This is a genomic window from Mucilaginibacter straminoryzae (assembly GCF_022953055.1).
Classification (GTDB): Bacteria; Bacteroidota; Bacteroidia; order Sphingobacteriales; family Sphingobacteriaceae; genus Mucilaginibacter; species Mucilaginibacter straminoryzae.
The window spans coordinates 1-57,671 of sequence record NZ_JALJEJ010000008.1; the positions used below are offsets into that span (position 1 = coordinate 1).

The 57,671-nt window shown below is 44.3% G+C and carries 47 protein-coding genes (1 of these 47 running past the window's edge); 21 read left to right on the forward strand and 26 right to left on the reverse strand.

Translation table 11 applies throughout. The features are described from left to right. Positions 1-199 precede the first annotated feature (199 nt). The 6 genes from MUY27_RS15335 to MUY27_RS15360 form a co-directional block, all read right to left on the reverse strand. The gene (locus MUY27_RS15335) at positions 200-1,594 is read right to left on the reverse strand and encodes an arginine decarboxylase (RefSeq protein ID WP_245131360.1); all 1,395 of its coding nucleotides are present in this window, start codon (positions 1,592-1,594) and stop codon (positions 200-202) included. 156 nt (positions 1,595-1,750) lie between these two features. Beyond that, a complete protein-coding gene (locus MUY27_RS15340; RefSeq protein ID WP_245131361.1) occupies positions 1,751-2,458 on the reverse strand; it encodes a DNA alkylation repair protein in 708 nt (235 codons plus the stop codon). A 54-nt stretch (positions 2,459-2,512) separates the two neighbouring features. Next, entirely contained in the window at positions 2,513-3,757 is a 1,245-nt protein-coding gene (locus tag MUY27_RS15345; RefSeq protein ID WP_245131363.1) for a TCR/Tet family MFS transporter, read from the reverse strand. Positions 3,758-3,795: 38 nt separating this feature from the next. Then, positions 3,796-5,031: a TCR/Tet family MFS transporter gene (locus tag MUY27_RS15350; RefSeq protein ID WP_245131365.1), complete on the reverse strand. Its 1,236-nt coding sequence runs from the start codon at positions 5,029-5,031 to the stop codon at positions 3,796-3,798. A gap of 163 nt (positions 5,032-5,194) precedes the next feature. Next, positions 5,195-5,902: an LOG family protein gene (locus tag MUY27_RS15355; protein WP_245131367.1), complete on the reverse strand. Its 708-nt coding sequence runs from the start codon at positions 5,900-5,902 to the stop codon at positions 5,195-5,197. Positions 5,903-5,930: 28 nt separating this feature from the next. After that, positions 5,931-7,415: a sodium:solute symporter gene (locus tag MUY27_RS15360; protein WP_245131370.1), complete on the reverse strand. Its 1,485-nt coding sequence runs from the start codon at positions 7,413-7,415 to the stop codon at positions 5,931-5,933. Positions 7,416-7,514: 99 nt separating this feature from the next. Here MUY27_RS15360 and recR point away from each other — a divergent pair, with 99 nt between their 5' ends. Genes recR through MUY27_RS15375 form a run of 3 tightly spaced genes read left to right on the forward strand, consistent with a single transcriptional unit; the run spans position 7,515 to position 9,768 of the window. Next, positions 7,515-8,132: a recombination mediator RecR gene (gene recR / locus MUY27_RS15365; protein ID WP_245131372.1), complete on the forward strand. Its 618-nt coding sequence runs from the start codon at positions 7,515-7,517 to the stop codon at positions 8,130-8,132. A 3-nt stretch (positions 8,133-8,135) separates the two neighbouring features. Beyond that, the gene (locus tag MUY27_RS15370) at positions 8,136-8,969 is read left to right on the forward strand and encodes a glycosyltransferase (RefSeq protein ID WP_245131375.1); all 834 of its coding nucleotides are present in this window, start codon (positions 8,136-8,138) and stop codon (positions 8,967-8,969) included. Then, positions 8,953-9,768, forward strand: coding sequence for an SDR family oxidoreductase (locus MUY27_RS15375; RefSeq protein ID WP_245131378.1), 816 nt, complete (start codon positions 8,953-8,955; stop codon positions 9,766-9,768). The genes MUY27_RS15370 and MUY27_RS15375 overlap by 17 nt, the downstream gene beginning before the upstream one ends. 80 nt (positions 9,769-9,848) lie before the next feature. Here the strand turns inward: MUY27_RS15375 and MUY27_RS15380 are convergent, their stop codons facing one another. Together MUY27_RS15380 and MUY27_RS15385 are read right to left on the reverse strand one after the other, a co-directional pair. Then, positions 9,849-10,712, reverse strand: coding sequence for an SDR family oxidoreductase (locus tag MUY27_RS15380; RefSeq protein WP_245131380.1), 864 nt, complete (start codon positions 10,710-10,712; stop codon positions 9,849-9,851). A gap of 66 nt (positions 10,713-10,778) precedes the next feature. After that, a complete protein-coding gene (locus MUY27_RS15385) occupies positions 10,779-11,738 on the reverse strand; it encodes an ion channel (protein WP_245131382.1) in 960 nt (319 codons plus the stop codon). A gap of 274 nt (positions 11,739-12,012) precedes the next feature. Here MUY27_RS15385 and trpD point away from each other — a divergent pair, with 274 nt between their 5' ends. The 4 genes from trpD (at position 12,013) to trpA (ending at position 15,684) form a co-directional block, all read left to right on the forward strand. After that, positions 12,013-13,005, forward strand: coding sequence for an anthranilate phosphoribosyltransferase (gene trpD / locus MUY27_RS15390; RefSeq protein WP_245131385.1), 993 nt, complete (start codon positions 12,013-12,015; stop codon positions 13,003-13,005). Continuing rightward, the gene (locus MUY27_RS15395; protein ID WP_245131387.1) at positions 13,005-13,640 is read left to right on the forward strand and encodes a phosphoribosylanthranilate isomerase; all 636 of its coding nucleotides are present in this window, start codon (positions 13,005-13,007) and stop codon (positions 13,638-13,640) included. Before trpD ends, MUY27_RS15395 begins: the two co-directional genes overlap by 1 nt. Beyond that, the gene (gene trpB, locus MUY27_RS15400; protein WP_245131388.1) at positions 13,630-14,811 is read left to right on the forward strand and encodes a tryptophan synthase subunit beta; all 1,182 of its coding nucleotides are present in this window, start codon (positions 13,630-13,632) and stop codon (positions 14,809-14,811) included. The genes MUY27_RS15395 and trpB overlap by 11 nt, the downstream gene beginning before the upstream one ends. 99 nt (positions 14,812-14,910) lie before the next feature. Then, positions 14,911-15,684 carry a tryptophan synthase subunit alpha gene (gene trpA, locus MUY27_RS15405; RefSeq protein WP_245131391.1) on the forward strand — a complete coding sequence of 258 codons (774 nt, stop codon included), beginning with the start codon at positions 14,911-14,913 and terminating at the stop codon, positions 15,682-15,684. 77 nt (positions 15,685-15,761) lie between these two features. Here the strand turns inward: trpA and MUY27_RS15410 are convergent, their stop codons facing one another. Beyond that, positions 15,762-16,382 carry an L-threonylcarbamoyladenylate synthase gene (locus MUY27_RS15410; protein WP_245131393.1) on the reverse strand — a complete coding sequence of 207 codons (621 nt, stop codon included), beginning with the start codon at positions 16,380-16,382 and terminating at the stop codon, positions 15,762-15,764. A gap of 176 nt (positions 16,383-16,558) precedes the next feature. Between MUY27_RS15410 and MUY27_RS15415 the strand changes: the two genes are divergently transcribed. Beyond that, positions 16,559-18,883, forward strand: coding sequence for a PAS domain S-box protein (locus MUY27_RS15415; protein ID WP_245131397.1), 2,325 nt, complete (start codon positions 16,559-16,561; stop codon positions 18,881-18,883). A 52-nt stretch (positions 18,884-18,935) separates the two neighbouring features. Here MUY27_RS15415 and MUY27_RS15420 read toward each other — a convergent pair whose 3' ends face one another. Then, positions 18,936-19,469: a YceI family protein gene (locus tag MUY27_RS15420; RefSeq protein ID WP_245131399.1), complete on the reverse strand. Its 534-nt coding sequence runs from the start codon at positions 19,467-19,469 to the stop codon at positions 18,936-18,938. A gap of 155 nt (positions 19,470-19,624) precedes the next feature. On the opposite strand from MUY27_RS15420, the gene MUY27_RS15425 reads away from it, so the two are divergent. After that, entirely contained in the window at positions 19,625-21,265 is a 1,641-nt protein-coding gene (locus MUY27_RS15425; protein WP_245131402.1) for an FMN-binding glutamate synthase family protein, read from the forward strand. Between the two features lie 229 nt (positions 21,266-21,494). On the opposite strand, the gene sucC is transcribed toward MUY27_RS15425, so the two are convergent. Further along, positions 21,495-22,685, reverse strand: a complete 1,191-nt coding sequence (sucC, locus tag MUY27_RS15430; RefSeq protein WP_245131405.1) for an ADP-forming succinate--CoA ligase subunit beta — start codon at positions 22,683-22,685, stop codon at positions 21,495-21,497. 123 nt (positions 22,686-22,808) lie between these two features. On the opposite strand from sucC, the gene MUY27_RS15435 reads away from it, so the two are divergent. The 4 genes from MUY27_RS15435 (at position 22,809) to MUY27_RS15450 (ending at position 26,002) form a co-directional block, all read left to right on the forward strand. Further along, positions 22,809-23,471 carry an ABC transporter ATP-binding protein gene (locus tag MUY27_RS15435; protein WP_245131407.1) on the forward strand — a complete coding sequence of 221 codons (663 nt, stop codon included), beginning with the start codon at positions 22,809-22,811 and terminating at the stop codon, positions 23,469-23,471. 1 nt (position 23,472) lies between these two features. Then, positions 23,473-23,781 (forward strand): ATP-grasp domain-containing protein, encoded by a 309-nt coding sequence (locus MUY27_RS15440; protein ID WP_245131410.1) that lies wholly within the window; start codon positions 23,473-23,475, stop codon positions 23,779-23,781. After that, complete coding sequence (locus tag MUY27_RS15445) at positions 23,771-24,388, forward strand: HAD family hydrolase (RefSeq protein WP_245131412.1); 618 nt, start codon at positions 23,771-23,773, stop codon at positions 24,386-24,388. The genes MUY27_RS15440 and MUY27_RS15445 overlap by 11 nt, the downstream gene beginning before the upstream one ends. Positions 24,389-24,481: 93 nt before the next feature. After that, on the forward strand, positions 24,482-26,002 hold the full coding sequence (locus MUY27_RS15450; RefSeq protein ID WP_245131414.1) for a S41 family peptidase: 1,521 nt from the start codon (positions 24,482-24,484) through the stop codon (positions 26,000-26,002). Positions 26,003-26,064: 62 nt separating this feature from the next. Here MUY27_RS15450 and smc read toward each other — a convergent pair whose 3' ends face one another. Both smc and MUY27_RS15460 read right to left on the reverse strand, forming a co-directional pair. Further along, complete coding sequence (gene smc, locus MUY27_RS15455) at positions 26,065-29,604, reverse strand: chromosome segregation protein SMC (protein ID WP_245131416.1); 3,540 nt, start codon at positions 29,602-29,604, stop codon at positions 26,065-26,067. A gap of 124 nt (positions 29,605-29,728) precedes the next feature. Then, positions 29,729-30,514, reverse strand: a complete 786-nt coding sequence (locus tag MUY27_RS15460) for a PhzF family phenazine biosynthesis protein (RefSeq protein WP_245131418.1) — start codon at positions 30,512-30,514, stop codon at positions 29,729-29,731. Positions 30,515-30,633: 119 nt separating this feature from the next. Here MUY27_RS15460 and MUY27_RS15465 point away from each other — a divergent pair, with 119 nt between their 5' ends. After that, entirely contained in the window at positions 30,634-31,890 is a 1,257-nt protein-coding gene (locus MUY27_RS15465; protein WP_245131420.1) for a putative DNA modification/repair radical SAM protein, read from the forward strand. Between the two features lie 3 nt (positions 31,891-31,893). Further along, the gene (locus MUY27_RS15470; RefSeq protein ID WP_245131423.1) at positions 31,894-32,649 is read left to right on the forward strand and encodes a TIGR03915 family putative DNA repair protein; all 756 of its coding nucleotides are present in this window, start codon (positions 31,894-31,896) and stop codon (positions 32,647-32,649) included. Positions 32,650-33,347: 698 nt separating this feature from the next. Here MUY27_RS15470 and MUY27_RS15475 read toward each other — a convergent pair. Then, positions 33,348-34,511 carry an FAD-dependent oxidoreductase gene (locus tag MUY27_RS15475; RefSeq protein ID WP_245131425.1) on the reverse strand — a complete coding sequence of 388 codons (1,164 nt, stop codon included), beginning with the start codon at positions 34,509-34,511 and terminating at the stop codon, positions 33,348-33,350. A gap of 128 nt (positions 34,512-34,639) precedes the next feature. Between MUY27_RS15475 and MUY27_RS15480 the strand changes: the two genes are divergently transcribed. Continuing rightward, positions 34,640-35,992 carry a PhoH family protein gene (locus MUY27_RS15480; protein WP_245131427.1) on the forward strand — a complete coding sequence of 451 codons (1,353 nt, stop codon included), beginning with the start codon at positions 34,640-34,642 and terminating at the stop codon, positions 35,990-35,992. On the opposite strand, the gene MUY27_RS15485 is transcribed toward MUY27_RS15480, so the two are convergent. Then, entirely contained in the window at positions 35,987-38,167 is a 2,181-nt protein-coding gene (locus tag MUY27_RS15485) for an FUSC family membrane protein (RefSeq protein WP_245131431.1), read from the reverse strand. The two genes, MUY27_RS15480 and MUY27_RS15485, sit on opposite strands and share 6 nt — an antisense overlap. A gap of 178 nt (positions 38,168-38,345) precedes the next feature. Here MUY27_RS15485 and MUY27_RS15490 point away from each other — a divergent pair, with 178 nt between their 5' ends. The 3 genes from MUY27_RS15490 (at position 38,346) to MUY27_RS15500 (ending at position 42,072) form a co-directional block, all read left to right on the forward strand. Then, positions 38,346-40,922: a phosphoenolpyruvate carboxylase gene (locus MUY27_RS15490; RefSeq protein ID WP_245131433.1), complete on the forward strand. Its 2,577-nt coding sequence runs from the start codon at positions 38,346-38,348 to the stop codon at positions 40,920-40,922. Positions 40,923-40,927: 5 nt separating this feature from the next. After that, positions 40,928-41,467 carry a P-loop NTPase family protein gene (locus tag MUY27_RS15495; protein ID WP_245131436.1) on the forward strand — a complete coding sequence of 180 codons (540 nt, stop codon included), beginning with the start codon at positions 40,928-40,930 and terminating at the stop codon, positions 41,465-41,467. Between the two features lie 74 nt (positions 41,468-41,541). Next, positions 41,542-42,072, forward strand: a complete 531-nt coding sequence (locus tag MUY27_RS15500) for a DUF4142 domain-containing protein (RefSeq protein ID WP_245131439.1) — start codon at positions 41,542-41,544, stop codon at positions 42,070-42,072. Here MUY27_RS15500 and MUY27_RS15505 read toward each other — a convergent pair. From MUY27_RS15505 to MUY27_RS15540, 8 genes are all read right to left on the reverse strand, one after another. Further along, positions 42,064-43,266 (reverse strand): DUF763 domain-containing protein, encoded by a 1,203-nt coding sequence (locus MUY27_RS15505; RefSeq protein ID WP_245131441.1) that lies wholly within the window; start codon positions 43,264-43,266, stop codon positions 42,064-42,066. The two genes, MUY27_RS15500 and MUY27_RS15505, sit on opposite strands and share 9 nt — an antisense overlap. A 218-nt stretch (positions 43,267-43,484) precedes the next feature. Then, on the reverse strand, positions 43,485-44,738 hold the full coding sequence (locus tag MUY27_RS15510) for a tetratricopeptide repeat protein (RefSeq protein ID WP_245131443.1): 1,254 nt from the start codon (positions 44,736-44,738) through the stop codon (positions 43,485-43,487). 13 nt (positions 44,739-44,751) lie between these two features. Beyond that, on the reverse strand, positions 44,752-45,864 hold the full coding sequence (locus tag MUY27_RS15515; RefSeq protein WP_245131444.1) for a tetratricopeptide repeat protein: 1,113 nt from the start codon (positions 45,862-45,864) through the stop codon (positions 44,752-44,754). Between the two features lie 4 nt (positions 45,865-45,868). Beyond that, positions 45,869-48,466, reverse strand: a complete 2,598-nt coding sequence (gene gyrA, locus MUY27_RS15520; protein ID WP_245131446.1) for a DNA gyrase subunit A — start codon at positions 48,464-48,466, stop codon at positions 45,869-45,871. A 154-nt stretch (positions 48,467-48,620) separates the two neighbouring features. Then, positions 48,621-49,016 (reverse strand): hypothetical protein, encoded by a 396-nt coding sequence (locus tag MUY27_RS15525; protein ID WP_245131447.1) that lies wholly within the window; start codon positions 49,014-49,016, stop codon positions 48,621-48,623. Positions 49,017-49,073: 57 nt separating this feature from the next. Beyond that, positions 49,074-49,982 carry an oxygen-dependent coproporphyrinogen oxidase gene (hemF, locus tag MUY27_RS15530; protein ID WP_245131449.1) on the reverse strand — a complete coding sequence of 303 codons (909 nt, stop codon included), beginning with the start codon at positions 49,980-49,982 and terminating at the stop codon, positions 49,074-49,076. A gap of 50 nt (positions 49,983-50,032) precedes the next feature. Then, a complete protein-coding gene (locus MUY27_RS15535) occupies positions 50,033-51,280 on the reverse strand; it encodes an MFS transporter (RefSeq protein ID WP_245131451.1) in 1,248 nt (415 codons plus the stop codon). Between the two features lie 165 nt (positions 51,281-51,445). Continuing rightward, positions 51,446-51,643: a cold-shock protein gene (locus tag MUY27_RS15540; protein WP_245131453.1), complete on the reverse strand. Its 198-nt coding sequence runs from the start codon at positions 51,641-51,643 to the stop codon at positions 51,446-51,448. Positions 51,644-51,915: 272 nt separating this feature from the next. Between MUY27_RS15540 and MUY27_RS15545 the strand changes: the two genes are divergently transcribed. Together MUY27_RS15545 and MUY27_RS15550 are read left to right on the forward strand one after the other, a co-directional pair. After that, on the forward strand, positions 51,916-53,700 hold the full coding sequence (locus tag MUY27_RS15545) for a glycoside hydrolase family 15 protein (protein ID WP_245131456.1): 1,785 nt from the start codon (positions 51,916-51,918) through the stop codon (positions 53,698-53,700). Positions 53,701-53,896: 196 nt separating this feature from the next. Continuing rightward, a complete protein-coding gene (locus MUY27_RS15550; protein ID WP_245131457.1) occupies positions 53,897-55,237 on the forward strand; it encodes a PAS domain S-box protein in 1,341 nt (446 codons plus the stop codon). Positions 55,238-55,249: 12 nt separating this feature from the next. Here the strand turns inward: MUY27_RS15550 and MUY27_RS15555 are convergent, their stop codons facing one another. The 3 genes in view from MUY27_RS15555 to mgtE are tightly spaced (at most 59 nt apart) and all read right to left on the reverse strand, a layout consistent with a single transcriptional unit that may run on beyond the window. Further along, on the reverse strand, positions 55,250-55,465 hold the full coding sequence (locus MUY27_RS15555; RefSeq protein WP_245131459.1) for a hypothetical protein: 216 nt from the start codon (positions 55,463-55,465) through the stop codon (positions 55,250-55,252). Between the two features lie 59 nt (positions 55,466-55,524). Then, positions 55,525-56,529 (reverse strand): biotin synthase BioB, encoded by a 1,005-nt coding sequence (gene bioB / locus MUY27_RS15560; protein ID WP_245131462.1) that lies wholly within the window; start codon positions 56,527-56,529, stop codon positions 55,525-55,527. Positions 56,530-56,554: 25 nt separating this feature from the next. Further along, on the reverse strand, positions 56,555-57,671 hold the 3' portion of the coding sequence (gene mgtE, locus MUY27_RS15565) for a magnesium transporter (protein WP_245131464.1). The gene runs 200 nt beyond the window's last position; 1,117 of the gene's 1,317 nt are visible here — the last part of the coding sequence; its start codon lies off the right edge, out of view — the gene reads right to left on this strand; its stop codon occupies positions 56,555-56,557.

Consider the following 57,671-nt stretch of genomic DNA (forward strand, 5'->3'; position numbering starts at 1 on the left):
CCCCACAAAGTGATGAGATAAAAGCTGCGTCAGCCGGGTTTGCACAAAATAAGCTATATTCACAGAACCCATCTGACAACTTTTAAAACCTACCAACTGTCAGATCAAGTTGTGGCTATTACAGCTAAGCAAGACCAAAAAACAAAAGCGCTTCTTTTCAGAGCGCTTTTTGCTTATAATGAATTTTTTAATTCTATTCTCAGGTAGTGTAACCTAATATCTTCAATACCTGTTTACTGTTCTGCTCTTCGCCAAACACTTCAAAGTTGAACGTTTCATCGCGATTGCGGCGAATGATCACATGTTTCGGTGATGGCAGCAGGCAGTGGTGTATACCACCGTAACCACTTAATACTTCCTGATACGCGCCGGTGTTAAAGAAGCCCAGGTATTGCACCTTACGGGTCTTTGGCATGTACACGCTGTTCATGTGCGCTTCCTGGTTGTAATAATCCTGCCCGTCGCAGGTAATACCGCCTAAGTTCACACGCTCGTATTCGGCATCCCAGTTATTGATCGGCAACAGCACATATTTCTGGTTCAAGGCCCAAACATCCGGCAGGTTGGTGATGAATGATCCGTCCAGCATTAACCATTTTTCACGGTCGTTCTGTTGTTTACGCCCCAGTACTTTGTATAAAATACCAGAGGCTTCGGCTACGGTGTACTTTCCAAATTCGGTAATAATATCCGGTTCTACAGTATCATTCTCTGCGCAGATTTCTTTAATACGGCTAACGATCTCGTTCACCATATATTCGTAATCGAAATCAAACACTAGTGAATCTTTGAACGGCATACCGCCGCCAATATCCAACGTATCCAGGTCCGGGTTGATCTTCTTGAACTTGCAATACAGCGTTACGTATTTCTCCAACTCGTTCCAGTAGTATGGCGTATCAGAGATGCCAGAGTTGATAAAGAAGTGCAACAACTTCACCTTGAAATACGGGTTCTTCTGGATTTTGCTTTGGTAGAAGTCGATCACATCTTCAGAACGGATACCCAAACGCGAGGTATAGAACTGCGAATCAGGTTGTTCTTCCGAAGCGATACGGATACCCAGGTTACAAGGTGTATCCAGTTCTACTTCATCATCATAGATGTTAAACTCTTCTTTGTTATCCAACACCGGGATAATGTTGCTGAAACCATCGTGCAGCATATCAATGATATACTGTTTATATTGGAAGGTTTTAAAGCCGTTACAGATCACCGTGATTTCTTTGCTTACTACACCTTTTTTCTCCAGTGTATCAATCATGGGCATGTCAAATGCAGATGATGTTTCCAGGTGGATATCGTTCTTTAAAGCTTCTTCAACAATATGTTTAAAGTGCGAACTTTTGGTGCAGTAACAATATTTATAGCCGCCGCGATAGTTATTCTTTACAATTGCTTGCTGGAACAACAACTTGGCCTGCTGTATTTTTTTAGAAATCATGGGGAGGTAGGTAAAACGCAGGGGGGTACCGTACGTTTCAATCATCTCCATCAGGTTCAGATCGTGAAAATATAATTCATCATCGATGATCTCGAAACCCTCCTGGGGGAACCCCACGCTCAGGTCAAGAAATTCCTGGTAGCTTTGCATTCTCTATTTATCCTCTAAAAATTTTGGCAAAAATGTATAAAATTAATGGGATTATAACCTGTTTTTCAGGAAGAAATTATAGTGGAATTGTAATTTATTTTTTTGCGAGCCAGGATGATTTTTAACGCAAAATAAACGATTGATAACCAGCCAATTTCAGCACTTTACCGTTTTCTTCTTTTTGCCCAGGTTTCCGCGGTCTTTTACCTTATTTATATAGTCTGGTGCATAAGGCACTTTACAAGATGTTCCATGCATATCTGTAATCACCTTACCGATACTGGTAGCGGTAGCAATAGCGTCCTCGGTGAGCGGGGTAAGATAAGTGCCGGCACTAATAATAAAATTATTCATTCGGGAAACAACGCGGGTGGGCGATTGGCTGATCGTCTGCGCTATCCGTTTCAACAGTGTCCGCACTTCATCAAAATCTATTTCGTCGTCTGGTTTTAGCGCAAAAAGGCAGGACCAGGTTCCCCAACCTGCCGCCGCAACGTGAGGGCGAGGATCTTCAATCCATTTACGGGCCATATCAAAACCATGTTTGCTTCCGGCCGCTACCCATGGTACGGTGTACTCACAAATATTTTGAGATAAAGCTTGCTCTGCCCATAACTGCAAATCGTCCGGCGTCATCCGTTCATCGTCTGCAATTAAACCAGCCAGGTACATGGCATCCGAGTTACCGGTGGCATAAAGGTCTTTTGCTAATTGATAATCCTTTCTAATTTGTTTTTGAATGGGCTTCAGATGCTCAATCTTCACACCAAAGAAAGGTTCTTTGACACCATGTTTCAATAAGATCTTTTTGATCCCTTCGTCGGCATGCGACTCCAGGATAGTCATAATTTCGGCAACGGTCATCACATACAGATCAATTGATCTAATATAAAAAATCCTTTTGTTGAAAATGTAATCTCAGGACTTAAAGCTGTTAACCCGCGGCTGCGTTTTCCTGAAACTTCTGATAGCAATAAAAGTACTGATGAGCATCAGTATGGCACCCAATAGATAAGGCGCGCCGGGGAAATAAACCGGGGCGTTCTGTTTGGTGAAGTGGTGAAATAGCGAGGTCATCAGCAGCGGGCCGATTACGGTGGTGATACTCACCAGGCTGTTGAGTGCGCCTTGCAGTTCGCCTTGCTCGTTAGCCGCAACCTTTTCAGTGATCAATCCCTGCAGCGCTGGCCCGGAAATACCGCCCAAGCAGTAAGGGATCATAAACAGGTACATCATCCAGCCGTACCCGGCGAAGGCAATTAAAATCAGCCCGATGGCATAGAACAGCAAGCCTGCGATGATGCTCTTTTGCTGCCCGAACTTTGGAATAATAATACGAATCAACCCACCCTGAATACCTACCAACAAAACGCCTATAAAAATACCTAAGCTGCTGATACTTGGCAGTGTCCAGTTAAACTTTTCAATCAGGAAAAAAGCCAACACGCTTTCCACTGCTTTTTGGGCGATGTAAACCAAAGCAAATGCACTGATCAAACCGGTAAGTACGGGGTAATGATGCAGGCGAACTAAAGCGCCAATGGGGTTGGCCCGTTTCCAGTTGAAAGCCCTGCGGTTCTCTTTAACCAAAGATTCCGGAAGCACAAAAAAACCGTACAAGGCGTTGATAAGCGCCAGGGCCGATGCCGTGATAAAAGGAATTTTTATACCTATGGCACCAAGGTAACCGCCTAAACCTATTCCTAAAATAAAACCAAGGCCTGATGCTGCCCCAACCAAACCAAAATTAGCAGAGCGGCTATCACCATGACTGATATCGGCAATATAGGCTGTCGCTGTTGTAGTGCTCGCACCTGCAATACCGGCAATTGTCCGCCCGACGAACAGCCACGCCAGGGTAGGCGCAAAAGCCATGAACAGGTAATCTATCCCAAAGCCGAATAACGAACCTAATAAGATTGGCCTCCGGCCGTAACGGTCGCTCAGGTTGCCCAACACCGGCGAAAACACAAACTGCATGGAAGCATAAGTAAAAGTGAGGTAGCCACTATATTGTGTAGCCGTGCTCAGGTCGGTGTGCGCTATTTGTTGCAGTAATTTGGGCAGGATAGGAATGATGATGCCCAAACCAAGGACATCTATAAAAATAGTGACGAAAATAAAACCTAACGCCGCGGGCCTTTTGCCAGTGGTTTGCTTCATACTGCGAAGTATAACAAAATTAGCGGTGAAAGTTTTTACTAAACGGCCGCCTGCCTGGCTTTCTTAAAACTTCTGATGGCTAACAGGGTACTTAACAGCATCAGTACACCACCAAGAAAGAATGGCGCACCATGAAATACAAATGGAGCCTTCTTCCCGGTAAATAGGCTAAAAAGCCCGGTCATCAATGGCGGACCGACAATAGAAGTCACACTGATCAGACTGGTTAAGCCGCCCTGCAGTTCGCCCTGCTCATTGGGTGGAATTTGTGTACTGATCAGTCCCTGTAACGCCGGCCCCGCAATACCGCCTAAACAGTAAGGCACCAGGAAGGCGAACATCATCCAGCTTTGATTAGCGAATGCAAAAAGAAACAGTCCGGTACTGTATAAAAGCAAGCCTAATACGATGCTCTTTTTCTGCCCCAACTTAGGTATCGTTACCCTAATCAACAGACCTTGCACCAAACCGGATAACAGCCCGACAACACCCAATGAGTAGCCCACCGTCGCTTCATTCCATTTAAAATAAGACATGGTGAAGTACGACCAGGTGCTTTGCACGGCATGGGCTGCGATGTAGATCAGGATCAAGGAGGCGATCAATCCGCTGATAGCCGGGTAGCGTTTTAACTGCATCAGCGAGCCAACCGGGTTAGCCCGGCGTAATTCAAAAGGCCTGCGGTTTTCCTGCGAAAGCGATTCGGGCAGGATAAAGAAACCGTACAAGGCATTCAGTAAAGCCATTCCGGCGGCGGCCAGGAAAGGTATTTTTGTACCGTACTGGCCCAATATACCACCTAAAACCGGCCCCACAATAAAGCCAATACCAAAGGCCGCACCGATGATACCAAAGTTTTGCGCTCTTTTCTCAGGGGTACTTACATCAGCAATATAGGCGGATGCGGTAGTAAAACTCGCGCCTGTTATCCCGGCAATCATGCGCCCTAAAAACAGCCACCAAACGGTAGGGGCAAACGCCAAAAAGGTATAATCTATAGCGAACCCTATCAGTGAACCTAACAAGACAGGTCGTCTGCCATATTTATCACTTAAATTACCCAATACGGGGGCAAACAGAAATTGCATCACAGAGTAAGCAAACGTAAGCCAGCCGCCCCAACTCGCGGCGCTTTCTATAGTGCCGTGGGTAAGGTGTGCGATCAGCTTTGGAAATACGGGTATCACGATACCGAAGCCTGTAATATCTATTAAAAGAGTAACGAAGATAAAGCCAAGGGCGGGTTCGCGTTTAGGTTTTTCCGTCTCTGCCATGATATAATAGTTTTAGGTGATTGGTACTTTGTTTGCGCAAAGGACGCTAAAGATAGAAAGTATGTTTGAAATGGCTGGTTTTAATTTACTAACAGTTTCATTAATTGCCCTTTAACAAAAAAGAGCGGTGTAAGCCGCTCTTCTGTATTCGATTAAACCACTATTAAAAGTTCGGTTTCAATACGTATTTCTGATAGAAACGGAAGATATGCTCAACCGCTTCTTCTGCCGTGTCTACCACACGGTAAAGGTTTAGATCGTCCGGGCTGATGTTATGCTCTTCGTTCAGCATTTTTTCTTCCACCCAGTCGAACAACCCTTTCCAGTATTCCCTGCCGACGAACACGATCGGGAAACGGGCAATCTTACCGGTCTGGATCAGCGTGATCGCCTCGAAAGATTCGTCCATCGTGCCGAAGCCACCGGGCAAGATGATAAAGCCCTGGGAATACTTCATGAACATTACCTTCCGGATAAAAAAGTAATCGAACTCCAGCAGTTTATCCCTGTCGATATACTTGTTGTGAAACTGTTCGAAAGGCAGTTCGATATTTAAACCTACCGATTTACCACCGGCTTCGTAAGCGCCCTTGTTAGCAGCTTCCATAATACCCGGGCCACCGCCGGAAATTACCCCATAACCATGCTCGGTAAGCAGGCGGGCAGTATCTTCTGCAAGCTGATAAAACTTATTTTCGTTCTTGGTCCGTGCAGAACCAAAGATAGACACACACGGGCCGATCTTGGCAAGTTTCTCAAAGCCGTCTACAAACTCGGCCATGATCTTGAATATCTGCCAGGAGTCGGTTACCTTAATCTCCTGCCAGTCTTTATTGGTAAAAGCCTGTCTTATTTTTTCGTCACTTGTCATACATTACAAAAATTGAATAGGTATAAAATTAAAGTGCTGCAACCTTTTGCTTTGGGGCAGAGGTGAGCAGCAAACCTGCAAAAGTAATTAATCCGTTTACAATGATCAGTTCATTATCAAAAACATAGCCTCCTAACCATTTTTTTGACTCGCTGCTTAAGAAATAACAGATCGCCGGAGAAATCAAACAGATAAAAGGCACCAGTTTATCATTTACCTGTCGTGTAGTCATTAGCAAGCCGAAACCGTAAAGACCTAATAGCGGGCCATACGTGTAGGAGGCAATTTTAAATATCGCGCTTACAACTGCATCATTGTTAATGGCATTAAACAGGATAATAGTCAAGAACATCAAACCCGAAAATCCGATATGCACATAATGCCGGGTAGCTACCATTTGTTTGGAGTTGGTATCTGCTTTTTTATTGAAATTCAGAAAATCAACGCAGAAAGAAGTGGTCAGGGCGGTCAGGGCAGAATCTGTTGTTGCAAACGTGGCTGCAGTTAACCCCAGCATAAACACAATAGCCGGTACCAACCCAAGATAATTGAGTGCCAGGGTGGGATAGAGGTAGTCTGTCTTAGCTACTGTTACACCTTTATTGGCCGCATAGATATATAGCAGTGCGCCAACGCTTAAAAAGAACAGGTTGATCACTACAAATACCCCGGTAAAGCTGAACATGTTCTTTTGCGCTTCGCGGATATTTTTTAAGCTCAGGTTCTTTTGCATCAGGTCCTGATCCAGGCCAACCATGGCGATGGTAATAAACATGCCGCCTAAAAACTGCTTCAGGAAATGGAACTTGCTGCCGAGCAGATCGTGCCAGAAAAATATCTTTGAATAATTACTGTTTTTAACGGTTTCAAATGCCTGTAAAGCGCTTAGATCCAGGCTTCGGCAAATGAAATAGATCGATAAAAAAACAGAAGTTACCAGGAAGAGCGTCTGCAAGCTATCGGTAATGATAATGGTTTTCAAGCCTCCTTTGAATGTGTAGCTCCAGATCAGCAGCAGGCAGATTAAGACGGTGACCGCAAAGGGAATATGGTAACTATCGAATATAAATTTTTGCAGGATAATCACCACCAGGTAAAGCCTGAACGCTGAACCAATGGTACGGCTGATGAGGAAGATGCCAGCAGCCGTTTTATAACTACGCTTACCTAAAGCGCCTTCTATATAACTGTAGATAGAAGTTAGTTTCAAACGGTAATAAAGCGGCAGCAACACCAGGCAGATCACCACGAAACCGGCCGCATTACCCAGAACAAATTGAAAGTACGAAAACTGGTCGCCGGTGGGTGCGCCAACTTTTCCCGGAACGGAAATAAAGGTAACGCCGCTCAGCGCCGTCCCGATCATACCGAAAGCGACGAGATACCATTTAGAATTGCGGTTGGCCACAAAAAAGGTATCATTGTCTGATGTTTTTTGCGTAGTTAAAAAGGCAATCAGCACCAGCACAAAAAAGTAACCGATAATAAATAGTAGCAATACTCCGGGTGACATACGCTTATTGGTTAGTGTCGGAAAAATGTAAAGGGCGAAAGATAGGCTGTTGACCTTATCCTGACAAGAAATCAGACGCTTTTTTTTTAAATTTGAAGAATGAATTTTTCCTCTAAGTTGCTTGAAAATGCTGTAGCAGAGTTTGCAAAACTACCGGGTGTGGGGCAGAAGACCGCGTTACGGCTCGTGCTGCATCTGCTGAATCAGGACAAGGAGGAAGTGGAGCGTTTCGGATCGGCCGTTACCAAACTGCGTAACGAAATTCTGTATTGTTCTGTCTGTAATAACATCTCAGACCATGTGGTTTGCGAGATCTGCTCATCTAACAAACGCGATCAGGCTACAATCTGTATAGTAGAAGATACACGTGATGTGATGGCTATTGAGAACACTAATCAGTTCACTGGTGTTTATCACGTTTTAGGCGGATTAATTTCACCGATGGATGGCGTTGGTCCGGCTGACCTGGATATTGATTCTCTGGTAGCCAGAGTAGCTTCCGGAGGCACTAAAGAGGTTATTTTTGCTTTAAGCGCAACGATGGAGGGCGATACTACTATTTTCTACCTTAACAAGCGCTTAAAAGATTTCAACATAAGCATTTCTACCATTGCCCGTGGCATAGCCTTTGGTGGTGAATTAGAGTACGTTGACGAAATTACACTGGGGCGGTCTATTGCTACCAGGGTGCCGTACGAAAATTCACTCTCGCGGTAGTAAATGAAATTATCTGTAGTTATTGTTAGCCATAACCAGTGCGGCCAGTTGAGAAAATCACTGAGTGCGTTAACGCGTGCTGTAAAAAATCTGGATGCGGAAATCATACTCATCGATAATTCTTCAGAAGATAATACTTCTGCGATGGCGCTGAAAGAATTTCCGGAAGTAAGGCTGATGACGCTATCCCCCTTTAGACGTTATACCCAGGCCGGAAACCAAGGGTTGAGCATGGTAAAAGGCGAGTTTGTACTGCTGCTGAACCCCGATGTGGTTGTTAAACCAAAATCTATAGAACAAGCATTAGCGTTTATGACTGACCGTCAATCTGCCGGTGGTTTAAATATCCGCATGGTGGATGAAGCTGGCAATTACCTGCAGGAATCAAAGAAAGTGTTGCCCCGCACGTGGGTGGCATTTTTAAAGCTGACAGGCTTGTTCCGTCAGTTCCAGAAGTCGCGCTTTACCGATTATTTATCAGCCAGTTATAAAGACGAGTTTGATATCGCTGAGACCGATGTGCTGAACAATTGCTTTATGCTGACCAGGTACGCCGTTCTTCAGCAGATAGGTTTGTTTGACGAACGCTTTTCTGATTACGGTGCAACGATAGACTTTTCTTACCGCATGCGGCTGGTCGGCTTCAAAAACTATTACTTTCCAAAAACTTACCTGATACAAATGGCCGATAAACGGGTATCGCGGTTTAACTGGCAACATCTGAAAAATTTTTATCTGGCGATGTTTATATTCGCTGCGAAATATTTATTCAGTTTGCCTGCCCTTCATGTAAAACCGGTGCAGAAACTGTACCCGGCTTATGAACTTAAAGGATAAAATTGTAGTGATTACCGGCGCCTCTTCGGGCATTGGTAAAGCATTGGCTTACGAATTTGCAAAACGTGGTGCAAACCTGGTGTTAGCTGCCCGGCAGTTTGTCACCCTATGCGAAATTTCCCAGCATATCGAAACACGCTATCAGGTAAAAGCGGTAGCCGTGCAATGTGATGTAAGCAAGGAAGAAGACTGCAAACTGCTGATAAAACAAGCCCTGATGACCTTTAATCGTATAGATGTGTTGGTTAACAACGCAGGTATATCTATGCGGGCCTTATTTAAAGACCTGGACCTTCAGGTGCTGAAAACCCTGATGGATGTAAATTTCTGGGGGACAGTTTACTGTACCAAATATGCCATGCCAGCTTTACTGGAAAGTAAGGGCACGGTGGTGGGTGTATCATCTATAGCAGGATATAAAGGCTTACCAGGCCGTACAGGTTATTCGGCTTCGAAATTTGCGATGAACGGTTTCCTGGATGCTTTGCGCGTAGAAAACTTAAAGACTGGCGTTCACGTACTAACTGCCTGCCCAGGATTCACGGCATCTAACATCCGGAATACAGCTTTGAATAAAGAAGCAAAACAGCAGGGGGAAAGCAGCCTGAACGAAGAGAAAATGATGACCGCCGAAGAGGTGGCAAAGGTAATCGCAGACGGTGTAGAAAACCGTGCACGTACGTTAATTATGACCGGCCAGGGAAAACTTACCGTTACGTTAAGTAAATTCTTACCGGGATGGCTGGATAAACTGGTTTATAACGTATTTACTAAAGAGAAGGACCCACTATTGAAGTGAAAGCTCCTCCCAAACCCTCCCCGATAGGGAGGGCTTAAGAAGTTTAAGTCTCCCCTTGGGGGAGATTTAGAGGGGTTCTATTACGCATTCACCACCTCGCCACCGTTCACATGAATGATCTGCCCGGTAATGTAGGAGGCGTCCTGCGAAGCAAGGAACACATAAGCCGGGCCTAATTCAGACGGTTGACCTGCACGCCCGAGGGGTACATCCTGACCGAATTTTTCAATTTTTTCCTCGTCAAACGTAGATACGATCAAAGGCGTCCAAACCGGGCCCGGTGCCACACCGTTTACCCTGATTTTTTTCTCCGCCAAATTTTTACCCAAGGAACGCGTAAATGTCGTGATCGCTCCTTTAGTTGCCGAATAATCCAACAATTCGGGCGAGGAACGGTAGGCCGTAACCGAGGTGGTATTGATGATGCTATCGCCTTCGTTCAAATGTTTTATAGCAGCTGCCGCGAAATGAAAGTGTGCAAAAATATTGGTGCGGAAAGTACGGTCTAATTGTTCATCGCTAATATCAGACACTTCCTTCTGCGGATACTGTACAGCAGCATTGTTCACCAATATATTCAGCTTGCCTAATTCGTTTACGGTTTGTTCAACAGCATCCTTACAGAAATTGCTGTCTTGCACATCACCTTTAATTAACAAACACTTATGGCCGTATCCTTCAACCAATTGTTTAGTCTCATTGGCATCTTTATCCTCGTCCAGATAAACAATTGCTACGTCAGCGCCTTCTGCCGCATAGTGTACGCTTACCGCCCTGCCAATACCACTATCGCCGCCGGTGATCAGCGCTACTTTGCCTTGCAGTTTGCCTGCCGCTTTATAACTTGGATTGATGTATTCGGGGCGGACCTGCATGCTTTGCTCTTCCCCCGGTTGATAGTCCTGCTTTTCGCTTCCCGCGAATGATGTTGGTTTCTGTTCCATTGTTCCTCCTGATCTTTCCTCATAGAATTAAGGAATACAACAGGAAGTGGTTTTAATAAATTTTATTTAAGCGTTTGCGGAGAGTTCCACCGGGGTATGATCGCTTATTTTTCCTAAATGAAGATTTACGCGGCCGGTTTCATCAGGGAAAAAGGCGGGAGTAAAGCGTGCGCCCCAAACCACCTGGTCAAAATCGTACGAAGTACGGGAATGGACGGTTTGTGAAAAGGTATCATCAAATGCCTGCACCAGTACAGAAAAATTGGCCCGGCTATTTTTTAAGTCTTCAAGCGTAGCATTAAACAACGGGCTTTTTTCATCCAGAGGGTGTACCACGGTCCAGCTTAGGGTCAATATGCTCACATTACTGCGTTCCAGCGGGAGCGAATAAAACCGCCGGGCAGGTTTGCCATCAGGAGTTTGTTCATTGTAAGAAAATATCAATTCTACTTTTACATCTACCAGCGTATTCCGGCGTTCGTTTGCCATCCGGAACATTAACCCGCGACCGTTATTAAGCTGGTAAGGCGCTACCAGGATATTACTGCTATAGGCAATACGTGCCGAAGGCCGGGAAAACCGCCCGTACAATAAACCTGTTGCTACAGCGAAGGATATCAGCCCCGTCATGGATTCTAAGGCAGCGACGGAATTTGTTGGGATACCAGAGGGACTGATATGCCCGTAGCCAACTGTAGAAAGGGTTTGTGCCGAAAAGAACAGCGCATCTAAAAAACGGTGAAAGCTATCTTTTCCTTCCGTGCCATTAAGATGTTCAACACCGATGGCATAATAAACAGAGGCAAAAAACAGATTGGCAAGCGAATAGCCCCCTAAAACAATGAACCAGAACTTCGGCCACTTCATAGTGATCAGGCGGTTATAAGCATTGGTAGTACTCAGCAGCGGCATGCCTATACGTTTCACATTAATGCTGCCGTCGCGGTTGATCACACGCTGACTGATTGCCTGAGTACCAAAGCCGAGATCATCCTCGGGATTAACAGCGTGTTTTTTAATGGCCATGTATCTGAAAAGAAGAAAATATTGACTTCCGTAAAAATATTATTCTGTTTGTTTTTAAAAAAACAATCTACATATTTGTCACCGGAATGAGCAAAGTATTAAATAACAACTGGTGGTGGCTTAACGAGAGATCGTAAGGCAATCCTATTGTTATTCATCAGATATTTGAAAAGGGTTGCCATATGGCAGCCCTTTTTTATTAATCGGCTTTTGAAATCCGGAGGGAGGAGATAGCCCTTCTAAACCATAACTAACGTAAAATATAAACGGGTGCATGAAAGCGATATTAAATCACCTTTTTGAACATAAAACTTTTAGTCGAGGGCAGTCTAAAGAGATCCTGACGAATATTGCCCAGGGTAAATACAACAACTCGCAGATGGCGGCCTTCATGACGGCCTACTGCATGCGGAGCATTACAGTGGATGAGTTGGAAGGTTTCCGTGATGCTATGCTGGATCTTTGCCTGCCGGTAAGTATCGAATCTGACGATCTGATCGATCTTTGCGGAACCGGAGGTGATGGTAAAGACACCTTTAACATATCTACCCTTGCCTCTTTTGTAGTTGCAGGCGCAGGTTACCCGGTTGCTAAACATGGCAACTATGGGGTTTCATCGGGCTGCGGATCATCAAACGTGATGGAATACCTGGGGTATACCTTCACCAATGACGCAGGCGAGCTGCAAAGGAGCATAGAACGGTCTAACATCTGCTTTTTACATGCACCGTTGTTTCACCCGGCCATGAAAACCGTAGCACCTATTCGCCGCGAGTTAGGGGTAAAAACCTTCTTTAATATGTTGGGGCCGCTGGTAAACCCGGCGAAACCGAAAAACCAACTGGTGGGGGTTTATAACCTTGAACTGGCAAGATTATATGCCTACCTATATCAAAAGTCTGACACGAAATATACCATCATCAATGCTTTAGATGGCTATGATGAAGTATCACTGACGGGCGACTTTAAAACTTTTTCCGCCGTAGGGGAACAGATCAACGAAATTGAAGGTTTGGGTTTTGAAAAGATCGCGGCTGACGAAATCACGGGCGGTCATACAGTTGCAGATTCTGCGAAGATATTTACCGCAGTATTAGCAGGCGAAGGCACAGCGGCACAACAAAACGTAGTACTATGTAATGCGGCCCTTGCGATCCGGACGATCAATCCCGAAAAAAGTTTTGCCGATTGTTACTACGAGGCAGAGGAATCTTTAATCAGCAAAAGTGCCCTGATTGGTTTTAAAAATCTGATAAACGCCAACTAATGAAGATTAAAGTTTGCGGCTTAAAGGAAACAGAAAATATCAAAGCTGTGGCTGCTTTGCAGCCAGACTATATCGGCTTTATTTTCTACCCCAGATCGCCGCGCTATAACCCGGAACTTTCTGCGGAAGCTTTAAAATCACTTCCATTAAATATTAAGAAGGTTGGTGTTTTTGTGAATGCGGGCACGGAGGATGTGAAGGAAAAGATAGCACAATATGGCCTTGATGTAGTGCAACTGCATGGCAGTGAAAGCCCGGAAGAATGTGCTGTGCTAAAAAGCGAAGCGGAAGTTTGGAAAGCTTTCGGGGTGGATGAAAATTTTGATTTCGCCAATCTCGAAGCCTATAAAGGTGCTGTCGACTATTTTTTGTTCGACACCAAAACCAAAGAACACGGAGGCTCGGGCCGGATCTTCGACTGGAACATTCTGGAAAACTATCGGCTTGATGTGCCGTTTTTTCTGAGCGGCGGATTAAGCCCGGAGAATATCAAAAACGTTAAAGAGCTGAAACATCCGCAGTTCTTTGGCGTAGACCTGAACAGCCGGTTTGAAACCGAACCCGGAATTAAAAATACAGAGCAATTAAAACAAGCATTTGCTATACTTAAACAAACTGCTGAACATGAAATATAGCGTTAACGAACAGGGATATTATGGCGATTTCGGTGGGGCTTACATCCCGGAAATGTTGTACCCGAATATAGAGGAATTGAGGCAACAGTATAACCAGATTATCACCGAACCCTCATTCAGGGCCGAATTTGAATCATTACTGAAAGATTATGTTGGCCGGCCTTCCCCATTATATCTGGCCAAAAGGCTGTCTGAAAAATATGGCGCAAATATTTACCTGAAGCGTGAGGACCTGAACCATACCGGTTCGCATAAGATCAATAACGCCATCGGCCAGATACTTTTAGCCGAGCGTTTGGGCAAGAAACGTATTATCGCCGAAACAGGCGCAGGGCAGCACGGCGTAGCCACCGCTACCGTATGTGCCTTAAAAGGGATAGAATGCGTGGTGTACATGGGCGAGATTGACATGGCCCGCCAAGCACCTAACGTCGCCCGGATGAAAATGCTGGGTGCGAAAGTAGTTCCGGCTACTTCTGGCAGCAAAACGTTGAAAGATGCTACCAACGAAGCCATGCGCGATTGGATTAACAACCCGGTAGATACACATTATATCATCGGTTCGGTAGTTGGGCCGTATCCTTACCCCGAGATGGTAGCCCGTTTTCAGTCAATCATCTCCATCGAAACCAAAAAGCAGTTAGCAGAACATACCGGTACTGAATTACCAGACTATGCCATTGCATGCGTAGGCGGCGGCAGTAATGCCATGGGGATGTTCTACAGTTTCCTTGATGACGAATCTGTTAAACTAATCGCCGTGGAAGCAGCTGGAAAAGGGGTAGACAGCGGGCATTCTGCAGCAACCTCTGTACTGGGTAAAGAAGGTATTTTACATGGTAGCCGTACCATCCTGATGCAGACAGATGACGGCCAGGTGGTGGAACCTTATTCTATCTCTGCCGGTTTGGATTATCCGGGCATCGGCCCGCAGCACGCGCATTTGCATAAAGTAAAACGGGCGCATTACGTAAGTATTACCGATGATGAAGCTCTGAATGCCGGTTTGCTGTTATCACAACTGGAAGGTATTATTCCCGCGATAGAATCGGCACATGCTTTTGCCTACCTGGAGAAAATGCAGTTCAAAGCAGATGATACCGTGGTGATCTGTCTATCCGGCAGGGGAGACAAAGACCTCGAAACTTATATTAAACATTTTGGATTCTAAGGAGTAGTCCTTAGCCCATGGCCGATAGTCCATGGAAATATTTATTATCAATTAAAAGAAAAGCTATTGTCCATGGACCATGGTCTATTAACCACACAAATGAACAGGTTAAACCAACTTTTTGCCGCTAAACATAACAACCTGCTTTCTGTATACTTCACAGCAGGCTATCCCGAACTAAATAATACTGTTACCATTGCAGAAGCCCTTGAACAAGCGGGCGCCGACTTTTTAGAGATCGGTTTTCCTTATTCAGATCCCGTTGCAGACGGACCTACCATCCAGCACAGCTCGCAACAGGCGCTCGAAAACGGCATGAACCTTAACCTGTTGTTCAGCCAGTTAGAGGAGTTAAGAAGCAAGGTGAGCATACCCGTTATTTTAATGGGTTACGCAAATCCGGTAGTTCAGTACGGTGTGGAACGCTTTTGTAAAAAGGCGGCAGAGGTAGGGGTAGACGGCGTAATTGTACCGGACCTGCCTGTTTACGAATATGAAACGCTCTATAAAGATACCTTTGCAAAATACGGACTAAGCAATATTTTCCTGGTGTCGCCGCAAACCTCGGCAGATCGTATCCGAAAGATAGATGAGCTCACCAATAGCTTTATTTACCTGCTATCGTCCTCATCTATTACGGGCAACGCGCTACAGGTATCAGACCAGGTAGATCATTACTTCAAACGCATTCAAGACATGCAGTTGAAAAACCCTACGATAGTAGGTTTCGGTATCGCCGATCATAGCGCTTTCGCCAAAGCCTGCGAATATAACAACGGGGCCATTGTAGGCAGCGCCTTTGTAAAACTACTGGCCGGAGAAAACTATATAGAACGCATCCCGGAATTTGTAAAGTCAATAAAAGGGGAGTAGCAGGATATCTAAGCGAGCGGAGCCACGACATACCGTAAGTTGGTTTTGCCTTGATACTCGATACTCGCTACCAATAATTACAAGTATTGCTCCAGATCGCCTTTACCTTCCCGGACGATATCAAACTCGCCGGTAGTGCAGTCCACGACGGTAGAGGCAACGTTACCACCGTACCCGCCGTCGATTACCAGATCCACCAGGTCTTGGTATTTCTCATGGATCAGTTCGGGGTCTGTAGAGTATTCGATGATATCGTCCTCATCGTGTATAGAGCTGGAAACAATCGGGTTACCTAATACACGCACAATCTCACGTGCTATCGTATTATCAGGCACACGTATACCCACCGTTTTTTTATTGCTGCTCAACAACTTTGGAACATTATTGCTGGCATTAAAGATAAACGTGAACGGCCCGGGCAGTGCTTTCTTTAACACCCGGAAGGTAGCGTTATCTATCGGTTTGATGTAATCCGAGATATGGCTTAAATCATAACATATAAAAGAAAAATTAGACTTCTCTGGCTTAATATTCCGTATCCGGCAGATCTTCTCTATTGCTTTTTGGTTGGTGATATCGCACCCCAGACCATAAACCGTATCTGTTGGATAAATAATAATACCTCCCTTACGCAATACTTCTGCCACTTGTTCTACCGCACGGGGGTTAGGATTTTCAGGATATATCTTAATGAGCATAATAGTAAAGCAAACATACCAAATAATAGTTTCTATTACAGTGGATATACTTTTAATAAAAAATAATTCTTTTGAAGAAATAAAATGATATTTATCATTTTTATACGAATAATTTGTAGTATTTTTGTTACCAAAGCACTACCTACAGTAATTACATTTTAACCCCGTTATTTAAAATGAAGGTAGGTGCACGCAGAATTAGTGCGATATATATTCTAGTCAGTCTGCTCTGGATCGTTCTCAGCGACAAGGTATTGTACTTATTTACCAGAGAACTCAAGGCCGAAAGCGTTGAATTTATCAGCAGTTTCAAAGGCTTCTTCTTTGTATTAATCACCGGATGGTTGTTATATAAGCTAATTAAACATGATGATCAGCGGCTGATCGATAGTGAGAAACAATACCGTTCTATTTACGAGGATAATCCATTGCCCATGTGGATATACAGCCTCGATACGCTGAAGTTCGTTTCCGTGAACAATACCGCGGTAACACATTATGGCTTCAGCCGGAAAGACTTTCTAAATAAAACCATATTGGATATCCGGCCAGAGGAAGACTGGGTAAAGGTGATTAAATCCATTAAGGATGTTACCGTAAAAGTAAGGTCCTCTGGCAACTGGCGCCATTTAAAGGCCGATGGCGAGCAAATATTTGCCAAAGTAAGTTCGCAGCAGATCATTTTTAATGGTAAGCCGCATGTGATGGTTACTGCCCATGATGTAACCGACAAAGTATTATTTCAAAACCAGTTGGCAGATTTAAATCAAAAGCTGGAATCGGAGAAAAAGAAATTAAGCGAAACGCAGCAAATTGCCAAGTTAGGTGGTTGGGAATACTACCCTGTACAACAGAAGCTGGTATTTTCTGAAGAAATGTACCTGATGACTGGCCTCGATCCGTCGCACCCGGAAGATTTATTCCAGATCTATGTAGATCGCATCTTTGCAGAAGACAGGCCTGCCATGACGGAAGCCATGCAATTGTTGCTTACTGAAGGGCAAGCATTCGACGTTACGCATCGCATACGCGGGTTAGATGGAAGCGTACGTTACATCCGGCAGATGGCCAGGATAGACCATTCGACAAGCCCCGCCAAAGTAATAGGGTCTGGCCAGGACGTAACGGAGATCAAAGAGCTGGAACTTGAACGGAACCAATACCAGTTCGACCTTCAGAATACCATCAATAACATCACCGAGGGTTTCTATACGCTCGACCGGGAATTGCGCTTCACCCGGGTAAATAAAAAGTTTGAGATGGAAAGTGGGATGGAAGCCAAAGACATGATCGGCAAACACATGGAAACGGTTTTCCCAGGTATAGAAGAGAAGCTGACCTACCAGATGATCCTCGAGGTATTGGACACCAAGGATATCAGGAAATTCGAGATCTATTCCACTTATTTTAACAAGTGGCTCTTCGTAGCTGTTTATCCCACAAAAGATGGGGTAGCTGTCAACTTTAACGACATTACAGAAGTAAAGCAAAAAGACGAAGCACTGAAAGAGGCCTTGCATCGTTACAACATGGTTGCCAAGGCAACTCAGGATGTGATCTATGATTTTAACCTTTCGACTAAAAAGATAGAACTGATCAATAACGTTAGAAATTTGTTTGAAGGGAACGACCAGGCTGAAGGCGATAAGGAAATTTATTGGGCTGATATGGTTCACCCGGAAGATCGGCTATCAGTTAAAAACCGCAGACTGGAAGCATTTGCCAACCAAAAAGCCAACGTGAGCTGCGAATACCGCCTGCACATCGGTAACGGGAAATTTAAGCATGTGTACGATCAGAGTTATATTATTTACGATCAGGAGGGAAAAGCAGAGAGACTGATCGGGGCGATAAAAGATATCGATGCACTGAAACGTGTAAGCGAAGAAAACAAACGCCTGGCAGACATTATCACCACCATTAATAACATGGTATTGGTAACAGATCTTAATCACCGGATTACCTGGGTTAACAAGGCATTTGAAGACCATTGCGGTTACTCGCTGTCAGAATTAATAGGAAGGGTACCGAGCGAAGTGCTCGGCGGTCTGCGTATGTGTACAAAAACATTAAGCGAGGTACTTGCAAAAAAAGATAAAGGCGAGGTGTTCTCTTTAGAATTGCAGCATCATCTTAAAAATGGAAACAGCCCCTGGCTGCATGCCGAATTTAAACCGCTTTACGATGATAAGGGTAAGAGGATAGGCTACATTTCCGTACACCAGGATATCACGGTTAGAAAGCTGAAAGAACAGCAGATACAACTTCAGAACCAGGTGTTGCAGGAAATTTCGTGGCTTAGCTCGCACGAGATCAGACGCCCGGTCGCTTCATTACTGGGCCTCACTTATCTGTATAAAGACACGACGGATCAACACGAAAAAGAGCACCTGGTTGCCATGATTGATGAGTGTGCGCAGGATCTGGATACCATTGTGCATACCATTACTGAAAAGGTAGATAAAGAACTTTACCCTGTTCAACAAAAGCTTTCTGCATAAAAAAAGGCTGCCCGTAAAAAAGGCAGCCTTTCATCTATAACTCGTCAGCCGGTTAAGCTTGTTTTGCAAACTGCGCGTTGATGATCAGTTTTACTTCTTCGCCAACCACGATAGAGCCAGCTTCGGTAATACCTTCCCAGGTTAAACCGAATTCTTTACGGTTGATTTTACCGGTGATTTCGAAACCTGCTTTAGTGTTACCATAAAAATCGGCGGCGGTACCACCAAACTCAACGTCAAGTGTTACGGGTTTGGTTACACCTTTAACAGTAAGGTCGCCGGTTAATTTATAATCAGAATCGTCTACTTTCTTAAGTGAAGTTGATTTGAAAGTGATTTGCGGATATTGGTCTGCATCGAAAAAGTCGGCGCCGATCAGGTGCTGGTCGCGTTGTTCCTGGTTGGTGTCAATGCTTTTTACATCTATAGAAAAGTCGATCTCAGAATCCTGAAAATCTTCACTTTCTGTAATTACTTCGCCCTGAAATGTTTTGAATGTACCTGTTACGGTAGAGATTACAAGGTGTTTTACTTTAAACTGAACCTCTGAGTGCATTGGGTCCATAACCCATTTTGTTGTTGCCATGGTAATGATGATTGTTTGATTTCTTTAACAAAGGTAAATATATATGTTTAAACATCTAATTTTGCCATACTTATTTACAATAAGAAGACAATGGCCTAAATTTAACTATTGATTCTGATAATTGTTCGGTTAGATTTGCACATCACACTTTTTCTATGAGAAAACTTTTTATTGCCTCTGCACTGATCATTGTTGCGTTAATAACCGCCTGGAGCATCATTTGGCCACCAGCCTTATGGTCTTTCGTTATTTTGGGGCCTATACTGTTGATAGGGGTGTATGACCTGTTTCAGCAAAAGCATAGCATCGTACGCAATTTTCCGGTGTTCGGGCATTTACGTTTTCTGGCAGAAGAACTTCGTCCTAAAATCTACCAATATTTTGTAGAAAGCGATACCGACGGTACACCTTTTAACCGTCAAAGCCGCAGTGTGATCTATCAGCGGGCGAAAAAGGTTGACGATACCAGTCCGTTCGGTACAGAGCTGGATGTTTACCAGATCGGTTACGAATGGCTGAACCACAGTATTGCGGCGGTAGACCATCATGAACTGGATATGGCCCCACGTGTAAAAGTTGGCGGCCCGCAATGCAGGCAGCCCTATTCTGCCAGTGTATTTAATATCTCGGCCATGAGCTTTGGTTCGTTGAGCGAGAATGCCGTGCTCGCACTCAACGGCGGTGCGCGTATTGGTAATTTTGCCCATAACACCGGCGAGGGTGGTTTAAGTGATTATCACTTACAGCCGGTAGGCGATGTGATCTGGCAAATCGGCACCGGTTATTTTAGCTGCAGAAATACCGACGGCACTTTCAATTACCAGGCTTTTGCAGAACGCGCGGTACTGCCGCAGGTGAAAATGATAGAAATTAAACTCTCGCAGGGTGCTAAACCAGGCCATGGGGGCATATTACCGGCAGCGAAAGTAACGCCAGAGATTGCACGGATACGGTTAGTAGAAATGGGTAAGGATGTATTATCGCCGCCGTATCATACTGCATTCAGAACCCCGGTAGAAATGGTGTATTTTATTCAAAAACTACGCGACCTGTCTGAAGGTAAACCTGTCGGCTTTAAGCTTTGCGTAGGACATAAAAGCGAGTTTTTGGCGATATGTAAGGCGATGGTCAAAACCGGCATTTACCCGGACTTTATTACGGTTGACGGGGGCGAGGGCGGTACCGGTGCAGCGCCATTAGAGTTTTCCAACTCGGTAGGGATGCCGCTGCGCGAAGCACTTGCTTTTGTGTATGATGCACTGGTTGGTTTCGATCTTAAAAAACACATCCGGATTATTGCCTCAGGAAAGGTTGCCACCGGGTTCGACCTGGTGAAGAATTTTGCCCTGGGGGCCGATATGTGTAATAGCGCCCGCGGTATGATGTTCGCACTCGGTTGTATACAAGCATTGGAGTGCAATAAAAACACCTGCCCGACAGGAGTAGCTACACAAGATAAATCTTTAATGAAAGGGCTGGTGGTGGAAGATAAAAAAGTAAGGGTAGCCAACTTTCAGAAAGAAACGGTGGGCAGCGCGATGCAAATGATCGGGGCAGGAGGGTTGCACCATCCCTGCGATCTTAACCGCTCTTACATTTACCGCAGGGTGAGCCCCAACCAGATCCAAACTTACGCAGAGCTGTTTCCTTACATCCCTAAAGGCAGCCTGCTGAACACACCGTACCCACGGCAGTTTGAATTTGACATGACCATCAGTAGTGAAAATACCTTTGTGCCCGATTTTAGCCGGGTCAGCAGTATCGAAACCGCTGGCCCGAGTGCATTTGTCGGCTGATTTGCTGACAACCCAATGGCAGTAAAACTAACTTAAAAGTTAGAAAACCGCTGGCGGGTTGGCAAATGTGGCGAATATGGCAGTCGTGGCAAATCCGGCAAATGCGGCAGACGTGGCGAACTGGTTTTCGCCAGCCAGTCACTTTTTATCGCCTGGTTTCGGGACGAAATGATGTAAAATAAAAAAGGGAGCTTTGCGGCTCCCTCTTTGATATTTTAGTCTTTAAAGCTTACGCTAAAACTTCTTTAACACGCTCAGCTGCTTCTTTCAGCAGTATAGCCGAGTAAACTTTCAGTCCTGAGTTATCGATCAGCTGTTTTGCTTCTTCTGCATTGGTACCTTGCAAACGAACGATGATCGGAACAGGGATGTTACCAATTTCCTGGTAAGCATCAATTACACCTTGTGCAACACGGTCGCAACGTACAATACCGCCAAAGATGTTGATCAGGATAGCTTTTACGTTAGGATCTTTCAAAATGATATTGAAAGCAGCCTTAACAGTTTGTGCGTTTGCAGTACCGCCCACGTCAAGGAAGTTAGCAGGCTCGCCACCGGCAATTTTAATAATATCCATAGTAGCCATCGCTAAACCGGCACCATTTACCATACAGCCTACGTTACCGTCAAGCTTTACATAGTTCAGGTTAGATTTGCTTGCCTCAACCTCCATTGGGTCTTCTTCGTTGGTATCGCGTAATGCGGCATAATCCGGGTGACGGTACAAGGCGTTGTCATCCAGGTTTACCTTTGCGTCAACAGCTAAAATTTTATTGTCTGAAGTTTTCAGAACAGGGTTAATTTCAAACTGAGAAGAATCGGTTGCATCGTAAGCTTTGTAAAGCGCAGTGATAAATTTCACCATATCTTTAAAAGCATCGCCAGAAACGCCCAGGTTGAAGGCAATTTTACGCGCTTGGAAAGCTTGCAGACCAACTTTAGGGTCAATTTCTTCTTTATGGATCAGGTGAGGGGTGCTGTGTGCAACTTCTTCGATATCCATACCACCTTCGGTAGAATACATGATAATGTTGCGTCCTTTAGCACGGTCAAGCAAAACGCTCATGTAAAATTCTTTGGTTTCGCTTTCGCCTGGATAGTAAACATCCTGGGCAATTAAAACCTTATGAACTTTTTTACCTTCAGGTCCGGTTTGCGGAGTAACCAGCTGCATGCCTAAAATAGCATTGGCTCTTTCTTTAACTTCGTCCAGGTTTTTTGCCAGCTTCACACCACCGCCTTTACCGCGACCGCCAGCATGGATTTGTGCTTTAACCACAACCCAGTCTGAACCAAAGTCTTCTTTCATTTTTTTAGCCGCTTCAACAGCCTGGTCAACGGTCTCGGCAAGGATGCCTTCCTGAACCCTGACACCAAAGCTCTTTAAAATAGCTTTGCCCTGATATTCGTGAATGTTCATGTCTACTGTTAGAATTTGCCGCTAATCTACAATTTCATCCCTACTTAAAAAATCTTAATTTATTTTCTGCGGTTATTTATCAATACAATTCAACTTAAAACGGTTTATCCTATTTTTGCCCAGATGCTAAAGGCTCAGAACATAAAAAAGAAATTCGGCGATCTGCATATTCTTAAAGGTGTAGACCTTGAAGTAAGCAAAGGCGAGATCATTACCATCGTCGGCGCCTCAGGTGCAGGTAAGAGTACACTGCTTAATATCCTGGGTACGTTGGATAAGCCGGATGAAGGTAAAGTTTTTATTGCAGGCACCGAAGTAAGCAGCCTGAGCAACAACCAGCTCAGCAATTTCCGCAATCAGAAAATCGGATTTATTTTTCAGTTCCACCACCTGTTGACAGAGTTTACCGCTCTTGAAAATGTGTGCATACCTGCTTTTATTGCGGGGGTGGGCAAGCAGGCAGCAGAGAAAAAAGCGAAGGAGCTATTGAGCAAGCTTGGTCTGGCCCAGCGCATTGATCACAAACCGGCGCAGCTATCTGGCGGTGAGCAACAACGGGTAGCCGTTGCACGTGCCTTAGTAAACGACCCGGCGTTGATTTTTGCAGACGAGCCATCCGGCAACCTGGATTCTGCCAATGCACGCGAGCTGCATGAACTCTTTCTGCAATTGCGGAATGATCTGGGGCAAACTTTTGTAATTGTTACCCACAACGAAGACCTGGCCGACCTTTCAGACCGCAAGGTGACCATGAAGGATGGCATGATTGTACAAACTACTATTTAACGTGAGCATTTTAATAACCGGAGCATTATCAGCCAAAGCACATCAGTTGAAGCAACAGTTTACTGATAGCGAAGTGCTGTTAGGAGATTTTGAAGAACTGCCGATATTCATGGTACAAAGCGGTAAGATGTTAAAACTACCTGCCCCCAAAAGCGCCGCTTATCTTCATGAAATGCTGGCCATTTGCTTAGATAACGGGGTAACCCGCGTATTAGCGCTAAATGTTCAGGAGTTTCAGCTGTTAAGCGAAGCTGTACAGCTTTTTGATGAATACGGCATACAAATAGAAAGGGGATACGATGGTTTATAGCGATCTGGATTACCGTAAAACAGCCTTTATTTTTGAGCTGGACAACGTGCTCTATCCGGAAAAGGACTACCTGCTGCAGGTTTACTACCTGTTTTCTAATTTCTTGGAATACACAGAAATGACTCCGGCTAAAGAAATGCTCGGGCTGATGACAAAGGTTTTTGAAGAGAAAGGAGCAGACGCGGTGTTAGATGCTGTACAGGTAGAATTTAAGCTGGATGAAAAATACCGCCAGAACTTTGCGCACTTAATGGTAAATGCCAAACTGCCACTTAAACTATTACTGTACCAAAAAATGCTGCAATTACTTCAGGATATTGTGGTAGACCGCAAGAAAATATTCATTGTCACCAATGGGCACCCTCCATTGCAACTAAATAAGATCAGGCAAACAGATTGGAACGGGCTTGAAAAATACCTGACATGTTATTTTGCCAACGAGTATGCGCCCAAGCCAGAGCCTGATGCTATTCATACCTTAATTAAAGAACATCAACTGGAGCGGCGAGAACTGCTGATGATCGGAAACGGAAATATAGATGAAGCTACCGCTGAAGCTGCCGGAATTGATTATATTAGTGTTGATAATTTTCTGAACTTTAATTGATTAAACCAGCTGTCTGAAACGTTCCGTTACGGGAAAATTTTTCTCTGTTTAAACTATTTCCGGGCTTTAAACGTATCAGTACAAATAGCATTTATGAAGAAGTATTTTTTACCCCTATTGCTGATCGGCTTTGCTTCCACGTTTCAAGCTTGCAAAAAAGATAAAGCGACAACGCCTGCAACAACAGCTTCCGGCGTTGATAAATTAAAGGATTCTGTTTTCTACTACGCAAAAGAAGATTACTACTGGTATAGTTCACTGCCAGACTATAACACCTTTAACCCTCATAGCTTTACCGGAAGTACAGACCTGGAAGCTTTGCAAAACGAAGTAAATAAGCTTTCACAATACGCAATCAATCCTTCCACCGGTAAGGCCTATGAATACTACGACGGTACCCAGGCAAAATATTCATTTATAGATGATGGCGCAGCTTCGCAAAGATTAAATGCCGTAACCGGGGATTTTGGCTTTGCGCCGATCTACGCTGGAACTAATGATCTAAGGGTGAAGTACGTATACGCAGGCTCGCCTGCGGGACTTGCTGGCCTGAAAAGAGGCGACCGTATTACCGTTATCAATGGAAGAACAAGTTTCCCTTATGACAATGGCGGCCCAAATTCCAAATTTATTATAGATGCATATACTAATAGCAGCACCATTAGTATGACGATACAACATTTGGACGGCACAACCGCCAATGTAAATCTGACAACGGCTACTTATACCATTAACCCGGTAATTACTTCTAAGATCATCACCTTAAGCAATGGCAAAAAGTTAGGTTATATCGTATTTAACAGCTTCATTACCTTAGATAAGGCGAAAGCTCCGCTTGATGCCGCCTTTGCCAATTTTCAAAGCAATGGTATAGATGAACTGGCCGTTGACTTACGGTACAACGGTGGTGGTTATGTAGAAACCGCCGAGTACCTTTGCAACCTGATAGCGCCTGCATCAACATCCGGAAAAGTGATGTACAAGGCTTATTATAATGATATTTTAACTTCTAAAAAAGCAGTATTACTGCGTAACCAGGTGCGTAAAAGCAGCAGTGGGCAAACTTATAATCTGTACGATAACATAGATTATTCGCTTAATGCAAATACAACAACCTTTGGCACGGCTCATGGCCTAAACTTAAGCCGGGTATTCTTTATCGTTACGGGCTCTACCGCTTCTGCAAGCGAGCTGACTATTAACAGCTTGAGGCCATACCTGAATGTACAGTTGGTCGGCCGTACCACCTACGGAAAACCGGTTGGTTTCTTTGACATCAAGATAGACAAGTACGAAATGTACATTCCGGAATTTGAAACCAAAAACGCAAATGCCCAGGGCGGGTATTATAGCGGCATGGCGCCAGGCACAACAGATTACCCAGGTAAAGATGCCGGTGATGATGCGGTACATGAGTTTGGTGACACCTCTGAAAACCTGTTGGCAAACGTAAAATACTTCCTTGAAAACGGGGTCTACAAAACGGCTACCACCAGTGTGCAAAGCCTTGGCGGCACAACAAGCATGTCGGTTGAACAACAAAGCGCCATGTCTGTAAGCCTGGAAAGTAAATCAGACCGTTTCAAGGGGTTGATCTATCAGAAGGTGAAATAAGAGATTTGATTTCTGAATGATGAGGGCTTGCTTTTTGGCAGGCCTTTGTTGTTTATCCGCTTTTAATCGGCCAATTGGCGCAAGTCTACAGGTACCACGCGCGAAATGCCCTGCTCAACCATAGTAACGCCATAGATCACATCTGTACTGGCGATGGTACGCTTATTATGCGATACGATGATAAATTGAGAATCTGAAGAGAATTTACGAATGATGTTATTGAACTTATCAATATTGGTATCATCCAGCGGGGCGTCCACCTCATCAAAAATACAGAAAGGAGCAGGCTTCAATAGGTAAAGCGAGAAAAGGATTGCAGTTGCTGTAAGCGTTTTTTCGCCTCCGGATAATTGATTGATAGACAGTGGGCGCTTTCCTTTTGGCTTAGCAATAATATCAATATCCGATTCAAGCGGATTTTGTGGGTCGGTCAGGATCAGGTCGCACGAATCTTCTTCATTAAACAGCGAGCGGAATACTTTAATAAAGTTTTCGCGTACCATAATAAAAGCCGACATAAATTTCTCTTTCGCCGTATCGTCAATCTCTTGTATGGTTTGCAGCAACGACGCTTTTGCCTCTAAAAGGTCCTTCTTTTGCGTGTTGATAAATTGGTAACGTTCGTCCATCTCACGGTATGCTTCAATCGCCATTGGATTGATCGCACCAAAATCGTCCAGCTGTTTTTTTAGTTTCTCGGTCTTCTCCCGTAATTCCTCTTCCGTTTCTTCGGCAGGGGGCGGGGTATCCAGCAGGTCTTCAATATCAATGCTAAACTCTACTGATAATCGCTCTTTCAGCGCGTTCAGATCCAGTTTCAGGTTATTGCGCTTGTCTTTCAGTTCGTTCTCTACAAATTCGGCCTGTTCTTTTTTGCGGCGAAGCGCAGAGATTTCATTCTCCATTTCTGTGATCTTCCCGCGTGAACCGTAGTAAACCTGCTCGGCCTGCTGGGTGGCCTTTTCCATTTCCTCACGCTGCACGTACATCTGCAAAAGATCTTCGTCCGAGTGGTCTGTTTGCAGCATCGTTTCCTGGATGGCTACCTTTAGTTTCTCCATCTCGGCCGAATTGATATTGATCCGGCTTTCCAGGCTATCATGCTGGGTTCCGCGATATTCAAGGTCTTTTAACAGCCCTGACACTTTATTTTGCTGCTGATGAAAACGAATGTTCTCCTGGTTATAAGCATTCGATTGAACCGATACATACTCATTCAGCTCGGTAAATGCAATTTGCTTGTCCTGCAATAATTCGCCCTGGATTTGCTTCTGCGTCTTCAGCTCTTCCAGCTTAGGTTGCAGCGTTTGCATCTCTTGCTGGATGTTTGCAATCTTATTGGCGATATCTTCTTTGCGGTTGCGGCTGTTTTCAATAAAAGACTGGTATTGCTCCTGGCGGGTCTTCACCGTAATCAGTTCAGTGTTCAGCCGGTTTAAGTCCTGCTGCTTCTGCCGGATCTCTTCCGCCTTGGTTGAATCCCTCAGCGCGGCTAATTTACTCTGTAGTTGCTCTACTTTCTGGTTGGCCCTGGCAACATCGCTTTCAATCATCCGGATCTCTTTCGCCAGGTTTTCGAGATTTTTGGCGCGCCCGATCCGTTTACCCTCGAATAACCCGACAGAACCACCGGCCAGCGTGTATTTACTCTTGTTGAATTTACCACTCTTACCCAACAGCACCAGTCCGTCCGGTAACTCGGTATTGTTCAGATCGTTTTCAGCAGCGTCATCAATCAGGTAAACGTTCTTTAGCAAGTTACTGCATAAGGCCCTATATTTTGCATCAATTTCTACTACGCTCAAAGCAGGCACAAATGAGCTATTGGCTGGAAGCGCTTCGTTCTTAACTTCCTGATAATTATTTAATATAAAGAACTGAGCTCTACCTTTAGATGAATTACTAAGCAAGTTAATGGCATTGATTGCTTCGTCGTACGTTTCGACAACATAGTAGTTCATCAAAGGCTCAAGGTAGTTTTCTATAGCTACCCGGTAATCTTCTTTACAAAAAAGAACGTCGCTGAAAAGAGGTGCATTTTTAGCCCAACCCGCATTCTTTTTCAAAAACCTGATGGACTCCGGGAAACCTTCCAGGTTATCCACCATACTTTTCGTAAGCGTATATTCATTCTGCTTGGCATCAAGCTTTCGGCTTTCCTGGCGGATATGGTCTTTAGCGCTATTGATCTCGGCATCAGTATCCTTGATCTGCTGCTGCAATTGCGTCTCATGCGCAATAGCCAGATCGTGTTCTTTTTGCAGCGTTTCGCTACGATATTCCAATTCGGCCACCAACTGGTTGAAATGCGAAAGCTCGACCTCTTTACTGGCGGCATCATCGATATTACGCTGGCTTTCCTGCTCCAGCGCCTGCTGCTGGATCCGCATAATATCAATCTCTTTCTCGGTACTGTAGATCTGGTTTTGCAGGCGATTGTTGATACTGGTCAGCTCGTTCAGTTCTTCCCGTGCAGACGTTTGTTCAACACGCAACTCATCAACAGCCTGTTTCAGATCGGCCACCCGTTCGCGAATGTTTTCCAGGTTTTCTTCTTCCTGGGCTTTCTCTTCGTTCAGGCGTTTAATATTGTAGAGTACGTGGTTTAGCTGATTGCGGTCGCGTTCCAGCTCGGCAGTCAAGGTAGCTTCCTTGTCCTTCTGGTATTTTAGCTGCTCGTTCTTAACACGTTTCTCGCTTTCGTAAGCACGGATCTTGGCAATGAACTCGTTGGTGGCTTTCTGTTGAACCGATAGGTTTTTCTCCAGCGTCAGGCTTTCCAGCTTTTGTTTCTGTACGTCTGCCTCAAGGGTATCAATTTGCGTAACCACGCCCGATTTCTCCACCCGTTGCTGCTGTTCCTGCTCTTCAATTTTGGAAAGAGATTCGCTGAAAGATATAATGCGGAACGAAGCCAGCATAATACTGAGCGACTTGTACTGATCCTTTAGCCGGTAATAACGTTCAGCTTTTTTTGCCTGGTTTTCGAGCGTCTTCAGGTTTTTCTCTATCTCGAACAACAGGTCTTCTACACGAGAAAGATCAGCCTCTGTATCTTTTAATTTATTGAAAGTTTGTTTTTTACGAAGCTTATATTTAGAAATACCTGAAGCTTCTTCAAACAAGTTCCGGCGCGATCCTTCTTTGTTGGTAATAATCTCGTCGATCATTTTTAATTCGATGATCGAGTAAGAATCCGCCCCGATGCCCGTATCCAGGAACAGGTCGGTAATGTCCTTTAAACGGCACTGCACATCGTTCAGCCGGTATTCGCTTTCGCCGGTGCGATATAACTTGCGCGTAAGGGTTACCTGCGAAAACTCGGTAGGCAGTACGTTTTTGGTGTTATCGAAAGTAAGGGAAACCTCTGCAAGGTTGGCAGGCTTACGGCTTTTGGTTCCGTTAAAGATCACGTTCTCCATCTTTTCAGAACGGAGCATCCGCGTACTTTGCTCACCCAATACCCACCGGATAGAATCTACCACGTTAGATTTTCCGCAGCCGTTGGGACCAACGATAGCTGTAACGCCCTCGTTAAAGTTAATGGTAATCTTATCCCCGAAGCTTTTAAATCCTTTAATCTCTAAACGCGTAAGCTGCATCTAATCCGGTAAGTTCAATCAATAATGAGGGTTCAAAGTAATTATAAAAAAATGAATTTTAAAAGGATATTTTATTGGTTTGAAGCGCTTTTAAATACGTCAATCTACGATTAACAAACCGCTATTAAATATAAATCTCGCCTTTAAGATAAGTCACCGCCTCGCCACTCATCAATACTCGGTCGCCTTTTAGCTCACACCATAACTCGCCTTTACGGGCAGAGAGTTGGTAGGCGTGCAATTGATTCTTCCCTAATTTTTCTGCCCAGTAAGGGATAAGATTACAATGTGCCGAGCCGGTAACCGGATCTTCCGCGACGCCTGCGGCAGGGGCAAAAAAGCGCGAAACAAAATCAACCGTATTTCCCGGAGCGGTAACAATTATGCCGATCGCATCTACTTTAGCCAAGGCGGCAAAGTCTGGTTGAATATCCAGGATATCCTGTTCATCTTCATACACCAGGAAGAAATCGCGCGAACGCAAAATGTGTTGTGGCGCTTTACCTCCCAACGCTTCGATCAAGGCAGCCGGTAATTCAGCAGGATAGGGCGGGCGGGAAGGAAAATCAAGCGTATACTTATCGCCTTGATTAGACACCTTTAATACACCCGCATTTTGCGTACTGAACAAGATCTCGTTTTCTGCGTAGCCCAGTTGCGTAAAAATGATATGCGCCGTAGCCAAAGTGGCGTGGCCGCACAGATCGATCTCCAGTTCTGGCGTAAACCAGCGCAGGTGATAACCTTCAGAAGTAGGAACAAAAAATGCAGTTTCGGCAAGGTTATTCTCCGCAGCAATCTTTTGCATGGTCTCGTCGGGCAACCATTCATTCAAAGGGCATACAGCGGCAGGGTTGCCGCCGAAAAGCTTATTGGTAAAGGCATCAGCCTGGTAAATGTCGATAGTCATAATTTAATAGATATATAAAAGCTAAGATAAGTTTTTGATTTTGGTCAACAACTTTTCAGACTACGATTTAAGTAGAATAGACTTGACGAAATACTAAAAATATTAGTATTTTTGATTTAATGAACGCGGACAGGATTACGGAGAAGTTAAATATTTTAGCAGATGCCGCCAAGTATGATGTTTCATGTGCGTCGAGCGGAAGCAAGCGGCAGAACAAAAATAAAGGGCTGGGGAATGCGAGTAATGGCATCTGCCATACCTATACAGAAGACGGCAGGTGTGTATCATTACTAAAAATCCTGCTGACTAACTTTTGCATTTACGATTGTGCTTACTGTGTGTCGCGTAAGAGCAACGACATCCAACGCGCCGCTTTTACCGTTCAGGAAGTGGTAGACCTGACCATCAATTTTTACCGGCGCAATTACATTGAAGGCCTTTTTCTCAGCTCCGGCATTTTTAAAGATGCCGATTATACCATGGAACGGCTGGTACTTGTTGCCAAAAAATTGCGTACCGAACACAACTTCAATGGTTACATTCATTTAAAGACTATTCCCGGTGCCAGTGACGAGCTGATGCACGAAGCAGGTTTGTACGCAGACAGGCTGTCTGTCAACCTGGAGATGCCTACCGAGCAAGGGCTGAAATTATTGGCGCCGGATAAAAACCGGGCCGATATGATTAAGCCGATGGGGTTTCTGAAGAACGAAATTGTGCAGTATGCAGAAGAAAAGAAGGCGTTAAAAAAAGCGCCAATGTTTGCCCCGGCAGGTCAAAGCACGCAGGTAATCATCGGCGCGACTAAGGAAACGGACCAGGAGGTACTGCACAATTCCGACCAGTTCTATAAAAAATTCAACTTAAAAAGGGTCTACTATTCCGGCTATGTACCTGTTTTGAGCGATAACCGGCTACCTGCTTTGAATACCGCTGTTCCGATGGTAAGAGAGAACCGGCTTTACCAGGCCGACTGGCTGATGCGTTTTTACCACTTTAAGGTAGACGAAATTGTCAATCCCTCACATCCTTTGTTAGATCTGGACATCGACCCAAAGTTAAGCTGGGCGTTGCGTAACCTTCATGTTTTCCCTGTCGATGTGAATAAAGCAGATCTGCAGTTAATCCTGCGGGTGCCGGGGATCGGACTGCAGTCTGCAAACCGGATCGTAAGCGCCAGACAGTTTGGTAAACTCAATTGGGAACAATTGAAAAAAATGGGAGTGGCGTTAAATCGAGCGCGTTATTTTATTACCTGTAATAGCCCCTCTTTTGAAAGCCGCGACCTGACCGGAACTGCGATTAAGCAATACATTTTGGCGGAATCGCAAAGCAAATACCTTAAAAATTCATCCATACAACTCAACCTGTTTTAGCTTATGACAACGCTGATCTATGATGGTTCTTTTGAAGGTTTATTGACAGCCGTATTTGAAGTATATGAGCACAAGCTTCAACACGTGAAACTACAGAAAGGGGAGTACCATCATACGGCTTTGTTTGAGAATGTGATAAAGGTGCTTACTGATACGCAGCGGGCTGCACGGGTACTTAAAGGTTTGCAGCAAAAACTTTCGCCGATTGGTTTGCAGCGTTTGTATGCCGCCCATATGGGAGAAATAGAAGGGGAGGACGATAATTTATTGGGGTTCATTCGCTATGTTTTTGATAGTGCGTATAACGTGGAAGAAGATTACGGCAACCGGTATGTAATGCGGGTCTCCGAACTTGTCCGCATGATGCGCCGAGAAAAGCACCGGATGGAAGCCTTTATCCGCTTTCAGGAATTAAAGGATAAAACATTTTATGCTGCCATAGAACCTGACTTTAATGTGTTGCCGATGCTAATCAGGCATTTCAAGAACCGGTATGCAGACCAAAAGTGGATCATATTTGACATCCGCCGCAATTACGGTATTTATTATGACCTGCATGATACCCAGTTTATCTCGCTTGATTTTGCAACCGTTAACCCCGGTAATGTAATTTCTGCCTATGACGAGCAGGAGGGATTATACCAGACCTTATGGAAGAATTATTTCAACAGCGTGAATATCCCGGCAAGAAAAAACAGCAAGCTTCATTTACGCCACGTGCCGAAACGCTACTGGAAACATCTGACAGAAAAAATTTAATTTTTTTGAAAGCCTTAAAAAGCACCTTTTTTTGTGAATAAGTAACTGATTTTCTGTTGATAACCCCTTATGTGCGGTGAAGAACTTGTTAACAAAAAAGAAACATTTGCTATTGACACGAAAACAAATGTTACCTACCTTAGTTATATCAACAACGACATACTTTGACAGCCTTGAGAATACGGAAATTGAATCGGGCGAATCTTCGGAGGAGCTAAAGATCAAGGGAAGTTCTCTAAGTTACCAGGGAAACATCACTGCACGCTAAAGGATGCAGCGGAAGCCGAACAAAGCACAACACGGGTTTGCGAAAGCAGACGAGTTAGGTGTATGAACAATCAAAAGAGCGTTCCTCAGAAGCGACACGAGCGAAAGCGAGTTCGAAAATGAGTTTGCAGGCAGATGCGGTATATCGAGCATAACAGACGCGCGAGCGGCAACCATGCAAACGTTGCAAATGACCAGGGTGGATTTAAAAGGGGTATTGCAGCAGAAGACACCGTACTTTACGGAGAACAGTGAACAAGCACGCAATGATTGTTAGCAGGATATGTAACGCGAGAGCGGCGCACGAAAGCAGATCGGTTAAATACAACAAGTCGTTATTGATGCTTCATGATAGCTATGGCTACATCTGAAGTTAGAAACGGAGACCATTTCTGAACAAGAATGTGTCTCCGTTTTGCCTTTAAAGTGTTTTAATGCTGCCCGGCGAATATTTCTGTCAGGTGCGCCAAACCTTCCGGTGAGTGCAGGATTGCCGTTTGCTCCATCGTTTCTTTTGCGACTGCTGATATTCGCCGACACATTTTATCTTCATAGGCCGCGATAGCCTGCTTCATGCTGTCAAATTCTTTATTTAACAAGCATTCGGATAATTCCAAAGCATCCAGCATAGCCATGTTTACTCCTTCACCTGCATAAGGCGGCATTACATGCGCGGCATCGCCCAGCATGGTCAAGTTAGCTTGTGCTTCCCATGCGTGTTCTACCGGCATGCAATATTGCGGGCGGGGTATAAATGGAAGCGTAGCATGTTTGAATAAATTGCTCCAAAGTTCGCAGCAGTCATCAAACTCGTAATTAAACCATTTAAGCACCGATGCATTGTCTGTAAAATTAATACCGCTACTTTTAGCCCAATTTTCTTCGGCCCTGAAACCTGCGTAAAACTGTAAACTACCATCGCCTTTGGCACTGATTACCAGTGTTTTTGTACCGCAGGTCGCAAATATTTTTCCGCCTTCTAACAGGCGTGTAATTTGAGGAACTCTGTTAATGGCATCATCTATCGCGCCTTTCACAATCATAATACCTGTATAAAATGGCTCAGCATCGGTCAGGTACCGGCGAATCCTGGAATTTGCACCATCTGCCGCGATGACGATATCAGCATAAGCAGATCTGCCATCAGCAAAATGAAGCAGCATCCCGCTGTTCTTCTTTTCTAAGCTTACAAACTGGCTATCCCAGACAACAGTATCCGGATGAAGGGAATCCAGCAGCAGATCGCGCAATGGCCCACGGTCTATTTCCGGCCGGAAATGTTCGTTGTCGCTAAAACTATTTTCATTTTCCCCATCTTCAAATCTGATCGTTCCATATTGGTCTATTAATGTGAATTTATCTGCACCGGGGCGATAGCTGGCTTTAAACGCATCGATAAGTCCGGCTGCCTTTAAAGCCTTCAACCCGGATTCCTGGTGCAGATCCAGTGTAGCTCCTTGAACGCGAACATTGCGGTTAATATCCCGTTCATATACTTTTACATGAATGCCCCGCAATTGCAACAAACGTGCAAGCGTAAGACCACCCGGACCGCCACCAACTATAGCTATTATCTTTTCGTATATCGTAGTCATATCGTAATTCGTTTTAAAGTGATTTAACTATAGAGACGATTGACTAAAAAGAACATTTTACTCAATTTAAAATTTGAATTATCGGGTAATTCTTTTTTTTCGCCTCAGTAAAATCCTATTTTAGTAACATGGCTAAAGAAGGCAGGAGTCGCGCAGGCAACAGCAAGAAAATATTCGTTTTGGATACTTCCGTGATACTATATGATCACAACGCTTTTCAAAACTTCCAGGAACATGATGTAGCCGTGCCGGTGCAAGTACTGGAAGAACTGGACAATATGAAAAGCGGCAACGATACGCGAAATTTCGAAGCCAGAAGTTTCATCAGGCTGATGGACGAATTTGCATCCAACCGTACTTTGAACGATTGGGTTCCGCTCAACGGCAACGGCAAGGGACAGTTCAAGGTGGTAATGGATAAAGCCTCTTCAAAGCTTAATGCTGAGTTGATCTTCGGTAAAGATAAGATTGACCACCGCATATTAAATGCCGCGTTGGGTTTGCAGGAGGAACACCCCGATAAAAAGGTGATCCTGGTATCTAAAGATATTTGTCTGCGTCTGAAAGCCAAGGCGCTTAACCTGCATGCAGAAGATTACGAAACAGGCAAGGTTAAAAATATATCTGAACTTTATACGGGCAAAAACACGGTAGACAAACTGCCTGAAAGGACGATTAATCAATTTATTAAACAGGGCATTTCTTCGGCAGAAAGTTTGGGTATAACTTCGCCTGCACGCAATTGCTTTTATACGTTGAAGAGCAAAACCAAAAGTGCATCTGCTTTTTATAACCGCCAGACAGCGGCCGTCCACTATGTATCAGATCAACCTGTTTTCCATATCTCGCCCCGCAACCCAGAACAGGCTTTTGCGATCCACGCCCTGCTTGACCCGCAAATTAAACTGGTGACCATTCAAGGCAACGCGGGGACCGGTAAAACGCTGATAGCACTGGCCAGCGCGTTAGAACAGCGAAAAGATTACCGGCAGATCTATGTAACGCGGCCTATAGTACCGCTAAGTAATAAGGATATTGGTTTTTTGCCCGGCGATGTAAAAAGCAAGGTAGACCCTTACATGGCGCCTATTTGGGATAACCTCAAATTCATTAAAGAGCAGTTTGCAGATGATCCGAAAATGCAGGCAAAGATTGATGAACTGGTGACCAATGATAAAATATCCATAGCGCCGCTGGCCTTTATCCGCGGGCGTACGCTAACCAAAATATTCTTTATTGTAGACGAAGCGCAGAATTTGACACCTCACGAGGTAAAAACAATTATCTCTCGTGCCGGTGAAAATAGCAAGGTGGTTTTTACGGGTGATATTTACCAGATAGATACCCCTTACCTGGATGCAGAAAGTAACGGTTTATCTTATTTGATCGACAAGGCTAAAGACCATCCGCTTTATGCGCACATCTCACTTCAGAAGGGCGAACGGAGTGAACTGGCTAACCTGGCGACCGAACTATTATGATACCAGGCTGTCGGCCACTTTATTAATGTCATTGGCAATTTTATTAACGAAACCAAGCTGCTCCCTTAAAAGATCCTGATCGGCTGAGTTCACACTCGGATCAAGGCATTCTACGCCTTTATCATTAAAATCCATGCTTTTGCCGCCGAGCTTTTTGCTGCATTCGTTCAATACTGCTATGTCCTTTTTCAGCATCTTCAGATTGTCAGCACGGATAAACCCGGCGTTCTTTCCAGTTAAGTTAGCGGCAATGGTTGCCAGGTAAGAAGATAAAATATGGTTCAGCACCACAAACCGGTGAACGCTTTTGGCTTGCTTTTGCTTGCTTTTAGGCTCGGATATCATGCGCTCAAAGGCAGCAGACAAGTTGGCCGACTTTACGAATACATCTTTACGGGCCAGCTTATATTCCGTCACATTTACCTGTTTCCCGGTCAGGTTCTGGGCTATGGTGATCAGGTAATTAATGTTTGCATCTACCACCTCATGAAGGCTCTGGCGCAATTGTTCAGATTCCCACGCTGGGAAGATGAGGTAACTGGCAGCAAAAGAAATAACAGCGCCGATAATGGTGTCGATAATGCGCTCTTCAGCAACATTTAAATGCCCAAGCCCCAGCACCCGGAAAAGGATCAGCACGTAAGGCGTCATCAGGATAACTGCAATGATATAATTGATACGCAGGAAGGTGTATGTCCCCATCATAAACAGCGTAAGCAAGACAACTTCTGCCGTTTTGTTATGGACAAAGGTAAGTACCAGCACACCGATGATGCCCCCTACGATGGTACCTACCACGCGCTCGATATTCCTTTGTTTAGATAAGCTGAAACCCGGTTTAAGGATAACGATAATGGTTAACAGCACCCAATAACTATGATGACCGAAAACGATTTTTTTACCGGTAACATGGTTAATTACTTCCAGCAGGCCCTGACTCTTTGTAATAACAAAACCAACCAGGCAAACCAATGAAACCCGTAATGAATGCTTAAAGGCTGCAGATGTAAGGGTAAGGTTATCGATGAAAATATGAGGCGCGTAATCCTGATGGGTAACAAATTTGGTAAATTCAACGCCTTCGGTTTTTGCGATCAGTCCCTCTGAAGAACGGGAATTATAATATTTATGAATGTCTGCTATTTTTTGGTGAACATCGCGCAGGTTGATCAATATCTTTTTCAGCACGATATTACTGCCGCCAGCAGCATTTTGGGGTAGCGCATCTATCTCTTTCTTCAACGCTTCCAGTTCGGGATAGAAACTTTTTAAATGGCGGTAACGTGTGTTTGACAGAATCGCGTAAGCGATATTATCCAATTCATTCGCCATACTTTGCAGCGTCAATGCAATGTTTCGCAATACACTGGTTTGCCCAAAACGTTCCCTTATTTCCCTGTAATCGTAATGGGTGGCCATAATGTGTTCATAAAGATCCACCAGGTCGGTAAACGTAAGTACCAGGATACGGCTCGCCCTTGTAGATTCCTTTACCACCTGCCTGCTTTTGAACAACAGTTCGCGTACCTGGTCCTGGTGCTGGCTTACCGTTACCTGTTGCGAAACCAGCTTTCGGTAGTTATCGTCGATATCCGTTTCGGGTAAATAAAAATCAGCTTTGATGCGCAGGAACTTCACTACGTCCGTGATATTTTCGGCTACGGCCTGTTGTGCCGCACGGTAGGGCCTGATACTGAAGAAAACAAGGCTAAACGCCATATACCATACCCCACCTGCGGTTATCGTGAGGCTATAGGAAAGCACTTCCCGGGGCTCCATTTCGCGGGCCATCATAAAAATCATTACCATTAAAGCAGCGGTGCCAACACTCGTAGCCCGGTTGCCATAAACAATGAACATAGAGAACAGGAACGAGAACGCTACTACTTCTGCACCAAGCGTATAAACGTTCAAACGCGCAAAGCCCGTAATAATGGCCACTAAAAATACCAGCAAATTACCTATAGCAAGCGCATTTCTGCGATAATGGGTGGGGGCAGGAGTGTCCACACCGCAAACGCAAACAGCGCCGAGCGACAGCGTAAGGCCTGCATCCAGCATCCCAAACTGCGCGAATATCAGCGAGGGTAACATTACTCCAAGCGTAATACGCAGGCCATCAGAAAAGTAATGACTGAATAGTAAACTTTTTATCTCGCGGGAGTGTACGTCCATATGATAATAACCGGTTTTGTATCCCGGCAATCGGTACAATAATAACTTTTATCGGCTTAAAACGGCATTATTTATCTATAAAATCATTGTCTATACCATAAGTAGATATTATATTTACCAAACATTTAAAACAGGCCATAAGTACCTGTTGTTTTTCATAAAGTTGCTTCATTCATCTATGTCATCTGCAAGCCAATTAAGCCAGCGGGAGTCGGTTTTCAACCAAGAGGTGATTACCCGTTTCGAGCTTTACAACAGTTTGTTCTTAACGCTTCCTTTTTACCAGGTTAAAGACACCGGAAATTTGCTGCCTTTTTTCAGCGCCCATTGTGAAAAGGGTGCCGCAAACCAGGATTCGCCTTCAGAGATTATCAGTTCTTTCTTTAAAAAGTACGTTCCTGATATTGACCATCCGGAGCAGTTAAACCGCTTGTTCAGGTTCTTACAATACATAGAACGCCAGGTAGTTTTATTTGATGCTATCGAAGATTCATCCTTTAGTAAAACTACCCGTTTTGAAGATAGCGCAACCCTGCAAAACCTGCTGCAACAAATTGGCGGCGACGAGCAGATGCGGAATGTAATTAAAGAAAAGCTAAAGAACTTTTCGCTGCGGCTGGTTTTAACCGCTCACCCTACCCAATTTTATCCAAGCCGAGTATTGGGGATCATGACGGATCTGATCGATTCTTTAAAAACGAACGATATAAATTCGGTGGATGTACTGCTACAACAGCTTGGTAAAACGCCGTTCTTTAACAAAACATCGCCAACACCGGTTGATGAGGCAGTAAGTTTGATCTGGTTCCTGGAGAATATATTTTATCATGCCTTAGCCGGTATTCAGGAAAAACTGAACGATGCTTTTGACGCGAGCGAAATTACGCATCAACTGCTGGAGATGGGCTTTTGGCCAGGCGGCGACCGTGATGGTAACCCGAACGTAAAGACAGATTCAACCAAAACAGTAGCTGCGTTACTTCGTCAGATCATCTTCCGCTGTTATTACCGCGATTTTAGGGTACTGAAACGCCGGATCACTTTCCGTGGTGTTGAAGACTCCATGAAAGAATTGGAAAGCGTTTTGTATGAAAATGCGTTCAATCCAAAAGAAGATGCCCAGGATCTGCAGGGAAGAATGCTGCAATTGCTGCAAGATATCAAAGACACGCTGGTATCAGAACATTACAGCCTTTTTGTAGAAATTGTAGACGATCTGGCTTTAAAGATCAGGCTGTTTGGCTGTTATTTCGCCACGCTCGACATCAGGCAGGACAGCCGGGTACTGCGAAAAGTGTATAGCTATATCACCGAGCAGACTGGCGTTGTACTACCAGAGAACTATGCGGAACTGGAAGAAACGGAAAAGATTAAATCGATTCCTTTCGTAGAAGCTGATTTCGTTTGCCCGGATGACGTCGATCCGCTGATTCAGGATACGTTAAACACCATCAGGCTGGTAAAGGATATTCAACAGCAAAACGGCGAAAAAGCCAGCGAACGCTTTATCATCAGCAACTGCCAGGAAGCATCTGATATTCTTCAGTTAATGAACCTGTTTCTGCTGAGCGGCTGGAAAAAAGACGAGTTAACCATAGATTTCATGCCGCTGTTTGAAACCGTCGGCGATTTAAAGGTGGCAGCCGAGGTGATGGAACGCCTGTATACGCACCCTTATTACCAAAAACACTTAGCCAGCCGTGGTAACAAACAAACCATTATGCTTGGTTTCTCTGACAGTACAAAGGATGGCGGTTACCTGATGGCAAACTGGTCTATCTATAAAGCCAAAGTGGAGCTTACCGCAATGGCTCAAAAGTATGGTGTAAACCTGGCATTTTTCGACGGGAGAGGGGGACCACCGGCACGTGGGGGTGGTAAAACGCACCGCTTCTATGCGGCTATGGGTAAAGAGATTGCCAATAACCACATTCAATTGACCATACAAGGGCAAACCATCAGTTCGCAATATGGCTCTGTTGAAACGGCCCGCTTTAATATCGAACAGTTGTTTAATGCAGGCTTAGCTTCCGCGCTTCATCCGAACCATCAGGATCTTTTGGATAGCCGTCATAAAGAGCTGATCGGTAAAATGGCAGATGAAAGCTACCGCTTATTTATGGACTTGCGCCAGCATCCACTGTTTACAGAATACCTGGAAAAACTAAGTCCGTTAAAACTACTTTCTGCGGTAAATATCAGCAGCCGGCCAACCAAACGCAACAGTGATGCGCCGTTGAAGTTAGAAGATTTGCGTGCGATCAGCTTTGTTACTTCCTGGAGCCAGCTGAAGCAAAATATCCCGGGCTTCTTTGGCGTGGGTACCGCTTTGAATAAAATGAAAGGAGAGGGGTGCTGGGCAGAAGTAGTGGAGTTGTACCAGAAATCGGGCTTCTTTAAAACGATGATCGATAACTGCATGATGTCTATGTCGAAATCTGATTTCCGCGTTACCGCTCACCTGAAAAATCATCCTAAGTTTGGCGAGTTCTGGCAGATGCTGTATAACGAGTTTGAACTCACCAAGTCATTGCTGCTGGAATTAACTAATACCGATACGCTGATGCAGGCCTATCCGATAGAAAAGAAATCTATTGCTGTTCGCGAACGCATCGTGCTTCCGCTGGTAATGATTCAGCATTATGCTTTAGATTGCCTGAACAATACCATTGACGAAGAACTGATTAAGGTTTACAATAAGCTGGTTGTTCGTACCGTATATGGCATTGTAAACGCAGGCCGAAACCTGGCTTAAATCAAATGAAGATACATATTGTAGGCGCATCCTGTGCAGGTTCAACAACCCTGGGGATGCGCCTTTCTGTTGAATTGGGTTACCCTTATTTTGATTCTGATAATTACTTCTGGGAACGAACAGATCAGCCGTATACGGTTAAACGATCCGTCGAACTTAGAAATGAACTGCTGAAAAAAGATATTACGGGTCTGAATGATTTTATCGTCGGTGGGTCTTTGGTAAGCTGGGGCGAAGGTTGGCAGTCTGCTTTTGACCTGGTTGTTTTCCTTTATGTACCGCCGGAAATTCGTATGCAACGGCTGCATAACCGGGAACTGGAGCGTTACGGCGAAGCCATCTTTACAGATGCTGAAAGAAAGCGCCAATATCAGGAGTTTGTGGACTGGGCCTCCGCTTATGATAAGCCGGATAATCCCAGACGCAGCCTGGCAGTTCATGAGCATTGGCTAAAGCAAGTTACCTGCGCGCTAATTGAAATCAGGGGTGATACAACCGTAGATGAGCGTATAAACATCATCAGGGAAAGTGGCTACCTGGGGTAAAGTTTATTTAGTAATTTTAAACTATCCTTTTAGCATCGTGTTATGCTTATAACAACCAATTATAAATATTAAGGATGAGAAAATTCATTTGGTTGCCTGCTGTGGTTTTATTGATCGCAGGGGCTTCATGCGGCGATAATAAAAGAGCCAAGAACTTCAATCAGCAAACAAAAGTTGACGATGACGCCTTGCAGTTTTTCACCATCGCTAATGAAGCGAATATTGCTGAAATAAAAACTGCAACCATCGCAGAAAATAACTCTAAAAATCCTCGCGTGGTTAATTATGCCAAGATGCTGATCAAAGACCATACGGATAATCGCAACGAGATGAAGAAGATTATGCTGGATAAGTACGTGACCGTTGGAGACACCGTTTCTGTAGAACATAAAATGATGGCGGACAGCATTTCTAAATTAACGGGACTAGCCTTTGATAAAAGTTATATGAACATGATGGTGAAAGACCATCAACAGGCTATTGAGTTGTATAAAGCCCAAAGGCAAAACACGCTTAAAACATTGGTTAATTTTGCTGATAAAAGCTTACCAAAGCTGCAAGCGCATTTAGATTCTGCAAAAGCAATTGTTGCTTCTTTAAAATAATTTCAACTGATAAGCTATTGGTGGCTGTGCCTTACCCATCACGGTTCGGCCACCATAACGCCAGGAATTATTGCGCTCTTCTTCAATCACTTCGTTAAAATTAGCGTTTGGGGTAAAATCCTTTTCCGCATTTTGCGCTATCTCAGAGAGCTTTTTAATAGCCTCTTTTTTATCAGATAATCCGATTTTAGCTTTGGCAACAGCATTGTGCAGCACCTTTAAGGTTTCGTCGTAAGTTTTAACCGGGACAGGGAAGGGGTGACCGTCTTTACCGCCATGAGCGAATGAAAACCTTGCGGGATCTTTAAAGCGAGCTGACGTTCCGTGGATTACTTCGCTCACCAAAGCCAGTGATTGTAAAGTACGAGGACCTAAACCTTCCAGCAATAATAAATCTTCAAAATCTTTGGGCTGCTTTTCACGCGCCAGCCAAAGTACAGCACCCAAACGTTTTAAATCGACATCTTTTTCCTGAACATCGTGGTGCCGCGGCATTACCAGTTTTGTTGCCTCTGCAAGCATTTTTTCGGGATTTTCACCGGCGATGGACATGATCGAATCACGCGCAGGAAGCGCTGCTGAAGCCGTCAGGTTTAAAATGGTTCCGATGTTCTTTCCGAAGACTGAAGTATGCGGTTCATTTACGAATGAAGATAGGTTTTCCGAATGCCAGTGATAACGCCGTGCGGTTTTATTAGTGGCATTCATACCTTGTTGTATCACCGTCCATTTACCGGAAGCGGTCAGTACAAAGTTATGCAGGTATAGCTGATAGCCATCCTGAATGGCCGTGTTATCTACCTTGGCCGTTAACTTACTGGTACGAACCAGTTCCCGGCTATTTAATCCTAACTGATCACCTAAACGCATTAATTCATTTGGCGTTTCCCGCGAATGTTTGCCCCGGCCGCCTGTAATATAAATTCCGAGTTCTTTTGCCTGCGGATTTATCGCGCGTTTTAACGCACCCATCACTGAGGTTGTAATTCCGGACGAATGCCAATCCATGCCCATTACCGCGCCTAAACTTTGAAACCAAAACGGATCGCTCAATCGTTTAAGAAATTCTTCAGCGCCGTAGTCCATTACAATCGTTTCCGTAACTTCTAAGCCTAAGCTTGCCATCCTTACGGCCAGCCATTGCGGTACATGCCCATAATGCAACGGTAAATCAGCAGAACCCGAACGTTTCATGCTAACAAATTTAGTAAAAAGAATTGATTGTGATTTATTAAAGTTGATAACGCGCACGTTTACAACGATGAAAACTGGCAAAACAGTGTCACCGCATTTATGATTAAAAGCCCCTAACTTTAACTATAGTAATTCTATTTAAAATTCATATAATTAATATTATGTTAAGTAAAAGTTTCAAAAATAAAGGCCTCCTATCACAGGAAGCCTTTAAATTATTATTTTAACGCATCAATTTGTTTTTGGATCTCTGTTGCTTTTGCATTGTTTTTCTTTCCTAAATAATAGGTTTTAAGATTTCCCAATGCTTCAGCTGATTTTGGATTCAATGCAACTGCCTTTTCCAGATAAGGACGGGCAGCTTCAAATTGCGTGTTTGCTTTTGCCATCATCGCGTCGTATTCCTTTTGTTTAGATGCCGGTAATTTGTTAGCAGCGTTAAATGAATCAATAGCTGGATTAAGCAATAAATAACCCAAGTTCAAATTTGCTTCGAAATAATCCGGATCAATTTCTAAAGCTTTTTTATACATCTCAGTGGCCTTTGCCATGCTCTCATCACGGGTTTTGGTCAGCGTGGCTTTAGCAGCAGCATCTTTAGCAGTTTTTAATGATTTAATTGCGTTGTCAGCTGCTTGTGAGTACACCAGACCGCCATAATAGTACAACGATTTGTTTTTCGGATCTGCTGCAATTGCAGAATTGATTTTCTCGGTTACCTCATTCAGCTTTCCGCTTTGAATGCTGATCTCGATCTCGCGACGACGTAAATCGGTATTGTTAGGATATTTTGCAACAGCTTCTGTTGTTACTTTAAGCGCATTTGCGGTGTCTTTACTCATCAAATAAATGGTAGACAGATCCTGATAAACGCGCTCTTTTCCTTTATAATCTGTAGTTAACAGCTTACTATAGTTGCTGATAGCCGCCGGATAGTTATTGTAATTAGCAGCAGCTAGCGCTGTATAATAAATTGCGTTGGTATCGTTTGGAAGAATAGTACGGTAAGAATCAAATGCCTTATAAGCTTCCTGGTAATTCTTATTTTGGTATTCCTTTACCCCTTTTGTTAAATTCCATTGTGCCAGGTTGGTATTGGCATGTGAAATAAGGGCCTTGTACTCCCCTTTTGTATCCAGTTCAGCAGCTTTCTTTAATGCTTCTGCAGCAGTGCTGTATAAAGGAGTTGAAGTTGCAGGTACAGAATCCTGAACGGCTAATGAAGAATAAATTGCTCCTTTTAACGCGTAAGTTTGTGGCAGATTAGCAGTTTTCTCGTTAGCTGATGCTTTATCGATAGAAGTTTTTGCATTGTTAATGCTGGTAGCGGCCAAAGCAGCGGTTAACTTCTGCCCTCTCGAAGTTTCGTATTTATCATACTCTGCCTGTGCATTGTTCAACTCGCTTTTTTGCGCAAAAGCGGCAGTCGCTGCAAATGCCAGTAAGCCTGTCATCAAAACTTTGATTTTCATATGCTTATAAATATTAATTGTTTATTTGTTTTAGTTTTTCGTTAATTCTGTTCAATTGATCTTCATTACGGGTCTTTAAATAAGCCCATTGTAACATCTGCAAACAGTCCGGATCATTAGGTTTAATTGATTTTGCCCTCTCAAACCATTGTATAGCCCGGTCGATATTCTTTTGCTGATCGTCGTTTTTCTTGGTGTAACGCTTAAAATATAGCAGCGCTAAATTAAAAATAGCATCGTAATAGTTACCATTTAGTTCTATCGCCTGAAGGTATAGCGATTCGGCATGATCATCTTTATTCAGATGGTCGTAGCAGTTAGCCGCCATAAATATCAGGGAGGCATCTGTGGTAGTCTTATCCAAAAGCTGATCCAACAAAGGCTCCAGCGATTTATAGTCGTGCTTATTATTGTAGATGTTCGCTTCTTCAAAAAGCAACGCTTTATCGCCGGGTAATAGCTTCCGGCCCTTTTGAATTACCTGTAGCGCTTTAGCCGTATCCCTCAGATTTTTATAAGCGTTTGCGGCAGCAAGCACATCTTCAGAATAAAGTGTATCTGTAGTCAGTAATGTATTATAATACTTTGCTGCATCCTGGTACCTGCCCAACTTGTTGTTGGTGAATGCGATGTAGGAGTTAATACGCCGGTATCGTGGGGCAAAATGTTCTGCCTGCTGAAATGCATTCAAAGCATCTTCATATTTCCCCGCTTTTAATGCTGCAGACCCTTTTCTGATATACACATTGGCCAGGCATCGCTGCGAAAAACCAAGCTCTACCTGGTACCTGTAAATCTGTTGCCGCTCTGCAATGCGGTCCAGTAATTGCGAAGTTGTTTGCAATGTGTTATCTGGCAAACCAAGTTTGTTTAAGGAATCTGTATATAAAATACTACTATAAACAACTGCCCTGAAAATACTCTTATCCAGATTGTTAGAATCCTTTTTGGTACGGATCAAGCTGTCTACCTGTCGTTTTGCATTGCCCAGGTATTTCAGATCTTTCTGCTGCCTGTAATAAGCCAGGCTATTAACCACTCCCTTTAGCGCTTCTGTTTGGCAGAAGGCTAAAGGAGCAGTTAGTAGTACAACAATCAGCGATAAAAGTAATTTTCGCACTGACATTTATTTATTCGTTTTCGTCCTCAGCTGGCTCAATCCCGGTATCTCCGGCTTCGCCTGTATTTTCCTTATCAGCTGGTGGTTCAATACCTTCAGCCGCCTCGATAGTCTCTAGGTTTTCTTCGATCTCATCCTCCTCGCTATGCTCTATCTTTGCGACAGAAGCAATTTCATCATTGTCTTTCAGCGAGATCAGCCTTACCCCTTGTGTTGCCCGGCCCATTACACGCAATTCACTTACTGCGATACGTATAATAATACCAGATCTGTTAATGATCATCAGATCGTCCTGATCTGTAACATCTTTTATGGCAACAAGTTTGCCGGTTTTTTCAGTTACGCTGATGGTTTTAACACCCTTGCCACCACGATTAGTAACGCGATAATCTTCGATATCGGTACGTTTACCATAACCTTTTTCTGAAACTACCAGTACTGTAGTCTCCGGGCTGTTAATGGCAATCATGCCGACTACCTCATCATCCGGACCATCTAAGGTAATCCCTCTTACGCCTGTAGCGGTACGGCCCATCGGTCTTACTGTAGATTCGTTAAAGCGGATCGCACGGCCAGATTTCAGCGCCATCACAATTTCGCTGTTGCCGGTAGTTAATGTCGCTTCTAACAAAGTATCGCCATCATTGATGTTAATTGCATTGATACCGTTTGACCGCGGACGTGAATAAGCCTCGAGCGAAGTTTTCTTGATGGTACCTTTAGCAGTACACATCATGATGAAGTTATTCTCCAGGTATTCCTGATCTTTCAGGGAAATCAGCTTGATGTAAGCTTTGATCTTCTCCTCTTTCGGAATATTGATGATGTTCTGGATAGCACGCCCTTTAGAAGTACGCGAACCTTCAGGTATCTCAAACACACGCAGCCAGAAACAACGACCGGCTTCTGTAAAGAACAACATGTAATTATGGTTCGAAGCCACTAACAGGTGCTCGATAAAGTCTTCATCGCGGCTGTTGCTACCTAACGCTCCTTTACCACCTCTGGCCTGGCGACGATATTCTGTCAACGGCGTACGCTTGATATAACCTTCGTGCGAGATGGTAATTACAACGGCTTCGTCCTCGATAAAGTCTTCTGTTTGCATTTCTGCTGCAGAGTGAACAATCTCGGTACGGCGCTCATCGCCATATTTTTCCAATATTTCTGCAAGCTCATCTTTAATGATCTGCATCCGCAAACCTTCGTCGGCCAGGATTGATTGCAGGTATTCGATCTGCTTCATCAACTCGGCGTATTCTTCCTTGATCTTATCACGCTCCAGTCCGGTTAAACGGCGGAGGGTCATATCAAGGATAGCACGGGCCTGAACTTCGCTTAATCCGAAACGGCTCATCAAACCATCACGGGCTTCTTCCGGCGTATTTGAGCTTCTGATCAACTGGATCACTTCATCCAGGTGGTCAAGAGCGATAAGTAAACCTTCCAGGATATGGGCACGTTTCTGCGCTTCGGCCAGTTCATACTTTGTACGGCGTACAATTACCTCGTGACGGTGCTCCACAAAATACTGGATCATGTCTTTCAGGTTCAACAACATCGGTCGGCCTTTAACCAAGGCAATGTTGTTTACGCTGAATGAAGTTTGTAGCGAAGTATATTTATAAAGGTTATTTAAAACGATGTTGGCGTTTGCCTCGCGTTTAATTTCATAAACGATCCGGATACCTTCACGGTTAGATTCGTCGCGGATTGTTGAAATACCTTCTATTTTCTTTTCATTGATCAACTCGGCTGTACGTTCAACCATGTTGGCCTTGTTCACCTGGTAAGGAATTTCAGTTACCACGATGCGTTCGCGGTCGCCGTTGAAAGTCTCAATCTCTGCACGTGCGCGCAGCACTACCCTTCCGCGGCCGGTTTCGAATGCTTCACGGGCGCCTTCAACACCATATATGATACCACCTGTTGGAAAATCAGGACCTTTGATGTATTTCATCAACTCGCTGATCTCTATCTCGCGGTTATCAATATACGCTACCGTAGCATTAATAACTTCTGTTAAGTTATGCGGCGCCATATTAGTAGCCATACCTACGGCGATACCAGACGCACCGTTAACTAACAGGTTCGGTATTTTAGCGGGCAGTACGGTTGGTTCTTCCAGCGAATCGTCAAAGTTCAACTGATAGTCAATCGTATCCTTGTTGATATCGGCCAGCATTTCCTCGGCAATCTTTTGCAGCCTTGCCTCGGTATAACGCATTGCCGCAGGGCTGTCACCATCAAGCGAACCGTAGTTCCCCTGCCCGTCTACAAACGGGTAGCGAAGGCTCCAGTCTTGCGCCATACGCACCATGGTATCATAAACAGAAGAGTCGCCGTGAGGGTGATACTTACCCAACACCTCACCAACGATACGTGCTGATTTTTTATGTGGCTTGTTATTGTTCAGACCAAGGTCGAGCATACCATAAAGTACCCGGCGGTGAACAGGTTTTAACCCGTCGCGCACATCCGGAAGTGCTCTGGATACGATTACAGACATCGAATAATCGATGTATGCTGATCGCATCTCTTCATCAATATTTATAGGAATAATACGGTCTTCTTTGTGGGAGTTTTCGTTCTCTGTATCTTCTGCCATTTTTAAATTGTACTGTAGAAAATTGTAGCGCTAAAAATAGGTTTTACAATGTAATTTAAGCGACCTGCGAAGATACGAAAATCTGCAAAACTACCGCATCAAGTTACTAACATCGGCCATTTTAGGGCATATTACGGTGGAAAACTACCCGATTTTAACGTACCTTTTTCCAATACTCCAAAACATACATTCCGCTGGGCAAACGGCCTTTCAAATACAAGGTATCGTGATGAAAAACGTAGTGGTAATGCAGCGTAATGCCGGTAAGTTTGGCAGACTGTGCGTTGAAGGTTTCGGTCTCCATACACGAATCAGCTTTTAGTTTATATCGCCCCGCCTGATACTTTTCAGGTAATGTGTCTTTCTCAATAATGTAGGCAGTAAAAGAGGTATCCGTGTATTTACGTTGTAGTTGGTAACCCTTCGGTGCGCTCTCTTTATGTCCATTATAATATCCGCCGGCATACTTCCATGTTCCCTTAAGCGTATGCAGCTTTACGAACGAGGTAAATAAGAACAATAACGGAATAACAAAAAGCAGTTTTTTCATAGGTAATGGTAGTATTTAAGGTAAACGATGGTAGTTAAGCGAAGAGGTTAAAGGCTTTTAAACCCAATCCACACCTTTTTTCAATAAAGAAAGGGTATGCTCTTCTGCGCTGCCCGGCTCTGGTTTGTAATCGTACAACCATTTGGCAGTTGGCGGCAGGCTCATTAATATCGATTCTATGCGGCCATTTGTTTCCAATCCGAATTTTGTACCAGCGTCGTATACCAGGTTAAATTCCGCATAACGGCTCCGGCGCAGATATTGCCACTGCTGCTCTGCTTCGGTAAATGATTTATGGCGGTTACGATTAACCAATTCGGTATATATCGGCAGAAAAGAACGGCCAACAGCTTTAGAAAATTCAAAGATCTGTTCCCAGCTAATACTATCTTCAGCCTTCAAACGGTCGTAGAAAATCCCGCCGATGCCACGGGTTTCGTCGCGGTGCTTGATGAAAAAGTAATCGTCGGCCCAAGTCTTGAATTTTGGATAAAATTCGGGGTTGAACTGATCACAAACGCTTTTCAGGTGATTATGAAAGAACCGTGCATCATCTTCGAAAACATAATGCGGCGTTACATCTATCCCACCGCCGAACCAACGCACAGGCTCCACTCCTTCTGCTGCGGGCATTTCAAAGTAGCGGATATTCATGTGGATGATCGGTACCATCGGATGGTTGGGGTGCATCACGATAGAAACGCCGGTCGCAAAGAAATCATCCTGATCAGCTTTGAAAGCTTTTTTTACTGCTTCAGGTAATTCGCCATGAACAGCCGAAAAGTTAACACCGCCTTTTTCGAGGACATTGCCATTCTGGAGAACACGCGTACGGCCACCGCCCCCACCTTCGCGTTCCCACAATTCTTCTTCGAATTTAGCCACACCGTCCAGCGCTTCTAATCCGGCACAAATCTCGTCCTGGATTACCTTATAGTCTTCGGCTATCTGTTCCTTACTGATCATGCCGCAAAAATGCAGAAATACCTTTACCGTGGCAAAACTTTATGAAGATGCTACGCCGCTGTTGCAGCGTCTTCTACATAATTTAAATCTTTGCCAAAGGTTTCGCGTAGCCGGGTTAAAGAAAAAATAGCGATGACGGTTAGCAAGGCCATCATGATGTAACCGCTATTGATCATCCCGAACTTACCGGCTAAGGCGGTAAAACCCCAGTTGATAGGAATTAAAGAGCCGCGTACAAAATTAGGCACCGTGGTAGCCACAGTAGAACGTATGTTGGTGCCGAACTGCTCCGCTGCAATGGTAACAAAGATAGGCCAATAACCTACCGCGCATCCCATCAGGAAGCAAATCCAAACAAACTTAGCATTGGTGAGGCCGAAAGAATTTAAATAAATCACTACGGTACCGGCTGATAGCAACAGGAAGATCAGCATGGTCAGTTTGCGCGATTTTGTGGCCTGGGATAACAGTCCGGCTATCAGTCCGCCAACGGCAATACCGATATAGGTATACAAAATTCCCTCGCCCGCATTTAATGGTTCTTTAGCGGCCAACGCCTTCGGTCCGCCAAATTCTGGCGATAAGGTAACCAGCACGCCCACTACATACCAGAGCGGAGAACCAATGAGGATGCAGTATAAATATTTTAAGAAGCGTTTACCATTACTGAATAACATAAAAAAGTCGCCACGCGAAACGTTTGCCTGCTCGACATTTTTAAACATTCCTGACTCAAAAGTTCCTAAACGGAGTAGCAGCAACAGCACCCCTAAACCACCGCCAACAAAGTAGGCGTTCCGCCAGCCATATTTCGCAACCACAACCGCCAGAGCGGCGCCGAACAACCCAATAACGGAAACGATCATGGTACCGTAACCACGCTTTTCTTTGCTCATGGTTTCGGTAACCAGGGTAATACCTGCCCCTAACTCTCCAGCGAGGCCGATACCCGCTACAAAACGAATCCAAGCGTAGGTATCTACATCATGTGCGAAGCCGTTAGCAAAGTTGGCGATAGAGTATAAGAGTATCGAGCCAAACAGTACTTTAATACGACCCAGCTTATCGCCAATAATACCCCAGATGATCCCGCCGAGTAACAACCCGAACATTTGGAGGTTTATGATAAACACCCCTTGCGGCAATACATCGGTCGGCTTCACACCGATATCCAGCAAACTGGCCTTTCGCACAATAGAAAATACCAGCAAGTCATAAATATCTACGAAGTAGCCTAACGCTGCTACAAGTACAAGCAACACTACGTTACGGTTGCTTTTGGCGGAATGATCGGTCATTTAGTTAAGTTTATCTGTTTGGGAAGCCTAAAGTATAATTTCTGTCGCTAATTTTAAAGTGGTGGTAACAAGCCGACAATTGATGCTGTTTATCACCTTATCTACACTCAACAGCATAAAAAAACCCCTGCTTAGCAGAGGTTTTGTAGATCAGAAACAATAAGATTATATCTTTTTCACGTTAACCGCTTGTAATCCTTTTCTGCCTTCTTCCACATCATACTCAACCTGGTCATTGTCTTTAATGGCGTTTACGCCACCTTGCACATCTTTAAAATGTACGAACAGATCTTTACCATCATCGGTAATGATAAATCCATAACCTTTCTGGGTGTTAAACCACTTTACTTTTCCAGTTTTCATAATAAAAGAAATATACGTATTAGATAATATGTAGTCTTAATGTCTACGCCAGGACTGGTAAGTAACGTCAGGTTTATTTATCAGCGAGGTTTTAGGCTTAACCCTACACATCAAATATAATTATTTAAATTAAACAAAGAAATTTTAACGGCTGATTTTTAGCCTGTTGCACATACATTATCCTATTTCTTGTTTGACACCATGTATTAGTACTTCAGTAGATGTTAAAACATTATTGTGCGAAAGCTGTACAATAACTAAATTTTTAACCGATGGCACGACACACTTACGAGACCGGTATTATTGGGAACTGTGGTTTTTTAGCTCATATTAATAAAAATACCAATATAGATTGGCTATGCTGGCCACGTTTCGACAGCACGTTCATATTTGGCGGTTTACTGGATAAGGAAAAAGGCGGCGAGTTTTCTATAAAGCCCGAAGGCGACTTTACTTCAGACCAGTATTACCTGGAAAACACCAATGTACTGGTGACTGACGTCACCTGCCAAACCGGGGCTAAATACCGCGTAACAGACTTTGCACCAAGGTTCTATCAATACCAGCGTTATTATAAGCCGCTGATGCTGATCAGAAAGGTTGAGGCTTTGGAAGGCTCGCCCCGCGTAGTAGTAAAGTGTGCACCGGTTTCTGATTACGGTGAAACTAAATTAAGCGTAAATCGCGGCAGCAATCATATCCAATACTTAGGCGGTGAAGAAAATATCCGGCTGACGACCAATATACCCGTAAGTTACGTGTTTGATGAGCAGCCTTTTGTTTTGAACGAGGTAAAATACCTGGTGATGACTTATGGCGAGCCATTAGAGGCCCCCTTAAACAGCACAGCCGAACATTTTCTGCGCGAAACCATTCAGTACTGGCACGTGTGGATAAAGCACTCATCAATAGCAGGGTTTTATCAGCCTTATGTGATCCGCTCGGCGCTGGCTTTAAAAATACACCAGTATGAAGATACCGGTGCCATCATCGCGGCAAGTACAACCAGTTTACCCGAATTTCCGCAAAGTACCCGTAACTGGGACTACCGCTATTGCTGGTTGCGCGATACGTATTACGTGATCACGGCTTTGAACCATATCGGGCACTTTGAAGAAATGGAGAAATACTTCTCCTACGTCACCGATATTTCTTTCGGGGAAGATTTTCGTTATCAGCCATTGTATGGTATCACTGGCAGAAAAGAACTAACTGAAAAGATACTTGATCACCTTTCAGGCTACGAAAACAATCAGCCGGTAAGGATAGGCAACCAGGCTTATGAGCATATCCAGAATGATATTTACGGGCAGGTGCTGATCTCTGTGCTGCCATTATATACTGACCATCGCTTTATTGTGGGGGAACGAAAAGATTCCGCAAAATGGCTCGATTTCCTGCTGAGCAAAATTGAGCGCACCATCGACGAAAAAGATGCAGGTATCTGGGAGTTCCGGAATATGGCCAATATCCATTGCTACAGCAACCTGTTCCAGTGGGCCGGGGCGTGTGCAGCAGAAAAGATGGCCAGGACGATTGAAAACCAGGACCTAATCAACCGTGCGGTAGCGATGAAGGAACGGGCCGCAGAACATATCGAAAGTTGTTACGACCCGAAACGGAAGGTTTACACAAATGCAGCTGGCAGCAGCTATTTAGATGCAAGCACGCTACAGTTAATCATGATGAATTACCTGGATCCAGCTTCAGAGCGTGCACGAGATCACCTCGCAGCTTTGGAACGCGAATTAAAAACGCCTAACGGCTTGTTCTACCGTTACCTGCATGCAGACGATTTCGGTAAGCCCAAAACTACATTTCTGGTATGCGCTTTCTGGTATGTAGAAGCCCTTGCCTGCGTCGGTAGGTTAGATGATGCTATACGCGAATTTGAAAATCTGCTGCAATACAGTAACCACTTGAAGTTATTCAGCGAGGATGTGGACGAAGAAGACGGAAGCCAATGGGGTAATTTTCCGCAGGCGTACAGCCATGTGGGTCTAATGAACGCTGCTTACAGTATCGCTATGAAAATAGGAAAACCCGTATTTTTGTAATTATCAATTATTTAAAGCACAGGCAATTAAAGTAGGCTTAGTGAACCAACAAGAAACTTTTTAAAAATTAAATTTTCTTTTTTGCTAAAAGATTAAATAAAAGTACTTTTAAGAAACGCAAATACAAGCGTTTTATTACTAAACTTGCGCTTAGGTTTATAGCTAAGAGTTGTAATATCGCTTGCTTAAAAGTAAATTGATAAACAGAATAACACGAAAGGGAAAATTTATCTGGCAGGCGTACAAAACGTTTGTCCACAGCGCCATACACCAACCAGATTCGGAAGAGGGCGTAAAAGATATTAGTTACTGGCGCGAGATTTTTTTCACCAACTGCATCCTTTATTCGCTCCCGTTCAGCCTGATTGCTTTTGTGCCGTCCGTTATTATCACTTATGAACGGGGGTTATCCGCCATACCTGTGGTATCCTTTCTTACACTATTTTCTGTTATTTTCATCTGCCTCAACCGTCGCTTTTCGTTGTTATTCAGGAAAGCTTTTGTAGTGACCTTGTTGTATGCTCTTGGCATTTTTCTAACCATCTACTTTGGCGATTTCGGCATCGGTACAATCTTTATTCTCGCAGTTTCTGTTTTTATCGCCCTATTATTCCGCAGCGAAGTGGTATACGGCTCTGTATTACTCAACTTTGTTATTTACGGCTTTTTAGCTGCTGAAATAAAATTCGGGTGGTTTTCCTGGGCGGTTAACCGCTACGACCCGGCGATGTGGATTGTTTACACGAGCAATTTTTTATTTCTGAACACGATCATCATCGTACAAATAAGAAATGTGATCGGCGGTTTGGAAAACACGCTAATGCACGAGCAGCAACTGTTAGTCGATCTCCAAACTGAAATTGAAGATAAAGTAAAGCGGAACGAACAACTAAAAGAATCTGAAACGCATTACAAAAGCCTTTTCCTGTTAAACCCCTCTCCAATGTGGATCTACAATGTTGATACGCTACAGTTTCTACAGGTTAACGAAGCGGCTACTTTACGTTATGGCTATACAGAAGAGGAGTTTCTGAGTATGTCTATCAAGGATATCAGAAGCAATGAAAAGATAGAGGAATTGCAAAAAATACTGCAATTGTCTTTACGAACTAACACTTCTTCGCAAAACATTACGCAGCACCGCACCAAAGACGGTAAGCAATTTTATGTAGAAGTAATTTGTAATCCGATTAAATTTAAAGGAAAACACGCGCGGCTGGTGATCACCAGGAATATACATGCACAGATAGAATATACCCGTGCTATACAAAGGCAGAATAACAAACTACAAAACATTGCATACATTCAATCGCACGTAGTAAGAGCTCCACTAGCACGGATACTTGGTCTCACCCAACTAATCAAAGACGAGCCAGGGCACGAAAGCCGGGATCCGGAATTGATTAATTACCTCGATACGTCGGTAAAGGAACTGGATGATATTGTAAAATCCATCATCAGTAATACCGAAGATATCCTTCCCGAGGAACATCCAACCATCATCAACCCTTTATCAATTAACGAGGGTAAGATTTAGAAATAGCCAACGCTAAATTTTTTCAAGTACAATAACCGGATAAATATCATTGATCTTCATCCAGTCTACGCGGGAAACCTTTGCACTGTAGAAATCAGGTTTTTTTGCCATGTCTTCAGGAACGATAAAAGCAAGGTCGATATACTCACCCGCGCGTGGAAGTACAGGATAATCCCACTCGGTTTCCATTTGCCAGAACGGCGATTTTATTTCAAAAGAAACTTTCATATTGTAAGAAGGTAAACTAAAAATACCGGCAAGAGTTTTCATCCTGCCGGTAAAATATTTTAGGCTTCGGCTTCAGCAACCGCTTTTGCTTTATTTGGGCGACCATTTTTAAACGCTTTGCGCGGGGTTAAACCCAACAGCTCGAACATGGCCATATCCGTATCAAAAGAAGGATTTGGCGTAGTAAGCAATTTCTCGCCTGCAAATATTGAATTAGCACCTGCCATAAAGCAAAGCGCCTGTTCTACCGTGCTCATTTCCGTACGGCCTGCAGAAAGGCGCACAACAGTTTTAGGCATAATGATCCGTGCAGTGGCTATCATGCGTATCATATCCCAAACAGAAACACGCGGCTGGTCTGCCAAGGGCGTACCTTGTACAGGGACCAACGCATTTACCGGAACAGATTCGGGGTGTTGCGGCAGGGTTGACAGCGTCTTCAGCATCGAGATACGGTCTTCCACGGTTTCGCCAAGGCCGATGATACCGCCGCTGCATACGCTGATTTTTGCTTTACGCACATGTTCAAGCGTTTTCAGGCGATCATCATAAGTACGGGTAGTAATGATCCGTTTGTAATCATCTTCAGAAGTATCCAGGTTGTGGTTATAAGCATATAAACCGGCATCGGCCAGTTTCTGCGCTTGCTGTTCTGTTAACATACCCAAAGTACAGCACACTTCCATACCCATTTCGTTAACAGCGGTAACCATTTCCAGTACCTTGTCAAAGTCGCGGTTGTCGCGAACTTCACGCCAGGCAGCACCCATACAAAGGCGGGATGCACCACCAGCTTTAGCTTTTTCGGCCGCGGCAATCACTTCTTCTTTAGGTAAAATAGCATGCACGTTTACACCGGTTTGGTAACGCGCGGCTTGCGGGCAATATGCACAATCTTCGGGGCAGCCGCCGGTTTTTACCGAGATTAACGAGCTGATCTGCACCTCTGCGTAATCTTTATTTTCGCGATGAACGGTTGCCGCGCGATAAATCAAATCCAGCAGTGGGGTGTGGTATATCTCAGAAATTTCTTCCTTCGTCCAGTTATGTCTGATTTCAGTCATGAGTTAAATAGTCAATGGGCCAAATTTATAATAAAAGTTTTGTTGCCAGGTAGAGCGGCAACAGAAAACCTATGCAATCTGTAAAAGTGGTAATAATGATAGATGATGCCACGGCTGGATCTATTCCCAATCGTTTTAACAGCAAGGGTATGGATGCACCTGTCAGACCGGCTACAATCAGGTTACCTGTCATGGCCAGGAACAGAACCACGCCCAGCATCGGGTTAGCATCGTACCATAAAGCCACCAGGAAAACAATCAAGCCATTACAGGCACCGTTAATCAAACCAACCGAAAACTCTTTCAATACCGTACGGAAAGCTTGCTGATCGGTCAGGTCGCTTAACGAAATCCGGCGAACGGTTACGGCTAATGCCTGTGTAGCTGCGTTGCCACCCATACCGGCGATGATCGTCATGTAAGCAGACATCACCGTAAGTTTTTGTAAAGTAGGATCAAAATGCCTGATCACTGAAGCTGCCAGGAAAGCGGTAGCAAGGTTGATAATCAGCCAGGGTAAACGGCTTTTAACAGCATCCTGCCAGTTACCGCTTAGTTCCTCGTCTTCGGATACACCTGAAATTTTCAGAATGTCCTCGGTATTCTCCTCTTCTAATACGTCGATAATGTCGTCAACGGTAATACGACCCAACAACCGCATCTGGTCATCCACAACCGGAATACTGGTGAGGTTGTATTGCGAGATCAGCTTGGCTACCTCTTCCTGGTCCATATCCGCCTTCACGAACACATAATCTGTTTTCAGCAGGGCGCTTACAGAAACATTGGCGCGCGACTTAATGATATCTTTCAGCGAAACAATCCCCTGAAGTATATCGTTGTCGTTAACGGCGTAAATGGTGTAAAACTCCTCCTTCTCTTCAGACTGGCGGATCACCTCGCTCAAAGCCTCATTTTTGTAAAGCCCGATGTTGAGTTTGATCACGTCGGTATTCATCAAACCACCGGCGGTATCCTCTTCGTAGGTCATCAGCGCCCTGATGTTAGAGGCGTCTTCCTGATCGATGTCGCCTAATACTTCCTGCTGATCGTCTTCGTCCAACTGAGAAATAATATCCGTCGCGTCATCATAGTCAAGCTCTTCGATGATCTCCGAACGCTTTTCGGGATGCAGGTCTATC

Coding starts and splice junctions, on each gene's coding strand:
- MUY27_RS15555 (WP_245131459.1), bottom strand. CDS start 55,465: ATGAAAGTTTCTTTTGAAATAAAATCGCCGTTCTGGCAAATGGAAACC.
- MUY27_RS15375 (WP_245131378.1), top strand. CDS start 8,953: ATGAACTTAAAGGATAAAATTGTAGTGATTACCGGCGCCTCTTCGGGC.
- MUY27_RS15355 (WP_245131367.1), bottom strand. CDS start 5,902: ATGACAAGTGACGAAAAAATAAGACAGGCTTTTACCAATAAAGACTGG.
- MUY27_RS15535 (WP_245131451.1), bottom strand. CDS start 51,280: ATGACCGATCATTCCGCCAAAAGCAACCGTAACGTAGTGTTGCTTGTA.
- MUY27_RS15525 (WP_245131447.1), bottom strand. CDS start 49,016: ATGAAAAAACTGCTTTTTGTTATTCCGTTATTGTTCTTATTTACCTCG.
- trpD (WP_245131385.1), top strand. CDS start 12,013: ATGAAAGCGATATTAAATCACCTTTTTGAACATAAAACTTTTAGTCGA.
- MUY27_RS15420 (WP_245131399.1), bottom strand. CDS start 19,469: ATGGCAACAACAAAATGGGTTATGGACCCAATGCACTCAGAGGTTCAG.
- MUY27_RS15495 (WP_245131436.1), top strand. CDS start 40,928: ATGAAGATACATATTGTAGGCGCATCCTGTGCAGGTTCAACAACCCTG.
- MUY27_RS15435 (WP_245131407.1), top strand. CDS start 22,809: ATGCTAAAGGCTCAGAACATAAAAAAGAAATTCGGCGATCTGCATATT.
- MUY27_RS15445 (WP_245131412.1), top strand. CDS start 23,771: ATGGTTTATAGCGATCTGGATTACCGTAAAACAGCCTTTATTTTTGAG.
- MUY27_RS15515 (WP_245131444.1), bottom strand. CDS start 45,864: ATGTCAGTGCGAAAATTACTTTTATCGCTGATTGTTGTACTACTAACT.
- MUY27_RS15385 (WP_245131382.1), bottom strand. CDS start 11,738: ATGGCCATTAAAAAACACGCTGTTAATCCCGAGGATGATCTCGGCTTT.
- MUY27_RS15500 (WP_245131439.1), top strand. CDS start 41,542: ATGAGAAAATTCATTTGGTTGCCTGCTGTGGTTTTATTGATCGCAGGG.
- MUY27_RS15465 (WP_245131420.1), top strand. CDS start 30,634: ATGAACGCGGACAGGATTACGGAGAAGTTAAATATTTTAGCAGATGCC.
- MUY27_RS15415 (WP_245131397.1), top strand. CDS start 16,559: ATGAAGGTAGGTGCACGCAGAATTAGTGCGATATATATTCTAGTCAGT.
- MUY27_RS15425 (WP_245131402.1), top strand. CDS start 19,625: ATGAGAAAACTTTTTATTGCCTCTGCACTGATCATTGTTGCGTTAATA.
- MUY27_RS15335 (WP_245131360.1), bottom strand. CDS start 1,594: ATGCAAAGCTACCAGGAATTTCTTGACCTGAGCGTGGGGTTCCCCCAG.
- trpA (WP_245131391.1), top strand. CDS start 14,911: ATGAACAGGTTAAACCAACTTTTTGCCGCTAAACATAACAACCTGCTT.
- MUY27_RS15395 (WP_245131387.1), top strand. CDS start 13,005: ATGAAGATTAAAGTTTGCGGCTTAAAGGAAACAGAAAATATCAAAGCT.
- MUY27_RS15450 (WP_245131414.1), top strand. CDS start 24,482: ATGAAGAAGTATTTTTTACCCCTATTGCTGATCGGCTTTGCTTCCACG.
- MUY27_RS15370 (WP_245131375.1), top strand. CDS start 8,136: ATGAAATTATCTGTAGTTATTGTTAGCCATAACCAGTGCGGCCAGTTG.
- MUY27_RS15480 (WP_245131427.1), top strand. CDS start 34,640: ATGGCTAAAGAAGGCAGGAGTCGCGCAGGCAACAGCAAGAAAATATTC.
- MUY27_RS15505 (WP_245131441.1), bottom strand. CDS start 43,266: ATGAAACGTTCGGGTTCTGCTGATTTACCGTTGCATTATGGGCATGTA.
- gyrA (WP_245131446.1), bottom strand. CDS start 48,466: ATGGCAGAAGATACAGAGAACGAAAACTCCCACAAAGAAGACCGTATT.
- MUY27_RS15545 (WP_245131456.1), top strand. CDS start 51,916: ATGGCACGACACACTTACGAGACCGGTATTATTGGGAACTGTGGTTTT.
- MUY27_RS15490 (WP_245131433.1), top strand. CDS start 38,346: ATGTCATCTGCAAGCCAATTAAGCCAGCGGGAGTCGGTTTTCAACCAA.
- MUY27_RS15470 (WP_245131423.1), top strand. CDS start 31,894: ATGACAACGCTGATCTATGATGGTTCTTTTGAAGGTTTATTGACAGCC.
- MUY27_RS15460 (WP_245131418.1), bottom strand. CDS start 30,514: ATGACTATCGACATTTACCAGGCTGATGCCTTTACCAATAAGCTTTTC.
- hemF (WP_245131449.1), bottom strand. CDS start 49,982: ATGATCAGTAAGGAACAGATAGCCGAAGACTATAAGGTAATCCAGGAC.
- MUY27_RS15380 (WP_245131380.1), bottom strand. CDS start 10,712: ATGGAACAGAAACCAACATCATTCGCGGGAAGCGAAAAGCAGGACTAT.
- recR (WP_245131372.1), top strand. CDS start 7,515: ATGAATTTTTCCTCTAAGTTGCTTGAAAATGCTGTAGCAGAGTTTGCA.
- MUY27_RS15475 (WP_245131425.1), bottom strand. CDS start 34,511: ATGACTACGATATACGAAAAGATAATAGCTATAGTTGGTGGCGGTCCG.
- MUY27_RS15340 (WP_245131361.1), bottom strand. CDS start 2,458: ATGACCGTTGCCGAAATTATGACTATCCTGGAGTCGCATGCCGACGAA.
- MUY27_RS15350 (WP_245131365.1), bottom strand. CDS start 5,031: ATGGCAGAGACGGAAAAACCTAAACGCGAACCCGCCCTTGGCTTTATC.
- bioB (WP_245131462.1), bottom strand. CDS start 56,529: ATGACTGAAATCAGACATAACTGGACGAAGGAAGAAATTTCTGAGATA.
- MUY27_RS15540 (WP_245131453.1), bottom strand. CDS start 51,643: ATGAAAACTGGAAAAGTAAAGTGGTTTAACACCCAGAAAGGTTATGGA.
- smc (WP_245131416.1), bottom strand. CDS start 29,604: ATGCAGCTTACGCGTTTAGAGATTAAAGGATTTAAAAGCTTCGGGGAT.
- MUY27_RS15485 (WP_245131431.1), bottom strand. CDS start 38,167: ATGGACGTACACTCCCGCGAGATAAAAAGTTTACTATTCAGTCATTAC.
- trpB (WP_245131388.1), top strand. CDS start 13,630: ATGAAATATAGCGTTAACGAACAGGGATATTATGGCGATTTCGGTGGG.
- MUY27_RS15510 (WP_245131443.1), bottom strand. CDS start 44,738: ATGAAAATCAAAGTTTTGATGACAGGCTTACTGGCATTTGCAGCGACT.
- MUY27_RS15345 (WP_245131363.1), bottom strand. CDS start 3,757: ATGAAGCAAACCACTGGCAAAAGGCCCGCGGCGTTAGGTTTTATTTTC.
- MUY27_RS15360 (WP_245131370.1), bottom strand. CDS start 7,415: ATGTCACCCGGAGTATTGCTACTATTTATTATCGGTTACTTTTTTGTG.
- MUY27_RS15410 (WP_245131393.1), bottom strand. CDS start 16,382: ATGCTCATTAAGATATATCCTGAAAATCCTAACCCCCGTGCGGTAGAA.
- sucC (WP_245131405.1), bottom strand. CDS start 22,685: ATGAACATTCACGAATATCAGGGCAAAGCTATTTTAAAGAGCTTTGGT.